Genomic DNA, 50,298 nt, shown 5'->3' on the forward strand with positions numbered 1-50,298 from the left:
TTAAGTCAACAAAAGGTTAGAGAATTCTGCAGAGAAAATGATATTCAAGTTGAAGCATGGTCACCTTTAATGGCTGGAAATGGATTGTTAGAAAATGAGATATTAAAAGAAATAGCTAATAAGTACAATAAAACAGCAGCACAAGTAGTACTACGTTGGGATTTACAAAGTCAAATAGTAACTATACCTAAATCTACAAATGAAAGAAGATTAACTGAAAATATAGATATATTCGATTTTAATCTAAGTGACGATGATATGGACAAGATAAATAGTTTAAATAAAGATTTAAGAGTAGGACCAGATCCAGATAATTTTGACTTCTAATTTATAATCAATAGAGTGTAGCTAGGTTATTTATAGTTACTTGAAATTATTAATTAGTAATGGAACAAAGGGAAGATTAAGTAATAGGTTTTTAAATAAATAGCACAAAACAATAACCGCACAGATTTTTCTGTGCGGTTATTTCATTTTATATAAAGAAATTCTTTGTAAAGTTTAAATTTAGATTTTAATAACTCGTCTGAGTACTTACCATTTCTAGATGTATGCTATTCATATTTAGATAATAACTTAATATTTAGTTAATAAAAAGCTATCTACAATATTTCGGATTTAAATGTAAGATATCAAAATTAGTAGCACAATAAATGTTCATGAATAATATATATTATGAAAACCGGTAAGGGATAGGTAATTAGAATGAAAGTAAAGATATTAAAAGGTACAAGTGCAAAAAAGTTAGAACATGAAATTAATGAGTTTATCAAAGATAAAAATATTATAAATATAAGTCATGAGATAGCTACTTCGAATTTGTATGATAGGTGTGTAATTATTTTGATAGTTATAATTTTATACGACGAATACAAACATTGCGGATATTCAGACCTTGATTCAATACTAGATTTAAGAAATAACAAAACGAATTAAAAAAATAATGGAGGGCAAAAGATGAAAGTTGTTATACTTGCTGGAGGAAAAGGAATTAGAATGAGTCAGTTAACAATGAATACGCCTAAACCTTTATGTGAGGTTGGGGGTATGCCCATAGTATGGCATATAATGAAGATATATAGTCATTATGAATTTAATGATTTTATTTTTTTATTAGGCTATAAAGGGGAAAAAATAAAAGAATATTTTATAGATTATTCATGGAAAACTAGAAGTTTTCTTTTAGATATGAAAAGTGGGGATATTAATATATATTCTGAACCAGAGCCATGGAGGATAAGCTTCATTGATACAGGTATTGAAACTATGACAGGTGGAAGGTTAAAAAGGGCTCAAAAATATATTGGAAATGAAACATTCATGGTAACTTATGGAGATGGATTAGCGGATATAAATATAGATGAATTATTAAAATTTCATAAAGAGCAGGGGAAAATAGCAACAGTTACAGGAATATATAAGAAAAGCCAATATGGAATTTTAACTGTGGAAGATGGATTAGCTAAATCTTTCGACGAAAAAAAGAACATTGATGGAATAATAAATGGTGGATTTTTTGTTTTTGAGCCAGAAATATTTGACTATTTAGAAAATGATACAACATGTGTTTTAGAACAAGATCCATTAAAAAAATTAGTTGAAGATAATGAACTTGCAGTATATATTCATAATGGTTTTTGGACTGCTATGGACACTTTAAATGATATAAATAATGTAAATAAAATTTGGAACGAAGGAAAAGGAGTATGGAAAATATGGTAAATAAGTTTTGGAATAATAAAAATGTTTTTATAACTGGTGGTACTGGATTTTTAGGAAGTTACTTAGTTAAAAAATTAGTAAATTACGGGTCTAATGTAACAATATTAGTAAGAGACTATATACCACAATCAAATATATATATTGGAGAGGAATATAAAAAGGTTAATGTCGTACATGGTGATTTAGAAGATTATCTATTAATAGAAAGGATACTTGGAGAATATGAAATAGATACAGTATTTCATTTGGCTGCTCAGGCAATTGTTGGAGTTGCAAATAGAAATCCACTCGGAACTTTTAAATCTAATATAGAAGGAACTTGGAATATACTTGAGGCTTCAAGAAAAAGTTCATTAATTAAACAAGTAGTAGTAGCATCTAGTGATAAAGCTTATGGTGACCAAGAAAAACTTCCATATGATGAAAATATGCCACTTCAAGGAAAGCACCCATATGATGTTTCAAAAAGTTGTGCAGATTTAATTGCTCAAACTTATTATGAAACTTATAATTTACCAGTATGTATTACAAGATGTGGAAACCTTTATGGTGGTGGAGACTTAAACTTTAATAGAATTATTCCACAAAGCATACAATCTATATTAAATAATGAAGCTCCAGTAATTAGAAGTGATGGAAGTTTTATTCGAGATTATTTTTATATAGAAGATGCTGTAGACGCATATATTAATTTAGCTGAAAAAGTTGTAGAGCTAAACTTAGGAGGACAAGCTTTTAATTTTAGTAATGAAATACAATTAACAGTTTTAGAACTAGTTAATAAAATATTAAAAATTATGGGAAGTAGTATGAAGCCTATAATATTAAATCAAGGAAGTAATGAAATAATACATCAATATTTATCTGCAAAGAAAGCAAGAACTGTATTAGGATGGAGTCCAAAGTATACGATTGATGAGGGGCTAAGCAAAACTGTAGAATGGTATAAGGATTTCTTTAAAAAGGAGATATAAATAATGCAAGAAAGTGTTTTTTGTATGGTTGTATCAAGGACTAGATTAATTCAGGCAATTGCATGTTTTTTATCTTTATATAAAAATATGGATAATTTTAAAGTATATATCCTTTGTGCAGATGAAAAATGCTATGAATTTCTTAAGGAGATTAATATAGATAAAATAGTGTTAGTAACAATTGATGAATTGAATAGAGAAGATTTGTTATCAATAAAATCTTCAAGGAAATTAAATCAATATTGTTGGACATTAAAGCCTGGTTTTATAAAGCATATCTTTACTTTAGATGATTCAATTAATAGAGTAACTTATATAGATTCAGATTTATTCTTTTATCAAAATCCTAATATAATATTTGAAAATCAACCAGATGCTTCTGTTTTATTATCAAGTGGGGAAATATTTTTGCCTATGTATTCGAAAGAATTTAATCAAACTATGCAAAATCTTACAGGAAATTTTAACTCTGGGTTTATTAGCTTTAAAAGAGATATTAACGGATTAGAGTGTGTTAATTGGTGGGATAAAATGTGTGTAGATAGTTGCACTTCAAATCCTGAAGATAATAAATTTGGGGATCAAAAATATCTTGATGACATGCCATTCCTATTCAATAATGTTTATGAAATAACAACTCAAGGAATAAATATAGGGCATTGGAATTATCTGAAATATAAGTTTACAGTTTCAAATGATAATGTGCTGGTAAATAATAATAAATTGATATTTTATCATTTTAGTGGTTTTAGAATAATTAGTAAATATGATATTAGACAGGTTCATGAAGAAGATAGAGTGAATATGCCATTTATTTATCAAATATATAAAAGAGCATTGGGAAAAATTATTGATGATGTTGAAAAGATAGATCCAGATTTTAAGGAATATGTTACCGTAGCTGCTGTTGATGATAATTAGAGAAGACTAAAGGGGAGAAGAAAAAGATATGAAAGCAAGTGTTATAATACCAGCATATAATTCTAAAGAACGATTGAACTATAATCTTATATCCTTAAATAATCAGGATTGTGACTTCAATATTTTTGAAGTTATTGTAGTCGATAATGGATCTAATGATAATACTCTAGAAATGTTACAAAGTTTTAAAGCTAAATTTGACTTTAAGTTTGTGAGACTTGAAAAAAATAGAGGAATAGCTCGTGGAAGAAATGAAGGGATAAGAAGAGCAGTTGGTGATATTCTAATATTTCATGATAGTGACATGATAGCTAGTAGAGATTTTATAACTAGGCATTTAAAAAATCATGAAGAAAAAGATATAGTTGTATGCGGAATACCGTGGAAGAGAATTTTTACTTTTTATTATAAAGAATTAGATTCAAATATTAAGAATTATTTAGCTGAAACTGTGCCTAAACAAGATGAAAAGCCTGATATTATAGATAAATCTCCATTAATAGATGTTGAATCAATAATTGATGGGAGTTATATAAATAAATCTTTTGATTTAGATGCAGAATTTATGAGAGGGCTAAAAAATATATTGAAAAATCACAATGAAGAATTGAAAGACTATCATCTACCATGGAGATTTTTTATAACTAATAATGCTTCGGCAGAAAGAAATAGAGTAATAGAAGTAGGAATGTTTGATGAAAATATAGTTGGATACGGATTTGAAGACTATGACTTAGGAATAAGGTTATATAAATCTGGGAGTAAATTTATATTTGATAAAAATATATTAAGTGTTCACCAAGAACATCCTACAAATATTAATATAGTTGAAGGTCGCGAAAATATAAATTATATATGTAAAAAATACAATAATAATTATTTTTTAGATGTAATATTAGTTTGTACGTCTGGTTTAACATCAATTAATGAATATGATTTTAATGAATTAACTATAGATATAAATAATATGTCAGCTATAAGCTATTTTAGGCCTTTGTTAGATATATTTTTAGAATTACTTCAGACATGTAGGCGACGCTACGTTATAGAAGGTGTTACAGATATAAGTAAAGTTATGCCAACTATAGATATTGATGTAAACAAGTTAATTATGGAAGTTAAAATTTTAAGAGATATATTTGGAATTAAATATTTTACAGAAGCTATGCTAGCATTAATAAGAGATGTTTATAATGTTTCTTATTAAATTCTAAAAATGTACTGAAGAGGAGGGAAAATATGAGTAAATATCATTTATCAATGATTCTATCGGAATCAAATTTATTTAAATTAATACCAATGTATGTTTCTTTAGAAAACTCTTGTAGTGATTTTAAGTTATTTATTCTATGTATGAATGATTCTGTTTACCATATATTAAATAAAATAGGTTTCAAAAACATTGTTTTAATACAACTAAAGGATGTAGAAGAAAATAATTATGATTTAGCAATAGCTAAGTCTAATAGAATATTCCATGAATATTGCTGGACTCTAAAGCCTATTTTTTTATATTATGTTATTAATAAATATGACAATGCGAAATATTATGCACATGTAGATTCGGATTTATTCTTCTTTTCGGATATAGCTTATATTTTTAATGAGAATCATAATGCATCAATTTTTTTGACAGAGCATAGAAATTCAGAAGAGTTTAAACACTTTTATGAATTAAGCGGATTATATAATACAGGATTTGTAGGATTTAAAAATAATGATGAAGCAAAAGCAGCAGTTAGGCTTTGGGGGGATAGGTGTTTAAAGAAATGTACTGTTGAATATGATGTAGCTAATAAAACTTTTGGAGATCAAAGATATGTAGAAGATTGGTCAAGTATATTTAAAAATGTGCATATAATAAACTCTATTGGAGCAAATGTTGCATTGTGGAATATAAAAAATTATAAAGTTTCAAAAAAGAATAATGTTGTTTATGTAGATGATTCACCTTTATTATTTTACCATTTTTCTGGTGTATTGTTATTAGGATCAAGAGAATTTGACTTATGTCCTTATTATCATATAGAGGATGAGAACTTAATAAATTATATATATGATCCTTATATTAGATGGCTATCACAATCAATAAAAAATGTAATTAAAGAATTTCCATGGTTTAATGAAGGATTTGTTGACAAGGCTGATATTGTGAATTTGAATAACTATAAAATATAATTAATATAAATTAGGAAAAATAAAATTTAAAATTGTACTAATAAATATACTAATCGTCTGTAGGTGGATTAAGTAGCCATTTACAGACGGTTATTTTTATAGTAGATATATCTGAAAATTATATAATAATAAATGATGGAAAATTAAAAAAGTACAACATCATATACTCAACTAATTGAAAAATCATATGACATGGGATTTTTGATGAAAAGCTCAAAAAGTTATTTTGTAATAGTAGTGAAATTAAGGAATAGGCACCAATGAATATTATATTTATAATATTCATTGATAATAATAGTTGAAGAAGAAATAAAACGTATTGTAAAAATATTCCATTTGTGATAATGTTATTTTGAGGTTTCTTAATAAGCACCTTAATTACATTTTATATAATAGTATAATTAAGGGAACTAATAATTTTATTGGAGTATATAAGAACAACATTAATGAGCTAAAGTTATAATAATTATCCTGTATATTAAGAATTTAATAATTATAATAGGAGGTGTTATATAAAATCTGAATCGTAAAAATGTTTACGATTTCAAATGTGGATTTCATAAGTTATATATTAATAGTAGTGTATATATCAACAATATTAAAGTGAAAAATTATGAAATGAAAAAACATTATGCAGGGGGAAATAAAAATGTTAAAAAAACACAGAGGCCCTTTATTGATTTTAGCATTAGCATTTAGTGTTGGAATAAATACTAATATAGTAAAAGCTAATACAGGTAAAACAACTAACACTAATATAGATACTACAGCTACCACTATCTCAACAATAACTAGTACAAATGCACTTGCAAAGATTCCAGGATCTTCTAATCCTCTTATTACACAAAAATTTGGAGCAGATCCATATGCTATGGTTTATAACGATAGAGTATATGTATACATGAGTAGTGATGCTTTTGAATATGATAGTTCAGGAAATATTATTAATAATAGTTATAGTTATATTAAAACAATAACTTGTATATCATCTGATGATATGGTGAATTGGACAGACCATGGTGAAATTAATGTAGCTGGATCAACTGGAGCAGCTAAATGGGCAAATAATTCTTGGGCACCAGCTGTTACACACAAGGTTATAAATGGAAAAGAAAAATTTTTTATGTATTTTGCTAATAATGGAGGCGGTATTGGTGTACTTACATCAGATTCACCAATTGGACCTTGGACTGACCCGATTGGAAAACCTATAATTACGAATAGTACTCCAGGCGTTAGCGGTGTTGTATGGCTTTTTGATCCAGCAGTTTTAATAGATGATAATGGAGTTGGATATTTATATTTTGGTGGAGGAATACCAGGTGGTAGTAATCCTACACAGAGTCAAATTGCAAATCCAAAGACAGGTAGAGTAATACAATTAAGTAGTGATATGATTAATACTGTTGGAAGTGCATCTGTAATTGATGCTCCATTTATGTTTGAAGATTCAGGCATACACAAATATAATGGTAAATACTATTATTCATATTGTTCTAATTTTTCAGGAACACACCCATCTGGAACACCTCCTATGGGGGAAATAGGCTATATGATAAGTGATAATCCTATGGGCCCATTTACTTATAAAGGTACTTTTCTTAAGAATCCATCATCATATTTTGGAGTAGGTGGCAACAATCATCATTCTGTTTTTAATTTTAAGAATCAATGGTATGTAACATACCATGCTCAAACTCTTGGAAAGGCAATGGGAATAGTAAAGGGATATCGTTCCCCTCATATAAATAAGCTTGAACATAATGCAAGTGGACTTATAAATACTGTTCAAGCAGATATGAAAGGTGTAGCTCAAGTTGCTAATCTTTATCCATATAGAAGGATAGAGGCAGAAACTATTGCATGGAGCAATGGTGTTTCAACTGAAAAATGCCAATCACCTGGAAGTATGGTAAGTAGTATTAATTTAAATGTTACTAACATAAATAATGGAGATTGGATTGCTTTATCAAATGTTGATTTGGGAAGTGGAGCTAAATCATTTACAGCAAACATTGCATCAACGGTAGGTGGAAAAATAGAAATACATTTAGATAGTTTAAGTGGACCGATTATTGGTACTCTTAATGTAAGTTCTACAGGTGGTACCCAACAATGGAAGGATATGTGGTGCGGTATAACAAATGCTAGTGGTGTTCATAATGTTTTCTTTAAGTTTGTTGGAAACGAAAATAGTCAGTTGTTTAATATTGATCATTGGGGATTTATTTATTAAGTAAAATTTAGGACTTAAATTGAATAATCAATAGAATAAGAACTGGAAGAAGGAGTTTCAATAGTTGTTGGAATTTCTTCTTTTTTTATCTTAAAAATTTTACATAAAGTATAATTCAAATAATATAAAAAAAATTAGAGTCCACAAAGTTTTTTTCATAATATGTAAGACTGGACTAATGATAGAGGTATTATATAAATAATTATTATTGAGTAGATAAATGTAGTTACTTTATTAAGAAATACAGTAACTACAAGATTTTTTAATTCATTGCAATAAGCTGCAAAAAATATACTGTTGGAAGCCCATTTATAAATTGATAATTTGCATATAAAATAGTAAAAATGAATAAGTATATTTTAATGAGAATATTCAGGGGGAATAAAAATGCATATGGCAGATGTATTAGTAACTCCGAGCGTTGGCTCTGCAATGTTAGTTGCAGCAGCTGGAGTTACAGCTTATTCAGTTAATAAAATAAGGAAAGATGAAGATATTCAAAATAAAATACCACTAATGGGGGTAGTAGGAGCTTTTGTATTTGCAGCTCAAATGGTTAATTTTTCAATACCTGGCACAGGCTCGAGTGGACATATTTCAGGTGGAGTTCTGCTTGCAGCAATTTTAGGACCAGAAGCTGGATTTTTATCACTTACATCCATACTAATAGTTCAATCTTTGTTTTTTGGTGATGGAGGTCTTTTGGCTTTAGGATGCAATATTATAAACATTGGTTTTTTCGGTTGTTTTATAGGATATAAGCTTATTTATAAAAATACAATTTGTAAAAATTATACTAAGAAAAGAATTATGCTAGCATCAATTTTAGGAGCGGTTTTTGGATTACAATTTGGTGCATTTTCAGTTGTATTAGAAACATTAGCCTCAGGTGTAACTAAATTGCCATTTCAAGTATTTCTTTTTTTTATGCAGCCTATACATTTAGCTATTGGTATAGTAGAAGGAATAGTGACAGGAATAGTTCTTAATTTTTTATATCAAAATAGGCCAGATATCTTGGAAAAAGCAGCTACAACAAAGATTTATAAAATGACCAAGAAAGAATTAATTTCAATTATTCTAGCAGTTGCATTAGTTGTTGGAGGAGGAATTTCACTTTTAGCATCATCACATCCAGATGGGCTTGAATGGTCTATTTTAAAAACTTCAGGTAGTGAAGAATTAAGTGTTAGTGGTTATATTTATGAAAAGGCATTAGATGTACAAAATAAAACAGCGTTTTTATTAGACTATGGATTTAACTCTGATAATCTATCTGCAACTGAAGAAATTATAGGAAAAGTAATATCTGGAGTTGTCGGAGTTGCTATTACAACAGGAATTATAGTATTAATAGCCTATATTTCAACAAGAGAAAAAAAATCATATGCTATTAATGGTGAGGTAAATGAGATAGAAGATAAATTTGAGGAGAAATAAGATGGATGATATTAGTAAAGCTATATCTAACATTAGAAAGGTAGATGAATTAGGGGATAAGTGTACAATGATTCATAAAATAGATTCATCTATAAAAATTATAGTCACTATCATTTATGTAATAAAAGTACTTTCTATAAATCAATTTATAATATCAGATATTATATGTATAGTGTTATATCCTCTAATATTATTTATATTTGGGAAAGTACCAGTAAAATTTATTTTCAAAAAAATATTGTTTGTTTTACCTATTATATTTGGACTTTCAATAATTAATATAATTATAGATTTTTCTTATTCAGAGATTTATTTTTCAGTATTACTTCTATTTAAATGTACTTTCACTTTAGTAGGTGCACTCCTTTTAATAGTAACTACTGGAATTAACAATTTAGCATCTGGACTTAAAAAACTAAAAATACCTAACATTCTAATAATGCAGATATTAATGTTGTATAGATATATAATTTTGATGATGGAGGAGTGTTATAGAGTGAAATCTGCTTATGAATTAAGGACTCTAGGAGAAAAATCTATGACTATAAAAGATTTTGGGCAGATAATAGGGCAAATGCTTTTAAAAACTATAGATAAATCAGAAAAAGTATATGAAGCAATGAAGCTTAGAGGATTTGAGGACGATTTATACATTAATATTAATAAAAGAGTAGGATATATGGATTTTTTATATTTAATTACATTTGCAGTAATTTTAATCTTTCTATAATAATAAGATCAGAATATTAATTTTGGAGGATTTATGAACAAAAAAGTAATAGAAGTAGATAATATTAATTACAAATATCCAGATGGATATAGAGCTATAAAGGACGTATCTTTTTACGTAAGAGAAGGAGAAAAACTTGGAATTATAGGTGCAAATGGCGCTGGAAAATCTACTATGCTAAAATTACTTATAGGTATCTTAACAGCAGAAAATGGAAGAATTATTGTAAATGATATTTTGCTTAATAAAAAAAATTTAAAGGAAATAAGAAAAAAAGTAGGTTTTGTATTTCAGGAGTCAGATAATCAGCTTTTCATGAATACTGTATATAATGATATTGCATTTGGCCTTAGAAGCGGAAAATTAGATGAAGAGAATATAAACTTAAAAATAGATAAGATATTAGAAGAAATTAAAATTGAAAGGTTAAGAAATAAGCAGATATATAAATTATCAGGTGGAGAAAAAAAGGTTGTAGCAATAGCAGGAATTATAGTTATGAATCCTGAGATAATTTTGATGGATGAAGTAACAGCATCACTAGATCCAAAGTCTAGACGAACAGTTATAAATTTAATAACAGATTTAAAAGAAACAATAGTTATTGCCAGCCATGATTTAGATATGATACTAGATGTATGTGATAGAGTTTTAGTATTTAGCAATGGGGAGATTATACAAGAAGGATCTTCATATTCAATACTTAGTAATGAGAAAATTATGGAGGAAAGTAATTTAGAGCTTCCATTATCACTAATAAAAAAATAAATATAATAAAAAAGTACTGTTAAATATATTTATACAAAATCTTACTTGATAAATATATTTAACAGTACTTTTTTACTAGGAATTTACAAAAAAATATAATTAAAGGTTCATAATATTTACTTATTTCTTCTAAAATTAGGTATCTTTATTTGAAAACTACAAATAATAGATAATACTTGCCAAAGTAATATAAAAAAGGAGGAAAATGAATTGTATTTAACAGATAGAGAAAGAGAAAAACTTATGATTGTTGTTGCAGCAGATGTTGCAAGGAGAAGAAAAAAGAAAGGTTTAAAATTAAACCATCCTGAATCTGTAGCGCTAATTACTGATGAGCTCTTAGAAGCTGCTAGAGAAGGCAGGGAAGTAAAAGATTTAATGGATTATGGTACAAAAATTTTAAGCAAGAGTGATGTAATGGAAGGCATATCTGAAATGATTCAGGTAGTTCAAGTCGAAGCGACATTTCCTGATGGGACTAAATTAATTACAGTACATGATCCAATACGTTAAGAAAGGAGACGGATATAATTGACACCAGGAGAATTAATTATAAAAGAAGGAACTATAGAATATAACAAAGGAAAAGAGGCAATAAAGCTTGAGGTGGTGAATACTGGAGATAGACCTGTGCAAATAGGTTCTCACTATCATTTTTATGAAGTAAATGATTTTTTAAAATTTGATAGGGAAAAAGCTTATGGAAAGAGATTAGATATTCCATCAGGGACTGCAGTTAGATTTGAACCAGGAGATAAAAAGGAAATAAATTTAATAGATATTGGTGGAGTTAGAAGAGTTTATGGTTTACGTAACTTAGTTGATGGATATTTAGATGGAAGGAGTTGTAAAGAGTAATGAGTTTTGAAATAGATAGACATCGTTATGTAGAATTATTTGGACCAACAAAAGGAGATAAAATAAGGCTAGGGGACACAGATTTAATTATTGAAATTGAAAAAGACTATACAGGATATGGAGATGAATGCAAATTTGGAGGTGGTAAGGTATTAAGAGATGGAATGGGCCAAAATGCAATTGAAAGCAGAGAAAATCCTATGGTTGCAGATCTAATCATTACAGGAGCTACTGTTATAGATTATACAGGAATATATAAGGCTGATATTGGTATCCGTGATGGAAAGATTTTAGCTATTGGTAAGGGTGGAAATCCTTATACTATGGATGATGTAGATTTTATAGTAGCACCAAGTACAGAAGCATTAGCTGGAGAGGGAAGAATAATAACTGCAGGGGGGATAGATACCCATGTGCATTATATAAATCCAGATATTGTTAGCGCTGCATTAGAGGGTGGGATAACAACACTTATAGGGGGAGGGACTGGCCCAGTTGATGGAACTAATGCTGTTACTTCAACACCAGGAAAATGGTCTATTCATCGTATGTTAGAATCCTCAGAAGCATTTCCTATAAATCTTGGCTTCTTAGGAAAAGGTAGTGGAGCAAATATGAAAGTTACAGCAGAGCAGATTGAGGCAGGTGCCTGTGGGCTTAAGGTTCATGAAGACTGGGGAGCAACAAGATCAGCAATAGATTATTCACTAAAAACAGCAGATGAATATGATATTCAAGTTGCAATACATTCTGATACATTAAACGAAGGTGGATTTGTAGAGCATACAATTGAAGCATTTGCAGGAAGAACCATTCATACATATCATACTGAAGGAGCAGGCGGTGGTCATGCACCAGATTTATTAAAAGTAGCTTCTAAACTTAATGTAATACCAGCATCAACTAATCCAACTAAGCCTTTTACTATAAATACAATTGCAGAACATTTAGATATGTTGATGGTATGTCATCACTTAGATCCTAAAGTTCCAGAAGATATAGCATTTGCAGATTCTAGAATAAGAAGGCAAACAATTGCAGCAGAAGATATATTACAAGATATGGGTGTATTTAGTATTATGAGTTCTGACTCAATGGCTATGGGAAGAATAGGTGAAGTTATTACTAGAACATGGCAAACTGCAAGTAAGATGAAAATGCAAAGAGGCATATTAGAAGGAGACTCCGGAGAAAATGATAATAATAGAGTTAGAAGATATGTTGCAAAATATACTATAAATCCAGCTTTAGCACAAGGAATATCAAAATATGTAGGTTCTGTAGAAGTAGGGAAAATGGCAGATTTAGTAGTTTGGGATACACAATTCTTTGGTGTAAAACCACATCTAGTAATCAAAGGCGGTATGGTAAATAAATCAATAATAGGAGAAGCTAATGCATCTATTCCAACATGTCAGCCAGAATATTATAGAGATTGTTTTGGCTCATATGGAAAAGCAAAATATCCAACTTCTGCAACTTTTGTTTCCAAATACGCATACGAACATGGCATAAAAGAAGAATTAGGATTGCAAAAGTTAGTATTACCAGTAGGAGGAATAAGAAATTTAACAAAGAAAGACATGAAATTAAATAATGCTACTCCAAAACTTGGGGTTGATCCAGAAACTTATGATGTTACTGTAGATGGAGAGTTAATAACTTGTGAACCAGCAAAAGAGCTACCATTAGCACAAAGATACTTCTTATTTTAAATTTTACATTATTCATTTTGCATTACTAGTTTTACAGTATGCTATGGCATTCTATAGGAGGGATAGAGAAATGATCTTTGATGAGGTAATAGGAAATATTAATCAAATAGATAATTTAAATGGATATCATGTTGAAACAATATATTTAAATAGTGAAGACATGCTTAAAAGAATTCTAAGAGTAACTTCAGATCATAATAGAGAATATGGAATAACATTAAAAAATAGTGAAAAGCTAACAAATGGTGATATTCTTTATAATGTAGATAAGAAGCTGATAGTTGTGAAAATTAATAGTGAAGATGTTTTGCTTATTAAGCCAAGAACTATAAATGAAATGGGAATAATAGCACATGCTTTAGGAAATAGGCATCTCCAAGCACAATTTGAGGATGATAAAATGATAATCCAATATGACAGGTTAGTAGAAGAAGAATTAAAAAGAGATAATATTAATTACTCAAGAGAAAATATAACTTTGAAAAAGGCGTTTAGACATGTTGAATTTGCACACAAACACTAAAAATAATGAAAATAATATTATAAATATACTGCGAGTTATACAAATATGTGATTCTAGCTTCCCTATAGGTTCTTTTAATCATTCATATGGTATGGAAAGTTATTTAAGAAATAATAAGATTAATAGTACAGAAAGTTTGAAAGAATACATTGATATGTTTTTAAATAATGTATTTATTTATAATGATGGATTAGCAATTAGGATGTTATATGAATATTTAAATAAAAATGAATTAGAAAAGATTTTAGAACTTGATAGAATGATTACAGTTCAAAGCATAGCTAAAGAAACTAGGAATGCTTCAAAACTTGTAGCAAGCAGAATGATTAAACTTCTTCTTGAGTTATATGATAGTGATATTTTAAAAGCATATGAAGAAAAAATTAATATAAAGCAAGCTTTTGGGCATCCAGCTATAGTGTTTGGATTACTTATGTATACTTTGAATTTTTCAAAAGAGGAAGCTATAAGTTTCCATATGTATAGTACAATTTCAACACTTATTCAAAATGGTGTTAGGGCTATACCCATAGGACAAAAAGATGGTCAGATAATTCTTAAAAAGTGCAGTGAGAATTTTAAAGTTTTATATGAAAAGATTAAAAGTTTAGATTATAGCTTTTTTGGTGCAAGTACTCCAGGCATTGAATTAGCACAAATAAATCATGAAGTACTGGAGTTTAGATTATTTATGTCTTAAAATATGCAAATTAAATAATTAAAATCGATTATATATGAAAGGGTGAGCTTTATGAAAAAAACAGTAATAATAGGGGTCGGGGGGCCTGTTGGAAGTGGAAAAACTTTGTTAATAGAAAGATTAACTAGATTAATGAAAGATGAATATAATTGTGCAGTTATCACCAATGATATTTATACAAAGGAAGATGCTAAATTTTTAGTAAAGAATTCTGTGTTAACTGAAGATAGAGTTATTGGAGTAGAGACAGGAGGGTGTCCACACACAGCAATAAGAGAAGATGCATCTATGAATTTTGAGGCTATAGAAGAAATGAAGAGTAGATTTAATGACTTAGAGATTATTTTTTTGGAAAGTGGTGGAGATAATTTAGCAGCAACATTTAGTCCAGATTTAGTTGATTTCTCTATTTATATTATCGATGTAGCACAAGGTGAAAAGATTCCAAGAAAAGCAGGGCAGGGAATGATAAAGAGTGATTTATTTATCATTAATAAGATAGATTTAGCTCCTTATGTTGGAGCAGATTTAGAAGTTATGAGAAAAGATACGCTAACATTTAGAAAAGAAAATACATTTATATTTACTAATTTAAAAAAGGATGAAGGTGTAAATGAAGTTCTATCTTGGATTAAAAAGAATTGTTTATTAGAAGGAATTAACTAATATGAATAGCAGTAAGTATGCTGGAGAATTTGAAATAGTATTAGAGAAAAAGAATGAAAATACTGTTATAAGTGAAAAAAAATTTGATGGTCTAATAAAAGTATCCCCAACTATTCATCTTGATAGTGAGAAGATTTCAACTTATTTTATAGTTGGTCTTGGAGGTGGATATGTTGAAGGTGAAAAGTATAAATATAGCATTAATCTAAAGGAAGATTCAAGATCAATTATAACAACACAATCATCTACAAAAGTATATAAATGTGTAAATGGAAAGAAAACTGAACAAGAAACTCTAATAAATTTAGAGAAAAACAGCATATTAGAATATATAACAGATAGTGTAATACTATATAAGAATGCAATTTATAAGCAAGTAAATAATATTTATATGGATGAAAGTGCAACACTTATATATAGTGATGGAATTACGTCTGGATGGTCAAAAGAAGGAAACCCATTTCAATATAGTAATGCACAGTTAAAAACAAATGTATATGTAAATAATAAAATGGTTCTATTAGATAATTTATTAGTAAATCCAAGAGAAGATGATGTTACCAAATTAGGCTTTTTTGAAGGATATCAAAATTTTGGAACATTACTTGTAATAAATAAAAATATTAATGTGGAAATTATTGAAGAATTAAGAAATGACATCAAAAATTTAAATTTACCAATTTGCTTTGGTATATCAGAACTTGAAGTAAAAGGTTTTGTATTAAGAGTATTGGGTAACTTGACCCAAAATATAGAAAGTGCAATAAAGTTATGTCATAACTATATAAGGAAGAAATTTTTAAATTCTAGAGAATTATCTATACGTAAATATTAATAAGATAGGTTGTGAAAACATATGTTAGGAATAGTATTATTATATGTAGGAATAGTTCTAATAAATAATGGTATAAGCAGATTATACAATATAGATGAAAAATCAGCTGCTGTAATGAATATATTTACAGGTGCTTTAGCAGTAGTAATTGATACTGTAAATGTAATACAGGAAGATTACTATGCAGTAGGGACAGGATTATTATTTGGGTTTACATATTTATTTATAGGTATAAACGGTATATTTAAATTGGATAAAAGACCTTATGGTTGGTATAGCTTATTTGTAGCTATAAATACTATATCATGTGCATATCTAAGTTTTACACAAGATTTAGATTGGAGAATGGGGACTATATGGATATTATGGGGCATACTTTGGGCTACAGCCTTTATAGAAATAATTCTAAAGAAAAATCTTGGAAAGTTTGTCCCATATTTAGCTATATTTGAAGGAATTATAACTGCTTGGATACCTGGATTTTTGATGCTTGTTGAGAGGTGGTAATTCTAATGTAATATTGAATTTTCTGAATATATGCGTGATAAATTAAAAATATATTTAATTTATATAAAAATGAGCATATTATATAATTATATTAACTGATTGTATTAAATAATCTTTCACAATATAGAAATGTATTGTGAAAGATTATTTATTTTTATATAAGAAATTATAAGCTTTTCTGTACAATTAAGATTATTAACTATTAGCTAAAGAATAAAATAAGTACTTTATTAACATTTTTAAGTGGATTTCATATAATACTTATGCAAAACTATAATAGGATGTGTATAAATGTGTCCATAATAAGTAAGGTGCTTTATAGGACAATTATTGGTTGTGGAGGAGTCGTAGAAAGAAAATTTATTAAAGAAACTAAAAACTTTAAGAAAGTTAATAATGACTTGTTGTTTGATATTTTATCTAAAAATGCTAGTAGTGAAATAGGGGACAAATTTGAATTTAAAAATATACTTTCTGTAAGTGATTTTAAGAAAGAAGTCCCTTTAACTGACTATTTATATTATGATAATTATATTGAACGTATGGCTAATGGTGAAAAAAATATATTAACAACACAAAATGTTGAATATTTCGGGAATACTTCAGGAACTACAGGCAAACAAAAGTTAATTCCAGTAACAAAGTCTAGTAGAATGAAAGCTGCCAAATATATGGCATTATTGATAACTAGATTTTCTTATAATAATTTTAAAGAAAACTGGAATTATGGTAGGGGATTAATGATTGCAGATGTGGTTATGAATACTTATACTGATGGGGGAATACCCATTTGTTCAGCAACTTCAGGTGGTATAAATGGCATGAAAAGTTTTTTGCCATATTTATATACATCACCTTATGAAGTTATGAAAATTAAAGATAAGGAAGTATCACTTTATTTACATGTACTTTTTGGATTAATGGAGAAAAAGCTATTATATATATCTGGGATTTTTATTTCGAACATATTAGATTTATTAAGAGTCATGGAAAAAAATTCTGATAGATTAGTAAGAGATATTCGTAAAGGTAGAGTAAGCAAAGCATTAAATATTGATGAAGAAACTAGAAAAGCATTAAATAAATATTTATCTCCAAATGCTAGTAGGGCAGATGAATTAGAAAAGGAATTTAAAAAGGGATTTAGGGGAATTTGCAAAAGAATTTGGCCAAAACTTCAATATATAGCAGCAGTTACAGGAGCTAATTTTACAATTTATGATGAGATGGTTAATTATTATTCAGGATCAATTCCAATACACTCACCTTGTTATGCAGCATCGGAAGGTATTATAGGTATAAATCCATATGTTGAATATATAAGATATGTAATAATACCAGACACTGTTTTTTATGAATTTATTCCATCAGAAGAACTAAATGAAAGTAACCCAATGACATTTTGTGCAGATGAATTAGAAATAGGAAAAAGCTATGAACTTGTTATTACAACTTATACAGGTCTTTATAGATATAGGTTAGGTGATGTTGTTAAGGTAGTAGGTTTTTATAACAATTCACCTGAAATAGAATTTTTATATAGAAGAAATCAAGTATTAAACATGGTGTCAGAAAAAACAACTGAAGAGCATTTAACATCTGCAATAAGAAATACAAAAAATAAGCTTAAACTTAATTTAATAGATTATACTACAGTTGCTGATAATTCAAGAACTCCTGGTAGGTATCAATTTTACTTTGAAATCAAGGGGAATGTTACAAAGGAGTTAGTTAGAAATATTGAGATAACTTTAGATGAGGAGCTAAAAAATTGCAATTTAGCTTATAAGAGATTTAGAGGAAAAAGTGGACTAGCTAAACCAAAGGTAATAATACTTGAAGATGGAACATTTAATAAGGTAAAGGAATTTTTATTTATGAAGGGGATTTCAAAAAATCAAATTAAGATACCAAGAGTAGCTACCACAAATAAAAATGTTTTGAATATTATTGAAGGTAGTAAACTACATTATTAGAATGCTGATAGTATAAAGTTATTTCATATTTTGCATAGATATTTTAAATAAGGACTTTAGAGATTGTTTTAGGTTAAGGTATCTTTAAATAAAATTATTTTTAATAATTATAAATTATCAATAAGAGGATGTACCAAAATAAATGATACTTCCTCTTATTTTTCTTTTAATAAAGTTTTGATTTCAGTTAATTCTTTTGTTAATTCTTCTATTTGCTTTTCTAATTTTTCTATTTTAGATATGTTAATATCATTACTGTTTGAACTATTAGTACTAGAAGAAGCTGATGTGCTTGAAGTATTTCCATTTGTGCTTGTAGAATTATTACTACAAAAAGGATTACTAATATTATAATTTTTTGGGTCATAATATCTACCTGGCCCTGATTCGAAATATTGTTGTTGAGCATTAAATACTAAAATAACTTGACCAACTAATTCTAACCAGTTTCCAATAAGATTTTGAATATTAAAAGGAATATTTCCAGCGATTATATTACCAATTATTTCACCTATTATTGCAAAAAGTTCTGGTGGAAGAGTTTGGAATGGACCTGGTGGTATATCATTACATCCAGTAGTATTATTATTGTTATTGTTAGTATTATTGTCATTGTTAGTATTATTGTTATTGTTATTATTATAACCACAAGATCTTAATAAATCTTCAAAATTTCCCCAACCATTAAAATTCATATTTTACCTCAATAAAAGTGATTATATTTATTATATTAGATATCTACTGAAAAGTACTAGATTAATAATATTATCTTTCATAGAAGATTAAATAATATATATGAATATGATATTAAATTTGTATGTGTATCACAGATTAGCATAAGACAATGAATAAATGATATAATATTAAAATACTTATTGGGAGGAGATTACATTAATAAATTTTAGGTGATATTGCTGAGCTTAGCAATTAATTATGTATAAAATACATTTAAAATTATAAATAGCAGGAAGAAATCAAACAAAGGAGAGAGCTCTTAAAGCAATAAAGTTAAAAGAAGTCTATTACAATAAATACATCAAAACTAAATTTGAATTTGGAGTTATTATATGAAGAAAATAGAAAATATTTTGAAGATAAAAGAATATGAAAAATTTAAGTGTACAGCAGATAAATGTAGGTTCACTTGTTGTAAGGGGTGGGATATAAATGTAGATACTAACACTTATAATAAGTGGAGAGAAAAAGATGATCTTAATTATCTTTTAGATAATGTAAGGTTTATAAAAAGCAATGGAGAAAATAGCTATTTAATTAAGAAGGAAACAAAGGGAGCATGTCCTTTATTAAGCAATGAAGGGCTATGTAATATAGTTATAAATCATGGTGATGAAAATTTATCTTTAACTTGCAAGAACTTTCCTAGAATAGAAAATGAATTTGAAGATGTGAGAGAGCTTACTTTATCTTGCTCTTGTCCTGAGGTAGTTAACATAATTAGTGATATGAAAGAAAAGACGTATATAGAGTCTAATGATTCCCTATCTTATGTTGAAGATTTGGGATGCTTAAAAATAAGAGAGAGTTTAGTTAATATAATTCAAAAAGATGAAATAAGAATAGAAGATAAGCTTATCCTTTCCTATAATATGCTTTTTAATATGTTTGATAGTGATGATTTAACTTATGATAATTTAATAGAGTTTTTAGATAAATATAAATCTAGAAATTATATAAAAGAAGAATTAAATAAAATTAAAGACTATGAAAATAAAGAAAGTATAAAATATTTGAAAGAAATAAATTCATTATTTATAGATATAATAGAAAACTATAGAAATGTTTCTATTTTCAAAGAAGCGCTAAATGATATTTATAAATTTACTAAAGAAACTAATATAGAAAAGATTTTTAAGGATTGGAATGACTTTAAGGGTTTATTTAAAGAATATGATAAATTAATTGAAAACTGTATTGTATCAAAAGTTTTTAGTAGTTGTGTTAGTGAAGATTTAGAAGAAATGATTATTTCTTTTGAAATGATTATATTGGAATATTTATTTATAAGGCATGCTATATTTTTAAGATATTGTATTAATATAAAAGAAAATATTAGTAGCCAAGATGTAAAAGATTATATTGTAATTTTTTCAAGGATTATAGGTAATAACTCTGATGCAGTAATAGAATTTTTATTAGATATTTTTGGAAGTGAAATATTGGAATTTGATTATATATATTCATTAGTTGTAATTTAAATAGAAATAATTAAAAAAGTTATCAAAGAAAATCTTAATTTTGTATAAGTAAAAAAATAGTACACAAAGGTTAAGAAGGGAGATAATATAATTGGAAGAAATAAGAAAAAGGATAAGAAAATTTAGAGATGATAGAGAATGGTCACAATTTCATACACCAGCTAATTTAGCAAAGGCAATAAGCATTGAATCAGGAGAATTATTGGAGCATTTTCTTTGGGATGATAATCACAATAAAGAAGAAGTATGTGAAGAATTAGCAGATGTTATGATTTATTGCTTACATATGGCGGATTCATTAGGGGTTGATATAGAAGACATAATGAATAGAAAAATGGATAAAAATGAAAAGAAATACCCAGTAGAAAAAGCTAAGGGAACAAGTAAAAAGTACACGGAACTTTAATTTGTAGGGTCTAGATGGTAACTTAGTATAATATTTACTTGTGTTATTTGAAAATTATTTAAAGTAAAATGTAGTTATCATAATTAAATTTGTGGTAACTACAAATATTTATAAGAGGAAATGGAAGATATGAAGGTAATAGAAGTTGTTGCAGCAATAATAAAAAAAAGAAGATAAGATATTTATAACGCACAGAAGCTATGATGAGTTTAAAGATATGTGGGAATTCCCAGGTGGAAAGATAGAAAATGGGGAATCACAAGAAGAAGCATTAATACGAGAAATAAAAGAAGAATTATCATCACAAAATTGGGTTCCTGCAGATGTGGAGGTAGTTGAAATGCTAGTAGGAGTTTATTAAGTTAATATTATTAGGGAAAAATCTATGATAGTACTTATATGCTAGTATAGTTTTTTATTTTAATATTTATAACAATATACAATTGTTGTAAATTGTAATTGTTTTAATAATAAGATATAATAAATCTAAAATATTATAATAAAGAAATGAATAATATAACTACGAATTTATCTTAATTATAATAAAATAATCAGGAGGCAAGACCATGGATAGGAAGGATTTTTCTGATTTAGAAGACCAAATTGTATCTACAGTAAAAAGTGCACTTGATGCTATAGATTTTGTCAATTTAAAAAAGGATATTAGTAATAAAACAGAGGACACTTTAAATGAATTTAAATCAAAGCTAAAAGAATATAATGACAAAGTAGAAAGTAAATATAGAGTTTTAAATAAAAAGCCTAAAAATGATATATCAGCATATATTAGCAAAAGGCCAGCTGGAACTGTATCAGGAATTATTTATACTATCTTTGGATTAATAGGAAGCTTAATTTTTGGATTTTTAGTATTGATGTGTTTAATATTTATGTCCTTTTTTACTAAGGTTATAGCCGATGCTTTTGTTGGATTTACAGTTATATTTATATTCTTTGCAATAAGCCTAGTGTTATTATTAAGAGGAATAAATATAAGGAAAAGACTTAGAAGATTTAAAAAGTATGTAAGATTTATTGAAGATAATAGTTATTGCTTAATTAAAGATTTAGCTAGATTTGCAAAAGAAAAAGAATCCTTTGTTATTAAGGATTTAGAGAAGATGATTAATTTAGGTATGTTTTTAGAAGGGCATATCGATGAAGAAGAAACTTATCTTATGTTAAATGATGATGTTTATGGAGATTATTTAAATCTAAAAAAACAGCAAATAGCTAAAGAAGAATTAAATAAAAAAGAAGAATTAAATAAGAATATAGATGATTCAGAACAAGAAGAATTAAATTCTACAATTGAAATGGGAAGGGAATATATTGAACAAATAAAAAATACAAGGAATGTGCTTTATAAAGAGGAAATAGCCATAAAGCTTGATAAATTACAAAACATTGCAAATGAGATTCTTAATTATGTTGAAAAAAATCCTAAGAAGATTCAAGAAGTTAATAAATTTATAAATCATTATCTTCCTATTACAATTAAACTTATTAACTCTTATAAAGATTTAAGCAATCAATTAGTTCAAGGTGAAAATATTAAAAATGCTAAAGTAGAAATTGAAAAAAGCATAGATATTATAGAAACTGCTTTTGAAAATTTATTAGATGATTTATATGAAGATGTTGTTTTAGATATTTCTACAGATATATCTGTTCTTAAGACTTTATTTAAACAAGAGGGGTTAACAGAGGAAGATTTTAAGAAATAAGCTTAAAGTAAAAGGGAGGAATTTAAAATGAGTGATGAATTTAAGGAACCTATTAGTATAAAACCAGAATTGACATTTGAAGCATTTCAAGATGAAGCTCTTGATGTGCAAGTAAAGGAAGAAAAAGTAGAAGAAAAAATAATTGAGGATATCAATTTAACAGAAGAAGAAAAAAGGATGGTAGATCAATTTGTAGAGAAGATAGAAATAAATAACTCAAATTCTATCTTACAATATGGAGTAGGAGCTCAAAAGAAAATTTCTGATTTTTCTGAAACAGCATTAAATAATGTGAAAACTAAAGATTTAGGGGAAGTTGGAGATATGCTTTCCAATGTAGTTCTTGAGTTAAAGAACTTTGAAGAGTCAGAAGAGAAAAAAGGTATTTTAGGTTTCTTTAAAAAAGGCAAAGATAAGATTAATCAAATGAAAGTAAAATATGATAAGGTAGAGGATAATATAAATAAAATGTGTAATGTCCTTGAAAAGCATCAAATACAGCTTTTAAAAGATATTGCTATGCTAGATAAGATGTATGAAATAAATAAAGTATATTTTAAAGAACTTTCTATGTATATATTAGCTGGAAAAAAGAAGCTTCAAATATTGGAAAAAGAAGAGCTGCCTAAACTACAAGAAAAAGCAAAAAATAGTGGTCTTCCTCAGGATGCTCAAGAAGTAAATGACTTTATTTCACTTTGCAATCGCTTTGAAAAGAAAATTCATGATTTAGAATTAACAAAAATGATTTCTCTTCAGATGGCTCCTCAAATTCGTTTGATTCAAAATAATGACTCATTAATGTCTGAAAAAATACAATCAACAATTGTAAACACTATTCCACTTTGGAAAAGTCAAATAGTTTTAGCTCTTGGAGTTGCTCATTCTACTAATGCTGCAAAGGTTCAAAGTGAAGTAACGAATATGACAAATGAACTTTTACGTAAAAATGCAGAAATATTGAAAACTTCAACTATAGAAACAGCCAAAGCAGCAGAAAGAGGAATTGTTGATATTGATACTCTTAAAATGACTAATGAATCATTAATTTCAACTCTTGACGAAATACTTAATATACAAACAGAAGGACGCCAAAAGCGTAGAGAAGCTGAGTTAGAATTAAAAAATATTGAGGATCAATTAAAAAATAAACTTTTAGATTTTAAATATTAATGTAGTTAGAAAATTAAGTGAAAAAGTTTTTGAAAATTTTAAGATCTATAATAAAATAAAAAAATTCAGTAGCGAGAAAGTATAAATTCAGGTAGGATTTGCACTTTCTCTTTTTTATTCACAAGAGCATAGGAATATAGTGGTGGTAGCTTTCTATTTAGCATTCTATTGGTGATAAATAGAATATTAGGAAATAAGTGTTGTATTATGATTGTTAAATTATAAACTGAAGAATATAATTAAAGTGTTTGAAAATTTAATAATAAAGGGTTGAGTTTATGAAAATATGTATATTTAAGAGGGTATTCACTCGAGTGATGGCAATAAAATGTAAAAAGATAGGGGGATTTACGGGGGTTATTTCTGTAAATATAATTTCTTCAGTATAAGGTAATGAAGTTATGTCTATTATCATTAAAAATGACAATGAATACAAAGGCTCGGATGGGATTGGTAAAAAGCGAGATTACTCAAAACTTTCAAAAGAGGAAACAAGAAATTATGTTAAAGAATCAGTATGTGAAGAAGAGAAGTATTATAAAGTAATAGGAACATTAAGTAAAGGCTTTAAATTAATGTTTATATTTTTTATACATAATTATAAATAAAAGGGGAGGAATTAAAAATGTTTTTAGAGGCTGATTTAGCTATGGAATTAGAGGTTGAAATTACTAATTCTATGACTGTAGGTAATGGATTAAATGGATATCTTAATATTATTCCAATTACAGGAGGAACTTTTAAATGTTTAAATAATGATGGAGTATTTGTAATGGGTAAAGTATTACCTGGTGGTGCAGATTGGAATACAAGAAAAAGTGAAACTTTATCACATGCTTTTGCTAAATATACAATTGAAACCGAGGATAATATATTTATATCTGTTGAAAATGAAGGCTATCTAGATGACATGGCGAGGGGGAAAATTATTAAGACTGTACCTAAATTTAAAGTTGATGAAAATAGTAATTACAGCTATTTAAATACTGGGGTATTTGTTGCTTCATTGGATGTAAACTTTTTTGAAAAAAGTATTGTGTCAATAAAGGTGTATAAACTTAGATAAATAAATTATAAAGGATATAAGCAAAAAAATATAATGAGAGGAAATTTGTATGGGTAATGATTATTATGAAATAATAAAAGATTCATTAAAGGATAAGGATTTTAAAATTCTTCCAGAGGAATATAGAATTGAGAATAAAAAACAGGGGAGTATAGAAAGGTTAGAGTATAAGGTAGAAGACTTAGAAAAGAGTAATAATATTAAACACTTGAATCTGTATCTTCCATATGGATATGAAGCTACAGATAAGAATAAAAAATATAATGTTCTATATCTAATGCATGGTGGTGGAGAAGATGAGAATTTACTATTTGGAGGGCCTGGTAAAAATACAGAGTTAAAGAATATATTAGATAATATGATTGCTAATTGTGATATTAAACCTCTTATTGTAGTTACACCTACATTTTATGGTGTTAAAAATGATTTGAAAAATGATGAAGAACTTTGTCATGTTGAAACAATTGATCATCCACTTCCTATAATTGAAACTAAATATTTTCATAATGAATTGATTAATGATCTGATTCCATTTGTAGAAACTAAATATAATACTTATACATCATCAGCTAATAAAGAGGACTTGAAGGCGTCGCGTGAACATAGAGCTTTTGGTGGATTTTCTATGGGTTCAGTTACTACTTGGTATGCATTTATAAACTGTCTAGATTATTTTAAATATTTTATACCATTAAGTGGTGACTGCTGGGCATTAGCTCAAAAAGCCGAAGGCAATATGGCAAAAGAAACAGCTGAATACTTAGCAAAAGTTGCAAAAGATTCTGGCTATGCTCCAAAGGACTATTATTTACTTTGCGCTTCAGGAGATTTGGATATTGCTTATCCTAATATGAAGCCTCAAATAGATGCTATGAGAGAATTAAAGGATAGTTTTATTTATTCATCAAATTTGAAAGAAGGAAATTTTTATTTTATTGTAAGTAAGGGAGGCATACATAATTGGCATTGGATTAACCAATTTATTTATAATATACTTCCTGATTTATTTAATTAATATAAAATATCTAGAATCTATATAGGAAAATATCTAGAATCTCTAGGGTGTTTTTATAAATAGTTTTGATATAAAATTTATCATAGTAGTACCTCTTGAAAACGATTTAAAACGAATTCAATGTAAAGGTATACTGATAAATTGTTAAATATCATAAAAGTTAATTACAAAAATATTTAGGGGGATGAGAGTATGAAAGTCAAAAAAATCATTAGCCTTATTTGTACAGTGGTTGTTGCTACAGGACTATTAATAGGCTGTAAATCAAGTGGAGGAGATAATGGCAAAGGTGGAGAAAATGAAAAACCAGTAGTATTAACAACTTTAGCGGAATCTTCACAAGGATGGGTAAGAAACTTTAATCCATACAATAAGCCAACTCAATTTATTCAAGGATTTATGTACGAGCCATTAGTTATTTTTGATGCAAATAATGGTGGAAAAGAAGTAATGTGGTTAGCTGAAGATATTAAAAGTGAAGAAGATAACAAAACTCTTATAGTAAAATTAAGAAAAGATGTTAAGTGGAGTGATGGAGAAGACTTCAATGCTGATGACGTTGTATTCACATACACTTATTCAAAAGATAAACCAGAGATAGATACAAGTGGTAATTGGAACGGAGATAATCCAAAGTTACAATCAGTTGAAAAGGTAGATGATTATACAGTTAAAATTGTAGTTTCAAAGCCTAATGTGTTTAATAGAAAAGATATATTTACACAAACTTGGATGGTTCCAGAGCATATATTCTCTAAAATTTCAGATCCAGCAACAGCAGTAGTAGAAAATCCAGTCGTTACAGGATCTTTCTCAGAAGTTAAAGATTTTACTCCTGAAATGGTTGTTTTGGGAAGAAACAAAAATTATTGGAAGGCTGATGATTTAAAAGTAGATGAATTAAGAATACCACAATTTGATGGAAATGATGCTGCCTTAGCATTATTAGAAGAAGGAAATATTGACTGGGCTTATATTATGATTCCAGATATTGAAAACACTTATGTAAAAGGTGATGCTCATAAAAAATATTGGTACGGCAAAAATGATGGTTTAAGATTAAGCTTTAACTATATGACTAAAAATGAAAATAATAAGAAAGCTTTTGAATCAGTAGATTTTAGAAAAGCTGTATCTTTAGCAACTGATAGAAAAACTATTAATGATTCTGCAGCATTTGGTTACTTAAGTGATGAGGTACCATCAGTTACTGGATTACCATCAATGTTGTCATCTTATATAAATAAAGAAGCAAAAGCACTTTCAGATCCATATACTAAATTTGATTTAACTGAAGCAGAAAAAATTCTTGATAAAGCAGGTTTTGTAGATAAAGATGGAGATAAATTCAGAGAAAATCCAGATGGAACTCCAATTAAATTTGAAATAATTTCACCAGCAGGTTGGGCAGATTGGAACGCAGGAGCACAAATAGTTGCAGAAGATTTACAAAAAATTGGTATAAATGCTACAAATGCACCTAAAGAGCTTGGAGTTGTTACTGAAGCATGGGGAACTGGTGACTTTGATATGTTGTATACAGCTTATGGACAAAATACAAATATATGGAAGTATTACTTTGATACAATTGGTGATCAATCAAGATTCTTAACAAGTACTTGGTGGTCAACTTGTCAAAATAATTATAAAAATGATGAAATGACAGCTTTAATAGAAGAGTTACCAATAGCAACTGAAGAAAGACAAGCTGAAATAATTGAAACAATTGAAAAATTCTTTGCTGAAAATATGATTAGTGTACCAATATTATTCAATGGTAAGTGGAATGTTTATAGTGATGCTAGATTTACAGGTTGGACAACAGAAGAAGGCAAAGGTCCAGACCCAGCTAACTGCATACATGACTCTAAAATACTACAATTAATGGAATTAGAGCCAGTAAAATAAATTATTAAGTAATATTAGAGGAGGAGAAAGATGAAATATATTTTAAAACGATTATGGTTTTATTTTATGGCATTTATTGGAGCATTTACGCTAAACTTCTTTCTTCCTCGTCTTATGCCAGGAGACCCAGTCCAAATGAGATTAGGAGAGCTTGCACAACAAGGTGGTAAAGTAGATCCAGCCACTATACAAGCTATTGAAAAAATGTTTGGAATTAATAGCAATGAGCCTTTAATAGTAACTTATTTTAGAAACTTTGTTGATATATTAAAAGGTGATTGGGGAGTTTCCTTTACAAATAACCTATATCCTGTTACTGAGGTAATAAAAAGACCATTAGGATGGACAATATTTTTATGTGGAACAGCATTAATATTATCATTTATTATTAATACGGCTTTAGGTATATTTGTTGCATGGAGAAGAGGAAGTAGATTAGATACAACGTTAACAGTTGGTGGACAAATTATGGCAAATATTCCTGCTGTAATTATTGCATTAACTCTAAGTTATACATTGGCTTATACTGGAGTTTTCCCTAAGGGGTATGCAGTAACTCCATTATTATATGCCAAAGGTTTTGAATATATTAAGGATGTTTCCTATCATGCCTTCTTGCCAGTAACTGCTATTATTTTAAGTGGTTTTGGTGGAATAATGGGTATGAGGGCTAATATGATAAATCAATTAGGTGAAGATTATATAGTGATGGGAGTTGCAAAAGGCGTTCCTGATAAAAAGATTATGTTTAAATACTGTGCAAGAAATGCTATGTTACCAGTAGTAACTTCATTTGCAATGTCAGTTGGATTTTTACTTGGTGGGCAACTACTTATTGAGAATATATTTAACTATCCAGGATTAGGAAAGTTAATGATTCAGGCTATTAATGGTAGAGACTATCCATTAATGCAGGGTATTTTACTTATGACTACTATTTTGATGCTGTCAGCTAATTTTATTGCAGATATGAGTGTTTTTCTTCTTGATCCAAGAATTAGAAGACAATCAGGAGAATAATTATAAGGAAGGTATGAGGTTGCAATATGGTAAAGAAATTATTTAATTCTAAAATAGTTAATTTTTTGAAGGAGTCTCCTAAAACTACTGTTGGAGTGGTTTTAATATTTATTGTATTAATATTAACTCTTGGAGCGAACTTATTTACACCATATGAACCTATGCAAACATTTGATGGATTATGGCGTGTAGCTCCATCATCTGACCATATTCTTGGAACCACACAAGCAGGTAAAGATGTATGGGCTCAAACTTTATATGGTGGAAGAGTATCCATATCAGTTGGAATTTTTGCAGGGGCAATTGCGGTTGTTTTAAGTTTAATAGTTGGAATTACTGCAGGTTATTTTGGTGGGGTAGTAGATAATAGTATCACAACTACAATAAATATAATTATGGTTATTCCACAAACAGTATTACTATTAATAATAGCTTCAATGATAGGGAAAATTTCTCCTCTAGCAATTGGAATTATTATAGGTGTTACTTCTTGGCCTTGGGGAGCTCGTGTTTATAGAGCACAAACTATGAGTTTAAGAAATAGAGAGTTTGTGAAATCGGCTGAAACTTTAGGAGAATCTAAAATTCGTATATTATTTGTTGAAATAATGCCTAATATGTTATCCATGATAACTTCAGGCTTTATAGGAACTGTAATATACGCTATTATGGCACAGTCTTTTATTGAATTTATAGGTTTTGGAGATAGAATGTCAGTAACCTGGGGACAAATGTTAAATAATGCCCAAAGTACTGGTGCTTTAAATAGTGGTGTATGGTGGGAGATACTTGGACCAAGTGTATTTGTAATATTATTTGGAGCTGGACTCACACTAATTAATTTCTCTATTGATGAGGTATCTAATCCAAAATTAAGAGCTCAAAGGATTATGAGAAAATACTATAAAGAAAAGAAGAATCAAGAAATATTATTAAAGAAAGGGTTCTCAGGAATTACTACTTGTGAAGGAGGGCTTAAGTGATGGGAGCAATACTTGAGGTTGAAAATCTTTGTGTTGATTATATAACAGAAAGAGGACATATAAGAGCAGTAGATAATGTAAGTTTTGTTATTGAAGAAGGAAAAAGTTTAGGACTTGCAGGAGAATCAGGTTGTGGTAAAAGTACTATTGCCTATTCATTAATGAGATTGCATAGACCTCCAGCACTTATCACTGGTGGAAAAATAAAAATGGATGGAAAAGATATTTTATCCTTATCAGAAAATCAATTGCAAGATTTTAGATGGAATAAAATAAGTATGGTGTTCCAATCAGCTATGAACTGTTTAAATCCAGTAGTTACTCTTGAAAATCAGTTTTTTGAACTTTATAAAACCCATGGAATAACTAAAAATAAGAAAAAAGCAAGAAAGATGGCAGAAGAGCTTCTAGAAGTAGTAGGAATTCCAGCTAATCGTTTAGGAGATTATCCACATCAATTTTCAGGTGGAATGAGACAGCGTGCTGTAATTGCCATGGCATTGGCTTTAAAACCAAGGCTTCTTATATTAGATGAACCTACTACAGCATTAGACACCGTAGTTCAAAGAGAAATACTACAAAAAATATATGAGTTAAAGGAAAAATTTAATTTTTCAATTTTATTTATTACTCATGATATTAGTTTAATGATGGAATTCTGTGATACAGTAGCAATAATGTATGCAGGGGAAATTGTTGAACAAGCATCTTCAAAGAAGATATTAAAGAATCCACAACATCCATATGCTTATGGATTAAAGAATTCATTCCCTTCATTGCAAGGTGAAATAGAATACATGGAAGGAATTCCTGGTTCACCATTAAATTTAAGTTGTATTCCTAAAGGATGTAGATTCCAAGACAGATGTTTTAAAGCAACTAAAATATGCTTTGAAGAAGAACCAAAAAGAAGTTCAAAAGATGATGAATTCTTCTTCTGTCACAATCCATTAGAATTGGTAAAGGAGATAGGATAAGATATGGAAGAACAAGAATTAGTAAAATCAATATTTAGTGTAAAAAATGTTACAATGGATTTTAAAGTTGCTAAAAAAAGCTTCTTTTCAAAGAAAAGTACTATCCGTGCTTTAAATGATATATCTTTTGATTTATATCCTGGAGAGTCTTTAGCAATAGTTGGAGAATCAGGTTGTGGAAAGTCTACATTATGTAGAATTGCAATGAAATTCTATGAACCAAGTTCTGGAAAAATGTTTTTTGAAAAGGAAAATATTCATGAATTAAAAGGTGAAAAGCTTAAAAATTATAGACAAAAGGCTCAAATGATTTTCCAAGATCCTTTTTCATCTTTAAATCCATTACACAATATATATTATCATCTTAAAAGACCGTTAGAGCTTTATCATCCTTCTGATGAAGAGACAATGTATAAAAAGATGGATGAATATCTAACAATGGTTGGATTAACTCCACCTAAGGATCAAGGTGAAAAATTTCCTCATCAACTTTCTGGTGGACAAAAGCAAAGAGCTTATATTGCAAGAGTACTAGCAGTGGGAGCTGATGTGATTTTTGCAGATGAACCGACTTCAATGCTTGATGTATCCATAAGACTTGGAGTTTTAAACTTATTAAATAAACTAAAAAAAGAAATGAAAAAATCTTTTGTATATATTACTCATGATATTGCTACAGCAAGATATTTTGCAGATAGAATAATAGTATTATATGCGGGGCATATGGTTGAATGGGGAGATGTAGATAAAGTAATTTGCAATCCAAAGCATCCATATACTAGGCTTCTTGTAGCAGCAGCTCCAGATCCTGAAAGAGAAGGAGTGATTGATTTACCAGTTATAAGAGATAAAGATACAGAAATAAGACAGTGGACTCCTGAAAGTAAGGGATGCCCATTTAGAACTAGATGTCCAGAAGCAAAGGAAATTTGCGCAAGTGAATGTCCAGAAGCTAGAGAAGTGGAGCCTGGACAATTTATTAGATGTATCCATGGTTAGTTTTGAAAATGGTTTCTTATTATCTTATTTTTTATTTAACTGTAAAATTATTAAAGTAAAAATAAATTATTATATAAAGTATAATTTTCTTATGAAATTTTTTTGTTAGAATAAAAATTATTTTCCATAAATCCTAGAGGATAGACTCTGGGATTTATTTATTAGCAAAATAGCTTACACTAATTATTTAGAAAAGTAATTGAATATTTTTATATAATTTATATTTTATGGCAATATTGGATGTTATATAATATTAATATGTAAGATAATGAGATAGGTTTTATGAGCAAAGGTGTTATTATTTTACCAGCAATAAGAGGGGGAGAATAAGATGCTAAAGGTACTTATAGCAGATGATGAACCATATGTAAGAAAAGAATTAAAAAATATTATTAACTGGAATGAATGTGGATTTACTATATGTGGAGAAGGTACTGATGGTTATGATACTTATGAAAAGATTTGTGATTTAAAGCCAGATTTAATATTAATGGATATAAAAATGTATGGAAAATCAGGCTTAGATATTATAAGAGATGTAAAGAAAAAAGGGTTTTTAGGAAAATTTATAATAGTAAGTGAGTATTCTGAATTTAATTACGTAAAAAATGCTATGAGATATGGAGCAAAATCTTATTTATTAAAGCCAATAGATAAAGATGAGCTACTTGAGGTAGTTAATGAAGTAAGAAAAGAAATTTTTTATAAAATAAATATAAATACAAATATTGGAAGAAAACTTGAATTGATAAAAGAATACGCTTTAGTAAGGCTCTGCTTAAATAATTATTTAGAAGAAGCAAGGGAAATCTTAAATTCTATAAATAATAAAAGCTTATATGTAGCATTAATATCTAATGATAAAAATAAATTTGATAATGATGATATAATTGATTTAAAAGAGTCAGTTGAAGAAAATTTAAGTGGTAATAATACTAATGTTTTTAGAGTTAAAAATAGAGTTGCAATAATATTTTATGATAAAAGTATTGAATCGATTTATTCATTATTAAAAAAAATGAAAATACAAATTGAAAAAGAGATGAAAGAAAATCTTTTTATTACAATAGGAGAAGAAGTTAGTAATATTAATAAAATTAATTATTCATATGAAAGTGCTAAAGAGTTAATGAATAAGAAGTATTTATACCTTAATCAAGGCATTATTTATAAGGATAAGATAAAAAATACTATTAATACCTCAATTACTGAAGAACAAATAATTAATAATTTATATAGCTATATAGAAATAGGTGAAGTAGAGGAGATAAAGAAAAGCTTTTTATTACTAGAAAAAATTATATTAGAAAAGAATTATAAAGAAGAACAAATAAAGGCTTTACTAACTACTTACTATATTCAATTAAAAGATAATATTATATCAAACTATAATGTAAAAGAACCATTAGATATGGATAATAAAATAATTATTGAAGAAATCTATAGTAAGAATAGCTTAAATGAAGTTATTAAGTTTTTAATAGATAAATTTTTAAATATTTCAAAATATGTAGCAAGTAACTTTAAGGGTAAAGGTATTAAAAGAATAATCAAATATGTAGATAATAAATATTATAGAGATTTAAAATTAGAGGATTTAGCAGAAATATTTAATTATAACAGCTCTTACTTAGGCAAATTATTTAAAGATACTACAGGTAAAAATTTTAATACTTATTTAGATAATGTGAGAATAGAACAAGCTAAAAAATTACTTATTGAGGATAATTTGAAGGTATATGAAGTATGTGAAAAGGTAGGTTATAAAAATATTGATTATTTTTATTATAAATTTAAAAAGTATGTAGGTATAAGTCCTTTAAATTATAAGAAGATAAAGTAACTACAACAATGCCGAAATATTTATATAATAAATTACAAGAATCAGTTTGAATATCATGTTTTATCGTTTAATACTAGTTTGAATAATTAAACCATTAGGTTGTAAAATGTTTTATTTAATCGTTTACTATATATTGTGAACTATGTGAAAAATAATATGAAAATGTGAGAAGTTATATAAAGAATGGGAGGTGTAATTTGAAATTAAAGTAAATTAAGATTATAGGTATGAAATTATATAATATGTAAAAAGTTAATTTAAATAAAAGTTAATGGAGGATAATATGGGAGAATATACATTGGATTTAGAAAAGTATGCAAGTATTATAAGGCAGGTAGCAGCAGAAAGTTGTGTTTTATTAAAAAATGATGAGAAGGCACTTCCACTTAGAGATAATGATAAGGTAGCTGTATTTGGAAGGAGCGCTTTTAATTATTATAAAAGTGGATTAGGTTCAGGTGGTCTTGTAAATACAAGATATGTAGTTAGTATTTTAGATGCTTTAAGAGAAAATAAAAAGACTATTTTAGATGAGGAATTAGTGAAAGTATATGAAGAATGGATTAAAGAAAATCCTTATGATGAAGGTGAGGGATGGGGAAAGGTACCTTGGTCTCAAAAAGAAATGAAGCTTGAGGATTCAGTAGTACAAGCTGCTTCTGATGCGGATATTGCATTAGTTATAATAGGACGTACTGCAGGAGAAGACCAAGATAGTAAAAATGAGCCTGGAAGTTATCTTTTAACTGAAGATGAAGAAAGTATGATTGAAAAAGTTACTAAGACATTTAAAAGAACAGCTGTAATTCTAAATGTTGGTAATATTATAGATATGAAATGGGTAGAGAAATATAATCCTTCTTCTGTTCTTTATGTATGGCAAGGAGGTCAAGAAGGAGGTAATGGTGTTGTTGATGTTTTAACAGGAAAAGTAAATCCATGTGGAAAATTAACAGATACTATTGCCAAGAATATAGAAGATTATCCATCAACTGAAAATTTTGGAGATATGGAAAGAAATTATTATAAAGAAGATATTTATGTAGGATATCGTTATTTTGAAACTTTTGCAAAAGGTAAAGTAATCTATCCTTTTGGATATGGACTATCTTATACTAATTTTAATATTGAAGGAAAAATTAAAAGTGTAACAAGTAAAGAAGTAATTGTTGAAGCTAATGTAACTAATATAGGAAATATATCAGGAAAAGAAGTTGTACAAGTATATATAGAAGCTCCACAAGGAAAACTTGGAAAAGCCTCAAGATCACTTGTTGGATTTACAAAAACTAATGCAATTAATCCATTGGAAAATGAAAAGGTAGAAATAAAAATTCCTAAATATTATATTGCTTCTTATGATGATAATGGAATAACTGGATATAAGTCATGCTATGTTCTTGAAGAAGGTTGTTACAAGGTTTATATCGGTTCAGATGTTAGAAGTGCCAATATTTCTGGAGAATATAATGAAAAATTTACTCTAGTAGAAAAGCTAGAAGAAGCATGTGCACCTACAGCTTCATTTGAACGTTTCAAATCAACTGTTAATGAAGATAGTAATTACAAAATTATAATGGAAGATGTGATCACAAGAACTATAAATCCATATAAAAGAATGGATGAAAGACACGAAGATGAGATAGCTTATACTGGTGACAAAGGCTATAAGCTTGGAGATGTATTTGATAAAAAGGTAGATATAGATGATTTCGTTGCACAATTAAGTGATGATGATTTAATTCATATGTTCAGAGGAGAGGGGATGTGTAGTCCTAAAGTAACACCAGGAACGGCAGCTGCTTTTGGTGGAGTTACAGAGAATTTAAGAAATTTTGGAATACCAGTTGCATGTTGTGCAGATGGACCTTCAGGAATACGTATGGATTGTGGAACTAAAGCATGTTCATTGCCAAATGGAACAGCTCTAGGTTGTACATTTAATATATCATTAGTAGAAGAACTTTATAAAATGACAGGAAAAGAGCTAAGAAAAAACAAGATAGATTCTCTTTTAGGTCCAGGAATGAATATCCATAGAAATCCATTAAATGGACGTAATTTTGAATATATTTCAGAAGATCCATTATTAACAGGAAAAATAAGTTTAGCTCAAGTAATTGGAATTCAATCACAAGGCATTGCCCCAACAATTAAGCATTTTTGTGCTAATAACCAAGAAGTGTCTAGACACTTTGCAGATTCAGTAGTATCAGAGAGAGCACTTCGTGAAATTTATTTAAAAGGATTTGAAATAGTTGTTAAAGAAGGTAAGGCACGTTCTGTTATGACTAGTTATGGACCAGTAAATGGTATTTGGACTGCTGGAAATTATGACTTATGTACAACAATTCTTAGAAAAGAATGGGGCTTTGATGGCATAGTAATGTCAGATTGGTGGGCAAATGCAAATACAGAAGGTGAGAAATCAATAAAAGAAAATAAGGCTCCAATGGTAGCAGCACAAAATGATTTATATATGTGCGTAGGAGATTCAGAATCAAACCCTGAAAATGATAATGTTAAAGAAAAGTTAGAAGCTGGAGAGCTAAAAAGAAGTGACTTACAAAGAAATGCAAAAAATATTTTAAACTTTATAATGAAATCACCATCAATTTTACATGAATTAAATCTTATTAGTGAAGAGGAATTAAATGAAATTAATCAAAAAGATGAAGCTGATTCTCATATAGAAAATATAGTTTATTATAAAGCAGATAAAAATACTAATAATATTGTTATTGATGGAAAGATACTTAAAAATAAAAAAGGTAATTCAGAGATTTTTGGTATTACTGTTAATGAATATGGTATATATGATATTTCAATAAAAATGAAATCAGATTTAGGACCACTTGCACAATTACCATTATCTGTGTATTATGATAACGCTTTAAAATCAACCATTACTATTAGAGGAACTGAAGGTGAATTTATTACAGAAACTAGGCCATTAGGATTTGTTTTTGGAACAAATCATTACATTAAATTATATTTTGGAGCAAATGGGTTAGATATAGATAAGGTTATGATTACTCTTAAAGAAACAAATTAAAATTTCTCTTAACAAATTGCAATAAAATTTTTAAGTTATAACAGAGTCAAATTGACTCTGTTATTTTAATTTACTTAAATATCCATAATGATTCAAATATGTTAAAATAAAAATTGATATTATAAATAAATTTGGTGGTGAATTTATTGAAGCAAGGATTATATGAACAAGTAATAAACACAGAAATACAAGAACAACTACAAAGTTTAGAAAATGAAAAGTTTATTATAGAAAAGAGTAAAATAGATAATGAAGAAGCAAAGGCAATTCTTTCTCAATACATATCAAAAGTTATTAGAAAATCTTTAAGTTACATAAGAGATAAAGAAAAGGAAGATAGTGATAAACTATTAAAGCAAATAGAAGCTTGTAATAATATTATTAACATACTAAGTGAAGTCTCTAATGAAGATGATATTAAGAAATATGAAATAGATAAAAATGGGGAAATGCTTAATGCTTTATATAGTAAGATTAACAATAAAAAGGCTTTAAAGAAAGAAAAGTCAGTAAGACCAGTAACTCCTTTATCTCAAAGTTCTTTATTTACAGGGGCTTCCTTAGAGCCTAATATGCTTGGAGAATTAAACAAGGAGATATTAACTTCAGATTCTATAGATTTATTAGTTTCCTTTATAAAGTGGAGTGGTCTTAGATGTATAATTGAAAGTTTGAAAGAAGCTACAATGGCTGGAAAAAAGTTAAGAATAATTACAACTTCTTATATGGGAGCTACTGATGTAAAGGCAATAGAGGAGTTAAGTAAGCTAGCAAATACAGAAATTAAAATATCTTATGATACAGAAAGAACTAGGCTTCATGCAAAAGCTTATATGTTCAAAAGAGATACAGGTTTTACTACTGCGTATATTGGATCATCTAATCTTTCTAATGCGGCTTTAACTTCAGGTTTAGAATGGAATATAAAAATAACAGAGCAGGATTCTTTTGATATTATAAAGAAGTTTGAAGCTACTTTTGAAAGCTATTGGAATGATGGTGAGTTCGTATCTTACTTAGGTACTGAAGAAGACAAAAATATATTAAAGAAATCATTATATAAGGAAAAAAGAATAGATGAGGATGAGCTGAATTTTTCTTTTGACATAAGACCATATGCTTATCAAAAGGAGATTTTAGATAAGTTAAGAGTTGAAAGAGAAATATTTAATAAAAATAAAAATCTTGTTATTGCAGCAACAGGAGTAGGTAAAACCGTAATTTCAGCTTTTGATTATAAGAATTTCTGTAAAAAAAATAAGAAAGAGCCAAATAGATTATTATTTGTTGTTCATCGTGAAGAAATTCTTAAACAAGCAAGAGATACCTTTAGAGCAATTCTTAAGGATAATAATTTTGGTGATTTAATGGTAGGTGGTAATCTTCCAAATAGTTTAGAACATTTATTTGTATCTATTCAAAGTTTAAACAGTAAGGATTTATGTGAAATAACTACAGAAGATTATTATGACTTTATTATAGTAGATGAATTTCATCATGCAGCAGCTCCATCTTATCAAAGATTATTAAATTACTATAAGCCAAAGATTTTATTAGGTTTAACAGCAACGCCAGAAAGAGCTGATAATAAGGATATATTTAAGTATTTTGAAGATAGAATTTCTGGTGAAATAAGATTACCAGAAGCCATTGATAGAAAGCTATTGAGTCCATTTCAGTATTTTGTAGTATCTGACTCTGTTGACTTAACTAAAATAAAATGGCAAAGGAAGGGTTATAATTTATCTGAGTTAAGTAATGTTTATACAGGAAATGATATAAGAGTAAATGAAATAGTAACTGCATTAAAAAAGTATGTAACAGATATAGATGATGTTATAGGTTTAGGCTTTTGTGTAAGTAAAGAACATGCTAATTTTATGGCTAAAAGGTTTAATGAATTAGGAATTGAATCCATAGCGTTAACAGATGAGAGTAGGAAAGAAGAAAGAGCAGAAGCTAAGAGTAAATTAGTAAATAAAGAAATTAAATTTATTTTTGTTGTTGATTTATATAATGAGGGTGTGGATATTCCAGAAATTAATACAATATTATTTTTAAGACCAACTGAAAGTTTAACAGTATTTTTGCAACAACTTGGAAGAGGTTTAAGATTACATGAAGATAAAGAATGTTTAACTGTTTTAGACTTTGTAGGGCAAGCTCATAAAAATTATGATTTTGAGGAAAAGTTTAGAGCTTTAATTGGCAGAAGTAAAAGTTCAGTAAAAGATTATATTGAAAATGGATTTTTAACTTTACCTAAAGGTTGCTATATACAATTAGAAAAAGAAGCTAAAGAGTATATACTAAGAAATATAAAGTCTGCAACTAATTCTAAAATAAATTTAATTAATAAGCTCAAAGTATTTAAAATAGATACAGATTTAGAATTAACTTTAGAAAACTTTTTAGACTATCATAATTTATCTTTAACAGATTTTTATGGTAGCACTAGAAATAGAAGCTTTGCTAGGATGTGTGTATTAGCAGAAGAAAGAAAAGATTTTAATGATGAGAATGAAGAAGAGATAACAAAGAAGCTATACAATTTATTATTTATAAATTCTAGAAGATTTATAGGATTTATGATTGATTTGATAAAGGATAATAGTGATATTAATAATATGGAATTTACTAAAGAAGAAGCTTTAATGCTTAATATGATGTATTACACTTTTTATAATGATGCACCAGAAAAGGTTGCCTTATCATCTTTAAAGGAAGGTATTAATAGACTTCTTAATAATAAGACTATGATGAAAGAAGTTTGTGATATATTAAGTTATAATTATAGACATCTTGAATTTGTAGATAAAAAGGTAGAGTTAGGTTTTGAATGTCCTTTAGATTTACATTGTGATTATTCAACTGATGTAATAATGGCTGCCTTTGGTTATTATAATGAAGTTAAAAAGCCTGCCTTTAGAGAAGGAGTTAAATACTTTGAAGATAAGAAGTTAGATATATTCTTTATTACATTAAATAAAAGTGATAAAGACTTTTCACCTTCAACATTATATGAGGATTATGCTATAAATGAAAAATTATTTCATTGGCAAACTCAATCGAGGACTTCAGTTGAAAGTACAACAGGACAAAGATATATTAATCACTTAAAAACAAAAAATAAGATAGCTCTATTTGTTAGAGAGTATAAATCAAAAGATGGTCTAACATCTCCATTCACATATTTAGGAACTTGTGAATATAGAAGTCATACTGGAAATAAACCAATAAGTTTTGTATGGGAATTAGATGAAGAAATTCCTCCTAAGTTAATTAATAAAGCAAATAAATCAATTATTATTTAAGTAATAAATGTAGTTACCTCATTTAAAAATGTAGTAACTACAAAACTATTTAAAAAAGGAAGCAAAAATATGAAAGTAATAGAAGTAGTTGCAGCAATAATAAAAAAGGAAGATAGGATATTTATAACTCGTAGGAGCTATGGAGAGTTTGCAGATATGTGGGAATTCCCTGGTGGAAAGATAGAAAGTGGAGAATCACAAGAAGAAGCATTAATAAGAGAAATTAAGGAAGAGTTAGAATTAGATATTAATAACTTAGAACATCTTACAACAGTAGAGTATGATTATCCTACTTTTCATTTAACAATGTATTGTTTTATTTGTGAAATATGTGGCGGTACATTGAATTTAAATGCACATAATGATGCAAAGTGGGTATCAATAAATGAATTACCATTATATAAGTGGGTTCCTGCAGATATTGACGTAGTTCAGGAATTATTAAGAAGTTACTATAAATAAATTTAATATTAATAACGAAAACATAGCAGATTTATTTTTCCCCCTAAGTAATATTTATTAATTAGATATTTTAGGGGGAATAATTTTTCGAAAATAAAGTCTATAACATATGATTAAATTTTGATTTATGACCAATAATTAATAATGATATATGAATTTTATGGAAGAAGGCGAATCCAAAATGGATGTAGTAAATCAAAAGGAATGTATTAAGTTAATAAGGAATTTTATTGATGAAAAATTAGAAGGCGATATTGAAAAAATTAAAGATTTTAACTTTAATGAATTAAGAGAAGATAAAAAATATGGATGTACATATTATAATAAAAATAAAGGATTTGATGCAGATGATACAATTTTAGCAAGAGCTATTTATTGTGTTGTTTGGGTTGATGTTTTACCAGATATAAATTTTAATGATATTGGTACAGGAAAAAATTATAGAGGAGACATAATAAATTCATTTAATACTTTATTTAGCAAAAATTTAAATAAGAAACTAAGTAATATTAGGAATAATAATTATACGGCATTGGAAATAGGAAATGAAAATAAAAGTTTTATAGTAGAAGATGAAAAATTAAAGGAAAATATAATTGAATTTCATAAGCTTTATAGAACTATAGGGAATATGGCTCTACTACCTAATAAGAGCAATAAGAATAATAATATAAATCAATATAGAGGTGTCAGGTGGAAAGATTACTTTGATAAGTTTCTTTTAGAATTACGCTTATATTTTTTATCAGATTATAGTAATAATAAAGGATTTAAGGAATTATTAAATTGTAATAGTTTTTATTTTAATAGATTTGAAAAAAGTGAAAGAGGATTTTTAGAATTTTGTAAGTTAAATTTTTTAGATTATTATATTAATAATGAAATTAGTTTTGGAGTTAATGATGTCAATAGAGGATTAATATATCCAGGGTGGCAAATGTCAAGCTTCTGGAGCAAAAATGAAAATAACTATAATAAGTTTGCAGAGAGGTATATTGAAAAATCATCTGAAATTATTAGGTATAGGAGCAATATTATATTAAATAAGTTAGAGGGAAAAGTTTATTTATAATTATGAAATAGCATCAATAATAATTATACAAGGTAGTATTATTTATTTAAAGATATGAACTGTTACTCTTCGAAGCATTACCAGTTTTATTTTGGTATGCTTTGAAGAGTTTTTTGTGCTTACAGAATGGTATAAATTAAGGCTATAATATAAATAAAAAATTCAGAAAAAATATTATTTTTGGTACACATTTTAGGGCTATCTGATATAATAGTATTATAAAGTAAAGTAATCCGATAGGAATTATCGGCTAGGACGAGAAGAGTAAGTTAATGAAAGCTTTCAGAGAGAAACCTCCCTGGGTGTAAGAGGTTTTAAGTGGATATTAATTGAAGTGCATCTCTGAGCTCTGAATCGAAATTATAGTAGACTTCAGCGGGAACGCCCGTTAAAGCGTTGAGGTATATTTGTACCAATAGATTAAGATGTCTTATGGCAGTCGCACAATTTAAAATGAATAATGCGATAGCTTAGATAATTAGAGTGGAACCGCGGAAGTTTACTTCTGCCTCTAAGTTTTTAGAGGCAGAAGTTTTTTTTGTTTAGGAGTAAGTTAGTTAGGTGTTGTTTAAAAATCTGACTTAACTAGTATGACAATAGGTAAGTTCAATTAATTTTATAGAAAAATTTAAATTATTATTAATTAAAAATGGAGGGGTATTATGAATTCTTTACAATATTTTGATTCCATAGCTGAAAATTGGAATGTTATACGAAGTGATTATTTTGAAGAGAGGCTAAAATATAAACTTTTATCAATAACTAATATAAAGGATAAAGTTGTAGCTGATTTAGGGTGTGGTACTGGCTTTGTTTCTTTAGCCTTAGCAAATGAAGCAAGCATAGTATTTTCTGTAGATAATTCAAGCAATATGCTTAAGCAGTTGAAGATTAATGCATCAGATAAAAATTATAAAAACTTGTATCTTATTAAATCTTCACTTGATAATTTAACACTTTTTGATGAATCTGTAGATGCTATTTTTATAAATATGGCACTTCATCATATAAAGGATGCAAAAAAGGCTATATCAGAAATGCATAGAGTATTAAAAAAAGATGGGGTAGTAATTATATCTGATGTTATGGAGCATGATGGGGAATGGGCTAGAGAAGAAATGTTTGATGAATGGCTAGGATTTTCAAATGAGCAAATAAAAAATTGGCTAGAAGAAGCTGGTTTTAATAGCGTACAAATAGAAAATACAGATTTAAGCTGCAAAGGTTATTCAAGCAAGGGAGAATATACTGAAACAGGAATTTTTATAGCAAGAGCAACGAGAAAATAATAGGGGGTAATTAGGAGATGAAAATAGAATCATTGTTAATTCATGGAGGAATAGATGGGGAAGAGAAAACAGGAGCAGTAAATATACCAATATATCAAACTTCAACTTATAAACAACCAAAGTTTGGTGTAAATAAAGGTTATGAGTATTCAAGAACAGGGAATCCAACAAGAGAGGCTTTAGAAAAGCTTGTTTCAGATCTTGAAGAAGGTTATGCAGGTTTTGGATTTGCTTCTGGAATGGCAGCTACTACTGCTGTTCTTTCCCTTTTTAAAACAGGGGATAAGATAGTTATTTCAAACAATGTATATGGAGGAACCTTTAGAGTTTTAGATAAGGTCTTTAACCATTTTGGAATTAAATATCAATTAGTTGATACTTCTAATTTAGAAGAAGTAAAAAACAGTATTGATGAAACTGTAACAGCTATTTTTATAGAAAGCCCCACAAATCCTCTAATGGATATAACAGATATTGAAGCAATTTCAAATATAGCTAAAGAAAATGGGATATACACTATAGTTGATAACACATTTATGACTCCTTATTTTCAAAAGCCAATTAAACTTGGGGCTGACATAGTAATTCATAGTGCTACTAAGTATCTTGGTGGACATAGTGACACAGTTTCTGGAGTAGTTGTTATTAACAGTAAAGATTTAGCAGAAAGACTTCATTTTATTCAAAACTCAACAGGTGGAATTTTATCACCTTTTGATTCTTTTATGTTATTAAAAGGCATAAAGACATTAGCTGTTAGAATGGATAGGCATAATGAAAATGCAAAAATAATTGCTGAATTTTTGAAAAGTAGAGAAGAAATTGAAAAGGTATATTATCCAGGTCTTAAAGAACACCAAGGACATGAAATTCAAAAGAAACAAGCTAAGGACTATGGTGGAATGATATCATTTGTTTTAAAAGAAGGTTATGACTATAAAAAGTTTTTTGAAAGTCTTAAGATAATAACTTTTGCTGAAAGCTTAGGTGGTGTTGAATCATTAGTTTGTCATCCAGCTTCAATGACTCATGCTGCAATACCTTATGAGATAAGACAAAAGGTTGGAATAGTTGATAATTTAATAAGGATATCTATTGGTATAGAAAATGTTGAAGATTTAATAAAAGATATAGAAAATGCATTAAAGGAGAGTGAGTTAAATGGTTAAAGTAGAAAGTTTTTCATTAGATCACACAAAGGTGAAGGCACCTTTCGTTAGAAAATGCGGAGTGCAAAAAGGAGTTAATGGAGATAGTATATCTAAATTTGATTTAAGATTTTTACAACCTAATAAAGAAGCAATGCCAACTGCTGCAATTCATAGCTTAGAGCATTTACTAGCAGGATTTATGAGAGAAAAAATAGATACTATAATAGATATTTCACCAATGGGATGCAGGACAGGGTTTTATATGACAGCTTGGGGAGAAGTAGAAGTAAATGATGTAATAGAAGCCTTAAAATATAGTTTAGAAAAAATATTAGAAGAAAATGAAGTACCAGCAGCTAATGAACTTCAATGTGGTAATTACAGAGATCATTCTATAGATCTTGCACATGAATATGCAAATAAAGCAATAAAGGAAGGCTTTAGCAGTGAAATATTTAAATAATATACAAGAGTTAATAGGAAATACCCCAATAATAAAACTTAATAATATGAATATTAAGGAAGCTGTAAATATATTTGCAAAGCTTGAGGGAAATAATCCTGGAGGAAGTGTAAAAGATAGAATAGGAGTTTACATGATAGAATCAGCAGAAAGAGAAGGGATATTAAAAAAAGGATATACAATAATAGAAGCAACGGCTGGAAATACTGGACTTGGAATAGCTATTGCTGCAATAAACAAAGGTTATAATATAATATTTGTAGTTCCAACAAAGTTTTCTATAGAAAAACAAACATTAATGAGAGCTTTAGGAGCTAAAATTATAAATACACCAAGAGAAGAAGGAATGCTTGGAGCTGTAAAAAAAGCAGAAGAATTACTTAATACTATAGAAAATTCAATAAGCTTAAGACAATTTGAGAACCAAGCAAATCCACTTGCCCACTATGAAACAACTGCTCCAGAAATATATGAAGCTATGGAAGGAAAAATAGATTATTTAGTGTGTGGAGCAGGGAGTGGAGGAACCTTTACTGGAGTAGCAAAATATCTAAAAGAAAAAAATAAAAATTTAAAAGCCATATTAGTAGATCCGAAAGGTTCTACCATGGGTGGTGGCATTGAAAGTTGTTATGATATCGAAGGTATAGGAAATAACTTTATTCCTAATACCATGGATATGAAATTAGTAGATGATGTTATAAAGATTTCTGATAAAGATGCATATGATATGGTAAAATTAATAGCATTAAAGGAAGGACTGATTGTAGGAAGTTCTTCTGGAGCAGTATTATCTGCTACATTAAAATTATCGGATAAAATAGATAAAGGGAATATAGTTACCATTTTTCCTGATAGAGGAGATAGATATTTTAGTAAAAATATATACTGATTAATTAATAGAAAAATACAATAGTGAAATTAATTATAATTTAATAGATATTTGTAGTTACTTCATTAAAGAACGTGGTAACTACAAAGCTATTTAAAAATGACATAGAAGATAAGAAGAAAATATAGATAGTTGTAGCAATAATAAAAAATAATATTAAATTTATACAAAAAAAGGAGCTGCCACAGAAATCCATTTAATTATGCGACAGCCCTTTTATTTTAATTCATATATAAAATATGAAAGGATATTATGCGATTTTTTCTACAAGTTTAGCATTACGTTTAACTTTTTGATGTGATTTTACAGATTGAATTGTAGAAGCTAAAACTATTGATATTAAGCACAAAGCTCCAATAACTATGAATGTAGATTTAAAGCCTCCTGTTAATGATGCTATAAATGAACCTGAAATTGCTCCTAAACCAAATCCTTGATATATAACTCCGTAGTTTTTAGTTTGATTGTTAACACCAAAGAAATCTCCTACTATGGCAGGGAATACTGTTATATTTCCTCCAAAACAAAATGCAATTGATGCAACACAGGCAAAGAATATTGCAAAGTTTAAATGTACAAAGCTTAGTACAAATACTGCAACAGTTGTAATTGAAAGTGATAGAATTACGACTTTTAATCTACCAAATTTATCTGATAAAGCACCTAATATAATTCTTCCAGCTGTATTAAATATTGCTACCATAGCAACTGCATTTGCTGCTATATCAGGTGTAAGTCCAACTAGTTCAACACCAATATCTTTAACTATACCTATTAGGTATAAACCACTCATACATGCAGAGAAGAATATTACAAATAAAGCATAAGCTTCTTTTGTTTTAAGCATTTCTTTCACTGTAAATTCTTTTGTATTTTTACTATCTATAGAATTACTAGCTACTAATGGAGCATCCTTTAAAAGTTGAGCACCTATTAAAATTAAAGCCATAGCTATAATTCCCCAGTATAAAAATGCTTTTGAAACTCCTACATTATTAATTAAACTTCCATTTATATATTTAAAAACTAAACTACCTGTCCCATAAGCTCCTACTGAAATACCAGAAATAAGTCCTTTCTTATCAGGGAACCATTTAATACAATTTGAAAGTGTTGTAATATATGCTATACCATCTGCAGCTCCAACTATTACACCGGCTGTAATATAAAGCATAGGTAATGAGGAATCAAATGATGTTAATATCAATCCTATACCTAGTATTACACCAGCAATTGAAGTAAGTTTTCTAATTCCTATCTTGTCTTGAAGTTTACCAGCAACTAATGTAGCTAATGCTAAAGCAAAACTAGTTATAGAAAAGGTAATAGCAACCTTATTTAATTGAAATCCAAACTTATTTACTAGGGGTTGGTTAAATAAACTCCAAGTATAAATAGTTCCTAATCCAAGTTGGGTAATTACTGAACCTAAAACTATTAACCAACGATTTTCTGATACTTTTTTCATCTCATTCACCTCTAATTTATTTTTACGTATATAACATTTACTTAGTTTTTATAACGAAACACTGTTTATGGTTTCATTATAAAGCGTTAAAAAATAAAAATATTATTTTATGAATGAAATACAAAAAAGTTTGAATAGAATGCATTTATATGTTCATGAGTTGCTTGAATTCTTTTACATTACTTCTGCTAACAGGAACTTCATAATCTATATCTTGAAGTTTCAAATTATAGGTACTATTAAACCAAGGTATTATTTCTCTTATTTTATTAATATTTACTATATAGGATCTATGGCATCTAAAGAATATATCTTTGGGTAGCTTTTCGTAAAAATCAGATATACTTAGATTAACTGAATATTCTTCATTTTTAGTAAACACATAAGTTATTCTTTCTCTTGCTACGCAATAATATATATCATTAATATCTACAACTATTATTTTTTCATTTTTCCATAAATTCATTTTGTTTGATATGCTATTTTTAGGAGAACTATTTTTTGTGTTATTATCAACATTTTCTAATTTTTTTAGCATTGAAACAATTCTAGATTCTGAATAAGGCTTTAATATATAATCAAATGCTTCAACTTCAAATGCTTCAACAGCATGTTCCTTGTATGCTGTTATAAAAACTATATAAGGCTTTTTGGTAAATTTACTAATACTTTGAGCAAGTAAAACACCATCTAGTGAAGGAATATTTATATCTAAGAATATAACATCAATTTCATTACTTTGAATAAATTTAAGAACTTCTATCCCATCTGAAAACTCTGACACTATATCTATTTTACTGTAATTTTGAATAAAATATTTAAGTTCTTCTCTTGCTAAGAATTCATCATCAACTATTATTGCTTTCATATATCTCACCCTCTTATATTTTTTTCTTTATATAAAATTCTATCATAGTTCCTTTATCCAATCTTTTTATGTTAAGACCTTCTCCATAGATAAGCTTAATTCTTGAATGAACATTATAAAGACCTATTTTCTTTTCTGGTACATTATCGGTATAAATATTATTTATCATTTCTTCACTTATTCCTACACCGCTATCTATTATAGAAATTTTAACTTTTTCACCTTCATCCTTTAAACTTATTTTAACTGTTCCATTATGATTATCCTTTAAAATTCCATGAACTATAGCATTTTCAACTAAAGGTTGTATTGTAAGACTTGGTATCTTAATATCAACATCATCTATATCGTAGATGACATTTAGTTTATCTCCAAATCGAGCTTTTTCTATTTCGATATAATCTTTTACTTGCTTAAGTTCTTTTTTTACATCTATAAATTCACTATTTAATTCTAAATTAAATCTTAAGTAACTAGATAAATTTATTATAAGTTCCCTTGCATTATTAGGATTTATCCTTATAGAGGAAGCTATAGCATTTAATGCATTAAATAAAAAATGAGGATTAATTTGTGTTTGAAGGGCTTTAAGTTCTGCTTTATTAGCCATTTCCTTCATTTCTTCAACCTTTGAAACTTCCATAAGAGTTGAAATAATTTGTGAAAGTCCTACAGCAAGAGTTTCTATAGTATAAGTTATGTTATTAGAAGCTCTATAGTATATTTTCAAAGCACCGATAACTTCATTTTTCTCTTTAAGAGGTATAATAATTGCTGATTTTAAAAGTGAGGTTTTTTCTTTAAAGCCAGTATTTTTTATAACTATTTCACCACTACTAATAGCTTCTTTTGTTTCAGCGTTTATAATTTCATGCCCAATATTATAATATTCTTTACCAACACCACTATAAGCTAATATATTTTTAGTGTCAGTTATTGAAACTGCATCAGCTTGAATATCCTCTTTTATGATAGTGCATATTTTATTTAAAGATTCACTATTGATTTTTCTAAAATAAGGAAGGGTTTTATTTGCTATATCTAGCGCTAATTTTGCTTGTTTTGCAGAAATCTTTTCTTTATCATTTTCTATACTTTGAACTAGTAAAACAATAAATCCTACACATATTTGACCAATAATCATTGGAGCAGCTATTTTAGATACTATGTCGTAACCTAATGAGTGTGGTCTGCTTAACAAAAGTATGAGTATCATTGTAATAGTCTCAGAAAACATTCCAGCTATTATTCCAGCTATCCATCTATAATTTCTTTTTACCTTTCTATTAATATATCCAGATATTATTCCTGCACATATACTGCTTATCAGGCATGGTATAGAAGTTATCCCTCCTATATCTATTAAATATCTATGTACTCCTGATATTAATCCTGTTACTATACCAACAACCGGACCAAAGATTATCCCTCCAGATACTATAGTAATAGTTCTAACATTTACTAAAGATCCTTCTACATTAAGTCCTGTATATGTTGAGAGTATTGCAAATATAGAAAATACTGTACATGCTATTAAGTAATCCTTTTTTCTATAGATATCTCTTTGAAATATATTTCTAAAACTTTGTAGCCTAGTTATAGTAAATAAACATGCAAGGAGTAATACAGCCCTATCCATAAATTGAATTAATATATTAATTATGTAATCCAAATTAAAATCTTCTCCTTTCTTAAAGTAATATATCTATATATTATTCTACTTTTTTTCTTATTATTTGTTAAGTAAATAAAAAATAAGAAAAACGTCTATGTAATTATATTGTACATAGGCGTTTTAAAATTTTAATTAGAATTCATTTAAGAAGAATATTCAATTATCTCGTTTGCAGCTACCATCTAACTCAGGGTAATATTTAACAGACCAAGCTTCAAACTCCTTGATAAGTTTAGTCATTTCTTTTCCTTTATCAGTTAGATAATATTCAACTTTAGGGGGAATTTCAGCATATACTACCTTATATACTAATCCATCACTTTCTAATTCTTTTAAATTTTGATTTAAAATCTTTTGGCTTATGCCTTCAACCATTCTTTGAAGTTCTAAAAATCTTTTGGGTTCATTATATAAATTACATAGTATAAGCGCCTTCCATTTACCACGTATAAAATCCATCGCAAAATCTAATAAACAAACATATTTTTTGTTATTGAAAGAAATCAT

Annotated in this window: 46 protein-coding genes, 1 pseudogene and 1 other annotated feature; of the genes and pseudogenes, 42 read left to right on the forward strand and 5 right to left on the reverse strand. The window is 27.9% G+C overall.

Annotated features, from left to right (window positions below; all coding sequences use genetic code 11):
• The 20 genes from I2E83_RS16845 to I2E83_RS16940 form a co-directional block, all read left to right on the forward strand.
• Positions 1 to 327 (forward strand): aldo/keto reductase (locus I2E83_RS16845; protein ID WP_243249653.1); only part of this gene is annotated, 327 nt, incomplete at its 5' end.
• Positions 328 to 705: 378 nt separating this feature from the next.
• Complete coding sequence (locus tag I2E83_RS16850) at positions 706 to 936, forward strand: hypothetical protein (protein ID WP_195262860.1); 231 nt, start codon at positions 706 to 708, stop codon at positions 934 to 936.
• 21 nt (positions 937 to 957) lie between these two features.
• A complete protein-coding gene (rfbF, locus tag I2E83_RS16855) occupies positions 958 to 1,722 on the forward strand; it encodes a glucose-1-phosphate cytidylyltransferase (RefSeq protein ID WP_195431198.1) in 765 nt (254 codons plus the stop codon).
• Entirely contained in the window at positions 1,716 to 2,696 is a 981-nt protein-coding gene (locus I2E83_RS16860) for a GDP-mannose 4,6-dehydratase (RefSeq protein WP_195431201.1), read from the forward strand. Before rfbF ends, I2E83_RS16860 begins: the two co-directional genes overlap by 7 nt.
• A gap of 3 nt (positions 2,697 to 2,699) precedes the next feature.
• Positions 2,700 to 3,617 carry a hypothetical protein gene (locus I2E83_RS16865; protein WP_195431204.1) on the forward strand — a complete coding sequence of 306 codons (918 nt, stop codon included), beginning with the start codon at positions 2,700 to 2,702 and terminating at the stop codon, positions 3,615 to 3,617.
• A 28-nt stretch (positions 3,618 to 3,645) separates the two neighbouring features.
• The gene (locus I2E83_RS16870) at positions 3,646 to 4,824 is read left to right on the forward strand and encodes a glycosyltransferase family 2 protein (protein WP_195431207.1); all 1,179 of its coding nucleotides are present in this window, start codon (positions 3,646 to 3,648) and stop codon (positions 4,822 to 4,824) included.
• A 32-nt stretch (positions 4,825 to 4,856) separates the two neighbouring features.
• Positions 4,857 to 5,795 carry a hypothetical protein gene (locus tag I2E83_RS16875; protein WP_195262865.1) on the forward strand — a complete coding sequence of 313 codons (939 nt, stop codon included), beginning with the start codon at positions 4,857 to 4,859 and terminating at the stop codon, positions 5,793 to 5,795.
• 649 nt (positions 5,796 to 6,444) lie between these two features.
• On the forward strand, positions 6,445 to 8,031 hold the full coding sequence (locus I2E83_RS16880; protein WP_195262866.1) for a glycoside hydrolase family 43 protein: 1,587 nt from the start codon (positions 6,445 to 6,447) through the stop codon (positions 8,029 to 8,031).
• Positions 8,032 to 8,418: 387 nt separating this feature from the next.
• Positions 8,419 to 9,471: an energy-coupling factor ABC transporter permease gene (locus I2E83_RS16885; protein ID WP_195262867.1), complete on the forward strand. Its 1,053-nt coding sequence runs from the start codon at positions 8,419 to 8,421 to the stop codon at positions 9,469 to 9,471.
• 1 nt (position 9,472) lies between these two features.
• Positions 9,473 to 10,201 carry an energy-coupling factor transporter transmembrane component T gene (locus I2E83_RS16890; protein ID WP_195262868.1) on the forward strand — a complete coding sequence of 243 codons (729 nt, stop codon included), beginning with the start codon at positions 9,473 to 9,475 and terminating at the stop codon, positions 10,199 to 10,201.
• A gap of 33 nt (positions 10,202 to 10,234) precedes the next feature.
• Positions 10,235 to 10,969, forward strand: a complete 735-nt coding sequence (locus I2E83_RS16895) for an ABC transporter ATP-binding protein (protein WP_195262869.1) — start codon at positions 10,235 to 10,237, stop codon at positions 10,967 to 10,969.
• 210 nt (positions 10,970 to 11,179) lie between these two features.
• Positions 11,180 to 11,482: an urease subunit gamma gene (locus tag I2E83_RS16900; RefSeq protein ID WP_195262870.1), complete on the forward strand. Its 303-nt coding sequence runs from the start codon at positions 11,180 to 11,182 to the stop codon at positions 11,480 to 11,482.
• A gap of 18 nt (positions 11,483 to 11,500) precedes the next feature.
• Positions 11,501 to 11,827: an urease subunit beta gene (ureB, locus tag I2E83_RS16905; protein ID WP_195262871.1), complete on the forward strand. Its 327-nt coding sequence runs from the start codon at positions 11,501 to 11,503 to the stop codon at positions 11,825 to 11,827.
• Entirely contained in the window at positions 11,827 to 13,542 is a 1,716-nt protein-coding gene (ureC, locus tag I2E83_RS16910; RefSeq protein ID WP_195262872.1) for an urease subunit alpha, read from the forward strand. The genes ureB and ureC overlap by 1 nt, the downstream gene beginning before the upstream one ends.
• Before the next feature lie 70 nt (positions 13,543 to 13,612).
• Entirely contained in the window at positions 13,613 to 14,065 is a 453-nt protein-coding gene (locus tag I2E83_RS16915; RefSeq protein ID WP_195262873.1) for an urease accessory protein UreE, read from the forward strand.
• Positions 14,040 to 14,765 (forward strand): urease accessory protein UreF, encoded by a 726-nt coding sequence (locus I2E83_RS16920; RefSeq protein ID WP_195262874.1) that lies wholly within the window; start codon positions 14,040 to 14,042, stop codon positions 14,763 to 14,765. Before I2E83_RS16915 ends, I2E83_RS16920 begins: the two co-directional genes overlap by 26 nt.
• Before the next feature lie 51 nt (positions 14,766 to 14,816).
• Positions 14,817 to 15,431 (forward strand): urease accessory protein UreG, encoded by a 615-nt coding sequence (gene ureG, locus I2E83_RS16925; RefSeq protein WP_195262875.1) that lies wholly within the window; start codon positions 14,817 to 14,819, stop codon positions 15,429 to 15,431.
• A 1-nt stretch (position 15,432) separates the two neighbouring features.
• Positions 15,433 to 16,266 carry an urease accessory protein UreD gene (locus I2E83_RS16930; RefSeq protein WP_195262876.1) on the forward strand — a complete coding sequence of 278 codons (834 nt, stop codon included), beginning with the start codon at positions 15,433 to 15,435 and terminating at the stop codon, positions 16,264 to 16,266.
• A 21-nt stretch (positions 16,267 to 16,287) separates the two neighbouring features.
• Positions 16,288 to 16,773 carry an AmiS/UreI family transporter gene (locus I2E83_RS16935; RefSeq protein ID WP_195262877.1) on the forward strand — a complete coding sequence of 162 codons (486 nt, stop codon included), beginning with the start codon at positions 16,288 to 16,290 and terminating at the stop codon, positions 16,771 to 16,773.
• Between the two features lie 293 nt (positions 16,774 to 17,066).
• Complete coding sequence (locus I2E83_RS16940) at positions 17,067 to 18,749, forward strand: GH3 auxin-responsive promoter family protein (protein WP_195431210.1); 1,683 nt, start codon at positions 17,067 to 17,069, stop codon at positions 18,747 to 18,749.
• 155 nt (positions 18,750 to 18,904) lie between these two features.
• On the opposite strand, the gene I2E83_RS16945 is transcribed toward I2E83_RS16940, so the two are convergent.
• Positions 18,905 to 19,444: a hypothetical protein gene (locus tag I2E83_RS16945; protein ID WP_195262879.1), complete on the reverse strand. Its 540-nt coding sequence runs from the start codon at positions 19,442 to 19,444 to the stop codon at positions 18,905 to 18,907.
• A 372-nt stretch (positions 19,445 to 19,816) separates the two neighbouring features.
• Between I2E83_RS16945 and fliB the strand changes: the two genes are divergently transcribed.
• The 22 genes and pseudogenes from fliB (at position 19,817) to I2E83_RS17055 (ending at position 45,780) form a co-directional block, all read left to right on the forward strand.
• A complete protein-coding gene (gene fliB / locus I2E83_RS16950) occupies positions 19,817 to 20,965 on the forward strand; it encodes a flagellin lysine-N-methylase (protein ID WP_195262880.1) in 1,149 nt (382 codons plus the stop codon).
• 91 nt (positions 20,966 to 21,056) lie between these two features.
• Positions 21,057 to 21,371 carry a nucleotide pyrophosphohydrolase gene (locus tag I2E83_RS16955; RefSeq protein WP_195262881.1) on the forward strand — a complete coding sequence of 105 codons (315 nt, stop codon included), beginning with the start codon at positions 21,057 to 21,059 and terminating at the stop codon, positions 21,369 to 21,371.
• A 129-nt stretch (positions 21,372 to 21,500) separates the two neighbouring features.
• Positions 21,501 to 21,732: pseudogene (locus I2E83_RS16960) on the forward strand (NUDIX domain-containing protein).
• A gap of 205 nt (positions 21,733 to 21,937) precedes the next feature.
• Positions 21,938 to 23,098, forward strand: coding sequence for a 5-bromo-4-chloroindolyl phosphate hydrolysis family protein (locus I2E83_RS16965; RefSeq protein ID WP_195431212.1), 1,161 nt, complete (start codon positions 21,938 to 21,940; stop codon positions 23,096 to 23,098).
• A 27-nt stretch (positions 23,099 to 23,125) separates the two neighbouring features.
• Positions 23,126 to 24,271: a toxic anion resistance protein gene (locus I2E83_RS16970; RefSeq protein ID WP_195262883.1), complete on the forward strand. Its 1,146-nt coding sequence runs from the start codon at positions 23,126 to 23,128 to the stop codon at positions 24,269 to 24,271.
• A gap of 401 nt (positions 24,272 to 24,672) precedes the next feature.
• The gene (locus I2E83_RS16975; RefSeq protein ID WP_195431215.1) at positions 24,673 to 24,879 is read left to right on the forward strand and encodes a hypothetical protein; all 207 of its coding nucleotides are present in this window, start codon (positions 24,673 to 24,675) and stop codon (positions 24,877 to 24,879) included.
• A 17-nt stretch (positions 24,880 to 24,896) separates the two neighbouring features.
• Positions 24,897 to 25,337 carry a DUF3237 domain-containing protein gene (locus tag I2E83_RS16980; protein ID WP_195262885.1) on the forward strand — a complete coding sequence of 147 codons (441 nt, stop codon included), beginning with the start codon at positions 24,897 to 24,899 and terminating at the stop codon, positions 25,335 to 25,337.
• A 49-nt stretch (positions 25,338 to 25,386) separates the two neighbouring features.
• Positions 25,387 to 26,352, forward strand: a complete 966-nt coding sequence (locus I2E83_RS16985) for an alpha/beta hydrolase-fold protein (RefSeq protein ID WP_195431218.1) — start codon at positions 25,387 to 25,389, stop codon at positions 26,350 to 26,352.
• A 192-nt stretch (positions 26,353 to 26,544) separates the two neighbouring features.
• A complete protein-coding gene (locus I2E83_RS16990; RefSeq protein WP_195262887.1) occupies positions 26,545 to 28,260 on the forward strand; it encodes an ABC transporter substrate-binding protein in 1,716 nt (571 codons plus the stop codon).
• 30 nt (positions 28,261 to 28,290) lie between these two features.
• Positions 28,291 to 29,280, forward strand: coding sequence for an ABC transporter permease (locus I2E83_RS16995; RefSeq protein WP_195262888.1), 990 nt, complete (start codon positions 28,291 to 28,293; stop codon positions 29,278 to 29,280).
• 26 nt (positions 29,281 to 29,306) lie between these two features.
• Positions 29,307 to 30,263, forward strand: coding sequence for an ABC transporter permease (locus I2E83_RS17000; RefSeq protein ID WP_195431221.1), 957 nt, complete (start codon positions 29,307 to 29,309; stop codon positions 30,261 to 30,263).
• The gene (locus tag I2E83_RS17005; RefSeq protein ID WP_195263009.1) at positions 30,263 to 31,240 is read left to right on the forward strand and encodes an ABC transporter ATP-binding protein; all 978 of its coding nucleotides are present in this window, start codon (positions 30,263 to 30,265) and stop codon (positions 31,238 to 31,240) included. Before I2E83_RS17000 ends, I2E83_RS17005 begins: the two co-directional genes overlap by 1 nt.
• Before the next feature lie 3 nt (positions 31,241 to 31,243).
• Positions 31,244 to 32,239, forward strand: a complete 996-nt coding sequence (locus I2E83_RS17010; protein ID WP_195431224.1) for an ABC transporter ATP-binding protein — start codon at positions 31,244 to 31,246, stop codon at positions 32,237 to 32,239.
• Between the two features lie 331 nt (positions 32,240 to 32,570).
• Positions 32,571 to 34,082, forward strand: coding sequence for a response regulator (locus I2E83_RS17015; RefSeq protein ID WP_195431227.1), 1,512 nt, complete (start codon positions 32,571 to 32,573; stop codon positions 34,080 to 34,082).
• Between the two features lie 283 nt (positions 34,083 to 34,365).
• Complete coding sequence (locus I2E83_RS17020; RefSeq protein WP_195431230.1) at positions 34,366 to 37,137, forward strand: glycoside hydrolase family 3 protein; 2,772 nt, start codon at positions 34,366 to 34,368, stop codon at positions 37,135 to 37,137.
• A gap of 146 nt (positions 37,138 to 37,283) precedes the next feature.
• Entirely contained in the window at positions 37,284 to 40,451 is a 3,168-nt protein-coding gene (locus I2E83_RS17025) for a DEAD/DEAH box helicase (protein ID WP_195431233.1), read from the forward strand.
• 69 nt (positions 40,452 to 40,520) lie between these two features.
• On the forward strand, positions 40,521 to 40,913 hold the full coding sequence (gene mutT, locus I2E83_RS17030; protein ID WP_195431236.1) for an 8-oxo-dGTP diphosphatase MutT: 393 nt from the start codon (positions 40,521 to 40,523) through the stop codon (positions 40,911 to 40,913).
• 181 nt (positions 40,914 to 41,094) lie between these two features.
• Positions 41,095 to 41,985 (forward strand): hypothetical protein, encoded by an 891-nt coding sequence (locus I2E83_RS17035; RefSeq protein ID WP_195431239.1) that lies wholly within the window; start codon positions 41,095 to 41,097, stop codon positions 41,983 to 41,985.
• A gap of 243 nt (positions 41,986 to 42,228) precedes the next feature.
• Positions 42,229 to 42,501, forward strand: a binding site (T-box leader).
• Positions 42,502 to 42,647: 146 nt separating this feature from the next.
• Entirely contained in the window at positions 42,648 to 43,274 is a 627-nt protein-coding gene (locus I2E83_RS17040) for a class I SAM-dependent methyltransferase (protein ID WP_195431242.1), read from the forward strand.
• Positions 43,275 to 43,291: 17 nt separating this feature from the next.
• The gene (locus tag I2E83_RS17045; RefSeq protein WP_195431246.1) at positions 43,292 to 44,443 is read left to right on the forward strand and encodes a PLP-dependent aspartate aminotransferase family protein; all 1,152 of its coding nucleotides are present in this window, start codon (positions 43,292 to 43,294) and stop codon (positions 44,441 to 44,443) included.
• A complete protein-coding gene (locus I2E83_RS17050) occupies positions 44,436 to 44,888 on the forward strand; it encodes an S-ribosylhomocysteine lyase (protein ID WP_195431249.1) in 453 nt (150 codons plus the stop codon). Before I2E83_RS17045 ends, I2E83_RS17050 begins: the two co-directional genes overlap by 8 nt.
• The gene (locus tag I2E83_RS17055) at positions 44,872 to 45,780 is read left to right on the forward strand and encodes a cysteine synthase family protein (protein ID WP_195431252.1); all 909 of its coding nucleotides are present in this window, start codon (positions 44,872 to 44,874) and stop codon (positions 45,778 to 45,780) included. The genes I2E83_RS17050 and I2E83_RS17055 overlap by 17 nt, the downstream gene beginning before the upstream one ends.
• Positions 45,781 to 46,030: 250 nt before the next feature.
• Here I2E83_RS17055 and I2E83_RS17060 read toward each other — a convergent pair whose 3' ends face one another.
• The 4 genes from I2E83_RS17060 to I2E83_RS17075 all read right to left on the reverse strand — a co-directional run.
• The gene (locus I2E83_RS17060) at positions 46,031 to 47,248 is read right to left on the reverse strand and encodes an OFA family MFS transporter (RefSeq protein WP_195431254.1); all 1,218 of its coding nucleotides are present in this window, start codon (positions 47,246 to 47,248) and stop codon (positions 46,031 to 46,033) included.
• A 145-nt stretch (positions 47,249 to 47,393) separates the two neighbouring features.
• Complete coding sequence (locus I2E83_RS17065; protein ID WP_195431256.1) at positions 47,394 to 48,116, reverse strand: LytTR family DNA-binding domain-containing protein; 723 nt, start codon at positions 48,114 to 48,116, stop codon at positions 47,394 to 47,396.
• Between the two features lie 13 nt (positions 48,117 to 48,129).
• Positions 48,130 to 49,788 (reverse strand): sensor histidine kinase, encoded by a 1,659-nt coding sequence (locus I2E83_RS17070; RefSeq protein WP_195431258.1) that lies wholly within the window; start codon positions 49,786 to 49,788, stop codon positions 48,130 to 48,132.
• A gap of 159 nt (positions 49,789 to 49,947) precedes the next feature.
• A partial coding sequence (locus I2E83_RS17075) for a helix-turn-helix domain-containing protein (protein ID WP_195431260.1) occupies positions 49,948 to 50,298 on the reverse strand: 351 nt, incomplete at its 5' end.

The sequence above is a fragment of the Clostridium sp. D46t1_190503_E9 genome (genome assembly GCF_015555225.1).
Lineage (GTDB): Bacteria > Bacillota > Clostridia > Clostridiales > Clostridiaceae > Clostridium.

Excerpts from the sequence above, each read along its gene's own strand:
- I2E83_RS16850 (WP_195262860.1), top strand. The coding sequence starts at position 706 with ATGAAAGTAAAGATATTAAAAGGTACAAGTGCAAAAAAGTTAGAACAT.
- rfbF (WP_195431198.1), top strand. The coding sequence starts at position 958 with ATGAAAGTTGTTATACTTGCTGGAGGAAAAGGAATTAGAATGAGTCAG.
- I2E83_RS16860 (WP_195431201.1), top strand. The coding sequence starts at position 1,716 with ATGGTAAATAAGTTTTGGAATAATAAAAATGTTTTTATAACTGGTGGT.
- I2E83_RS16865 (WP_195431204.1), top strand. The coding sequence starts at position 2,700 with ATGCAAGAAAGTGTTTTTTGTATGGTTGTATCAAGGACTAGATTAATT.
- I2E83_RS16870 (WP_195431207.1), top strand. The coding sequence starts at position 3,646 with ATGAAAGCAAGTGTTATAATACCAGCATATAATTCTAAAGAACGATTG.
- I2E83_RS16875 (WP_195262865.1), top strand. The coding sequence starts at position 4,857 with ATGAGTAAATATCATTTATCAATGATTCTATCGGAATCAAATTTATTT.
- I2E83_RS16880 (WP_195262866.1), top strand. The coding sequence starts at position 6,445 with ATGTTAAAAAAACACAGAGGCCCTTTATTGATTTTAGCATTAGCATTT.
- I2E83_RS16885 (WP_195262867.1), top strand. The coding sequence starts at position 8,419 with ATGCATATGGCAGATGTATTAGTAACTCCGAGCGTTGGCTCTGCAATG.
- I2E83_RS16890 (WP_195262868.1), top strand. The coding sequence starts at position 9,473 with ATGGATGATATTAGTAAAGCTATATCTAACATTAGAAAGGTAGATGAA.
- I2E83_RS16895 (WP_195262869.1), top strand. The coding sequence starts at position 10,235 with ATGAACAAAAAAGTAATAGAAGTAGATAATATTAATTACAAATATCCA.
- ureC (WP_195262872.1), top strand. The coding sequence starts at position 11,827 with ATGAGTTTTGAAATAGATAGACATCGTTATGTAGAATTATTTGGACCA.
- I2E83_RS16915 (WP_195262873.1), top strand. The coding sequence starts at position 13,613 with ATGATCTTTGATGAGGTAATAGGAAATATTAATCAAATAGATAATTTA.
- I2E83_RS16920 (WP_195262874.1), top strand. The coding sequence starts at position 14,040 with ATGTTGAATTTGCACACAAACACTAAAAATAATGAAAATAATATTATA.
- ureG (WP_195262875.1), top strand. The coding sequence starts at position 14,817 with ATGAAAAAAACAGTAATAATAGGGGTCGGGGGGCCTGTTGGAAGTGGA.
- I2E83_RS16930 (WP_195262876.1), top strand. The coding sequence starts at position 15,433 with ATGAATAGCAGTAAGTATGCTGGAGAATTTGAAATAGTATTAGAGAAA.
- I2E83_RS16935 (WP_195262877.1), top strand. The coding sequence starts at position 16,288 with ATGTTAGGAATAGTATTATTATATGTAGGAATAGTTCTAATAAATAAT.
- I2E83_RS16945 (WP_195262879.1), bottom strand. The coding sequence starts at position 19,444 with ATGAATTTTAATGGTTGGGGAAATTTTGAAGATTTATTAAGATCTTGT.
- fliB (WP_195262880.1), top strand. The coding sequence starts at position 19,817 with ATGAAGAAAATAGAAAATATTTTGAAGATAAAAGAATATGAAAAATTT.
- I2E83_RS16965 (WP_195431212.1), top strand. The coding sequence starts at position 21,938 with ATGGATAGGAAGGATTTTTCTGATTTAGAAGACCAAATTGTATCTACA.
- I2E83_RS16970 (WP_195262883.1), top strand. The coding sequence starts at position 23,126 with ATGAGTGATGAATTTAAGGAACCTATTAGTATAAAACCAGAATTGACA.
- I2E83_RS16975 (WP_195431215.1), top strand. The coding sequence starts at position 24,673 with ATGTCTATTATCATTAAAAATGACAATGAATACAAAGGCTCGGATGGG.
- I2E83_RS16980 (WP_195262885.1), top strand. The coding sequence starts at position 24,897 with ATGTTTTTAGAGGCTGATTTAGCTATGGAATTAGAGGTTGAAATTACT.
- I2E83_RS16985 (WP_195431218.1), top strand. The coding sequence starts at position 25,387 with ATGGGTAATGATTATTATGAAATAATAAAAGATTCATTAAAGGATAAG.
- I2E83_RS16990 (WP_195262887.1), top strand. The coding sequence starts at position 26,545 with ATGAAAGTCAAAAAAATCATTAGCCTTATTTGTACAGTGGTTGTTGCT.
- I2E83_RS16995 (WP_195262888.1), top strand. The coding sequence starts at position 28,291 with ATGAAATATATTTTAAAACGATTATGGTTTTATTTTATGGCATTTATT.
- I2E83_RS17000 (WP_195431221.1), top strand. The coding sequence starts at position 29,307 with ATGGTAAAGAAATTATTTAATTCTAAAATAGTTAATTTTTTGAAGGAG.
- I2E83_RS17005 (WP_195263009.1), top strand. The coding sequence starts at position 30,263 with ATGGGAGCAATACTTGAGGTTGAAAATCTTTGTGTTGATTATATAACA.
- I2E83_RS17010 (WP_195431224.1), top strand. The coding sequence starts at position 31,244 with ATGGAAGAACAAGAATTAGTAAAATCAATATTTAGTGTAAAAAATGTT.
- I2E83_RS17015 (WP_195431227.1), top strand. The coding sequence starts at position 32,571 with ATGCTAAAGGTACTTATAGCAGATGATGAACCATATGTAAGAAAAGAA.
- I2E83_RS17020 (WP_195431230.1), top strand. The coding sequence starts at position 34,366 with ATGGGAGAATATACATTGGATTTAGAAAAGTATGCAAGTATTATAAGG.
- mutT (WP_195431236.1), top strand. The coding sequence starts at position 40,521 with ATGAAAGTAATAGAAGTAGTTGCAGCAATAATAAAAAAGGAAGATAGG.
- I2E83_RS17035 (WP_195431239.1), top strand. The coding sequence starts at position 41,095 with ATGGATGTAGTAAATCAAAAGGAATGTATTAAGTTAATAAGGAATTTT.
- I2E83_RS17040 (WP_195431242.1), top strand. The coding sequence starts at position 42,648 with ATGAATTCTTTACAATATTTTGATTCCATAGCTGAAAATTGGAATGTT.
- I2E83_RS17045 (WP_195431246.1), top strand. The coding sequence starts at position 43,292 with ATGAAAATAGAATCATTGTTAATTCATGGAGGAATAGATGGGGAAGAG.
- I2E83_RS17050 (WP_195431249.1), top strand. The coding sequence starts at position 44,436 with ATGGTTAAAGTAGAAAGTTTTTCATTAGATCACACAAAGGTGAAGGCA.
- I2E83_RS17060 (WP_195431254.1), bottom strand. The coding sequence starts at position 47,248 with ATGAAAAAAGTATCAGAAAATCGTTGGTTAATAGTTTTAGGTTCAGTA.
- I2E83_RS17065 (WP_195431256.1), bottom strand. The coding sequence starts at position 48,116 with ATGAAAGCAATAATAGTTGATGATGAATTCTTAGCAAGAGAAGAACTT.